The sequence below is a fragment of the Mycobacterium sp. NGS54 genome (genome assembly GCF_059812465.1).
The window spans coordinates 558,367-614,967 of the sequence record NZ_JCALCS010000004.1 but is presented as its reverse complement, the minus strand read 5'-3'; the positions used below and the strand labels follow the sequence as shown (position 1 = coordinate 614,967).

General features: G+C 68.4%; 51 protein-coding genes and 2 pseudogenes (2 of these 53 cut by a window edge). 21 read left to right on the top strand and 32 right to left on the bottom strand.

What is annotated here, in order from left to right; genetic code table 11:
* Both AC5Y5E_RS15495 and AC5Y5E_RS15490 read right to left on the bottom strand, forming a co-directional pair.
* Positions 1–3,092 carry the 5' portion of an ATP-binding protein gene (locus AC5Y5E_RS15495; RefSeq protein ID WP_499903837.1) on the bottom strand. It extends 79 nt beyond the left edge of the window, so 3,092 of the gene's 3,171 nt are visible here — the first part of the coding sequence; its start codon is at positions 3,090–3,092; its stop codon lies beyond the left edge, outside the window.
* 19 nt (positions 3,093–3,111) lie between these two features.
* The gene (locus AC5Y5E_RS15490; RefSeq protein WP_499903945.1) at positions 3,112–4,494 is read right to left on the bottom strand and encodes an FAD-dependent oxidoreductase; all 1,383 of its coding nucleotides are present in this window, start codon (positions 4,492–4,494) and stop codon (positions 3,112–3,114) included.
* Between the two features lie 225 nt (positions 4,495–4,719).
* Between AC5Y5E_RS15490 and AC5Y5E_RS15485 the strand changes: the two genes are divergently transcribed.
* Entirely contained in the window at positions 4,720–7,332 is a 2,613-nt protein-coding gene (locus AC5Y5E_RS15485; protein WP_499903836.1) for a LuxR C-terminal-related transcriptional regulator, read from the top strand.
* A 93-nt stretch (positions 7,333–7,425) separates the two neighbouring features.
* On the opposite strand, the gene AC5Y5E_RS15480 is transcribed toward AC5Y5E_RS15485, so the two are convergent.
* A complete protein-coding gene (locus tag AC5Y5E_RS15480) occupies positions 7,426–8,667 on the bottom strand; it encodes an SLC13 family permease (RefSeq protein ID WP_499903835.1) in 1,242 nt (413 codons plus the stop codon).
* A gap of 143 nt (positions 8,668–8,810) precedes the next feature.
* Here AC5Y5E_RS15480 and AC5Y5E_RS15475 point away from each other — a divergent pair, with 143 nt between their 5' ends.
* On the top strand, positions 8,811–10,046 hold the full coding sequence (locus tag AC5Y5E_RS15475; RefSeq protein WP_499903834.1) for an MFS transporter: 1,236 nt from the start codon (positions 8,811–8,813) through the stop codon (positions 10,044–10,046).
* Positions 10,047–10,051: 5 nt separating this feature from the next.
* Here the strand turns inward: AC5Y5E_RS15475 and AC5Y5E_RS15470 are convergent, their stop codons facing one another.
* From AC5Y5E_RS15470 to AC5Y5E_RS15450, 5 genes are read right to left on the bottom strand one after another with little or no spacing between them, the layout of a single operon-like run.
* Positions 10,052–10,972, bottom strand: coding sequence for an MBL fold metallo-hydrolase (locus AC5Y5E_RS15470; RefSeq protein WP_499903833.1), 921 nt, complete (start codon positions 10,970–10,972; stop codon positions 10,052–10,054).
* Complete coding sequence (locus AC5Y5E_RS15465; RefSeq protein WP_499903832.1) at positions 10,972–11,730, bottom strand: LamB/YcsF family protein; 759 nt, start codon at positions 11,728–11,730, stop codon at positions 10,972–10,974. Before AC5Y5E_RS15465 ends, AC5Y5E_RS15470 begins: the two co-directional genes overlap by 1 nt.
* A gap of 20 nt (positions 11,731–11,750) precedes the next feature.
* A complete protein-coding gene (locus AC5Y5E_RS15460) occupies positions 11,751–12,611 on the bottom strand; it encodes a metal ABC transporter permease (protein ID WP_499903831.1) in 861 nt (286 codons plus the stop codon).
* Entirely contained in the window at positions 12,608–13,432 is an 825-nt protein-coding gene (locus tag AC5Y5E_RS15455) for a metal ABC transporter ATP-binding protein (protein WP_499903830.1), read from the bottom strand. Before AC5Y5E_RS15455 ends, AC5Y5E_RS15460 begins: the two co-directional genes overlap by 4 nt.
* An 8-nt stretch (positions 13,433–13,440) precedes the next feature.
* Complete coding sequence (locus AC5Y5E_RS15450) at positions 13,441–14,370, bottom strand: metal ABC transporter solute-binding protein, Zn/Mn family (protein WP_499903829.1); 930 nt, start codon at positions 14,368–14,370, stop codon at positions 13,441–13,443.
* An 86-nt stretch (positions 14,371–14,456) separates the two neighbouring features.
* On the opposite strand from AC5Y5E_RS15450, the gene AC5Y5E_RS15445 reads away from it, so the two are divergent.
* Positions 14,457–15,539 (top strand): Rv3575c family transcriptional regulator, encoded by a 1,083-nt coding sequence (locus AC5Y5E_RS15445; RefSeq protein ID WP_499903828.1) that lies wholly within the window; start codon positions 14,457–14,459, stop codon positions 15,537–15,539.
* Here the strand turns inward: AC5Y5E_RS15445 and kstR are convergent.
* Entirely contained in the window at positions 15,536–16,135 is a 600-nt protein-coding gene (kstR, locus tag AC5Y5E_RS15440) for a cholesterol catabolism transcriptional regulator KstR (RefSeq protein ID WP_499881787.1), read from the bottom strand. The two genes, AC5Y5E_RS15445 and kstR, sit on opposite strands and share 4 nt — an antisense overlap.
* 280 nt (positions 16,136–16,415) lie before the next feature.
* Here kstR and AC5Y5E_RS15435 point away from each other — a divergent pair, with 280 nt between their 5' ends.
* The 4 genes from AC5Y5E_RS15435 to AC5Y5E_RS15420 all read left to right on the top strand — a co-directional run bounded on the left by AC5Y5E_RS15435 (position 16,416) and on the right by AC5Y5E_RS15420 (position 20,739).
* Positions 16,416–18,539: an acyl-CoA dehydrogenase family protein gene (locus AC5Y5E_RS15435; protein ID WP_499903827.1), complete on the top strand. Its 2,124-nt coding sequence runs from the start codon at positions 16,416–16,418 to the stop codon at positions 18,537–18,539.
* A 204-nt stretch (positions 18,540–18,743) separates the two neighbouring features.
* Positions 18,744–19,142, top strand: coding sequence for a hypothetical protein (locus AC5Y5E_RS15430; protein ID WP_499903826.1), 399 nt, complete (start codon positions 18,744–18,746; stop codon positions 19,140–19,142).
* A 33-nt stretch (positions 19,143–19,175) separates the two neighbouring features.
* Complete coding sequence (locus AC5Y5E_RS15425) at positions 19,176–19,628, top strand: lipoprotein LpqH (RefSeq protein ID WP_499903825.1); 453 nt, start codon at positions 19,176–19,178, stop codon at positions 19,626–19,628.
* 37 nt (positions 19,629–19,665) lie between these two features.
* The gene (locus AC5Y5E_RS15420) at positions 19,666–20,739 is read left to right on the top strand and encodes an MAP_0585 family protein (protein ID WP_499903824.1); all 1,074 of its coding nucleotides are present in this window, start codon (positions 19,666–19,668) and stop codon (positions 20,737–20,739) included.
* Here AC5Y5E_RS15420 and AC5Y5E_RS15415 read toward each other — a convergent pair.
* Positions 20,736–21,269, bottom strand: coding sequence for a hypothetical protein (locus tag AC5Y5E_RS15415; protein WP_499903823.1), 534 nt, complete (start codon positions 21,267–21,269; stop codon positions 20,736–20,738). The genes AC5Y5E_RS15420 and AC5Y5E_RS15415 overlap by 4 nt on opposite strands.
* Before the next feature lie 28 nt (positions 21,270–21,297).
* Complete coding sequence (locus AC5Y5E_RS15410; protein ID WP_499903822.1) at positions 21,298–22,380, bottom strand: 2Fe-2S iron-sulfur cluster-binding protein; 1,083 nt, start codon at positions 22,378–22,380, stop codon at positions 21,298–21,300.
* 147 nt (positions 22,381–22,527) lie between these two features.
* On the opposite strand from AC5Y5E_RS15410, the gene hsaA reads away from it, so the two are divergent.
* Genes hsaA through AC5Y5E_RS15385 form a run of 5 tightly spaced genes read left to right on the top strand, consistent with a single transcriptional unit; the run spans position 22,528 to position 26,958 of the window.
* A complete protein-coding gene (hsaA, locus tag AC5Y5E_RS15405) occupies positions 22,528–23,712 on the top strand; it encodes a 3-hydroxy-9,10-secoandrosta-1,3,5(10)-triene-9,17-dione monooxygenase oxygenase subunit (protein ID WP_499903821.1) in 1,185 nt (394 codons plus the stop codon).
* Positions 23,712–24,590: a 4,5:9,10-diseco-3-hydroxy-5,9,17-trioxoandrosta-1(10),2-diene-4-oate hydrolase gene (hsaD, locus tag AC5Y5E_RS15400; protein ID WP_499903820.1), complete on the top strand. Its 879-nt coding sequence runs from the start codon at positions 23,712–23,714 to the stop codon at positions 24,588–24,590. Before hsaA ends, hsaD begins: the two co-directional genes overlap by 1 nt.
* Positions 24,587–25,489: an iron-dependent extradiol dioxygenase HsaC gene (gene hsaC / locus AC5Y5E_RS15395; protein ID WP_499903819.1), complete on the top strand. Its 903-nt coding sequence runs from the start codon at positions 24,587–24,589 to the stop codon at positions 25,487–25,489. The genes hsaD and hsaC overlap by 4 nt, the downstream gene beginning before the upstream one ends.
* 12 nt (positions 25,490–25,501) lie before the next feature.
* Complete coding sequence (gene hsaB / locus AC5Y5E_RS15390; RefSeq protein ID WP_067153275.1) at positions 25,502–26,065, top strand: 3-hydroxy-9,10-secoandrosta-1,3,5(10)-triene-9,17-dione monooxygenase reductase subunit; 564 nt, start codon at positions 25,502–25,504, stop codon at positions 26,063–26,065.
* Between the two features lie 50 nt (positions 26,066–26,115).
* The gene (locus AC5Y5E_RS15385; protein WP_499903818.1) at positions 26,116–26,958 is read left to right on the top strand and encodes a CHAD domain-containing protein; all 843 of its coding nucleotides are present in this window, start codon (positions 26,116–26,118) and stop codon (positions 26,956–26,958) included.
* A gap of 61 nt (positions 26,959–27,019) precedes the next feature.
* Here the strand turns inward: AC5Y5E_RS15385 and AC5Y5E_RS15380 are convergent, their stop codons facing one another.
* Both AC5Y5E_RS15380 and AC5Y5E_RS15375 read right to left on the bottom strand, forming a co-directional pair.
* On the bottom strand, positions 27,020–27,421 hold the full coding sequence (locus tag AC5Y5E_RS15380; protein ID WP_499903817.1) for a hypothetical protein: 402 nt from the start codon (positions 27,419–27,421) through the stop codon (positions 27,020–27,022).
* 127 nt (positions 27,422–27,548) lie between these two features.
* Complete coding sequence (locus AC5Y5E_RS15375; protein ID WP_499903816.1) at positions 27,549–30,677, bottom strand: Kelch repeat-containing protein; 3,129 nt, start codon at positions 30,675–30,677, stop codon at positions 27,549–27,551.
* Positions 30,678–30,833: 156 nt separating this feature from the next.
* On the opposite strand from AC5Y5E_RS15375, the gene AC5Y5E_RS15370 reads away from it, so the two are divergent.
* Positions 30,834–31,664 (top strand): arylamine N-acetyltransferase family protein, encoded by an 831-nt coding sequence (locus tag AC5Y5E_RS15370; RefSeq protein WP_499903815.1) that lies wholly within the window; start codon positions 30,834–30,836, stop codon positions 31,662–31,664.
* A 105-nt stretch (positions 31,665–31,769) separates the two neighbouring features.
* The gene (locus AC5Y5E_RS15365; RefSeq protein WP_499903814.1) at positions 31,770–33,629 is read left to right on the top strand and encodes a fatty acyl-AMP ligase; all 1,860 of its coding nucleotides are present in this window, start codon (positions 31,770–31,772) and stop codon (positions 33,627–33,629) included.
* On the opposite strand, the gene AC5Y5E_RS15360 is transcribed toward AC5Y5E_RS15365, so the two are convergent.
* The 5 genes and pseudogenes from AC5Y5E_RS15360 to fadD3 form a co-directional block, all read right to left on the bottom strand.
* Positions 33,619–34,788 (bottom strand): pyridoxal phosphate-dependent aminotransferase, encoded by a 1,170-nt coding sequence (locus AC5Y5E_RS15360; protein WP_499903813.1) that lies wholly within the window; start codon positions 34,786–34,788, stop codon positions 33,619–33,621. The two genes, AC5Y5E_RS15365 and AC5Y5E_RS15360, sit on opposite strands and share 11 nt — an antisense overlap.
* A complete protein-coding gene (gene ipdE2, locus AC5Y5E_RS15355; RefSeq protein ID WP_499903812.1) occupies positions 34,785–35,732 on the bottom strand; it encodes an acyl-CoA dehydrogenase IpdE2 in 948 nt (315 codons plus the stop codon). Before ipdE2 ends, AC5Y5E_RS15360 begins: the two co-directional genes overlap by 4 nt.
* Before the next feature lie 49 nt (positions 35,733–35,781).
* Positions 35,782–36,729 (bottom strand): acyl-CoA dehydrogenase family protein, encoded by a 948-nt coding sequence (locus AC5Y5E_RS15350; protein WP_499903811.1) that lies wholly within the window; start codon positions 36,727–36,729, stop codon positions 35,782–35,784.
* Positions 36,729–37,862, bottom strand: coding sequence for an acyl-CoA dehydrogenase family protein (locus AC5Y5E_RS15345; RefSeq protein WP_499903810.1), 1,134 nt, complete (start codon positions 37,860–37,862; stop codon positions 36,729–36,731). The genes AC5Y5E_RS15350 and AC5Y5E_RS15345 overlap by 1 nt, the downstream gene beginning before the upstream one ends.
* Before the next feature lies 1 nt (position 37,863).
* Positions 37,864–38,304 (bottom strand): annotated as a pseudogene (fadD3, locus tag AC5Y5E_RS15340) (3-((3aS,4S,7aS)-7a-methyl-1,5-dioxo-octahydro-1H-inden-4-yl)propanoate--CoA ligase FadD3); the annotation flags it as partial.
* A gap of 221 nt (positions 38,305–38,525) precedes the next feature.
* On the opposite strand from fadD3, the gene ipdE1 reads away from it, so the two are divergent.
* Both ipdE1 and ipdF read left to right on the top strand, forming a co-directional pair.
* The gene (ipdE1, locus tag AC5Y5E_RS15335) at positions 38,526–39,674 is read left to right on the top strand and encodes an acyl-CoA dehydrogenase IpdE1 (protein ID WP_499903809.1); all 1,149 of its coding nucleotides are present in this window, start codon (positions 38,526–38,528) and stop codon (positions 39,672–39,674) included.
* A gap of 28 nt (positions 39,675–39,702) precedes the next feature.
* Positions 39,703–40,491, top strand: coding sequence for a (5R,7aS)-5-hydroxy-7a-methyl-1-oxo-2,3,5,6,7,7a-hexahydro-1H-indene-carboxyl-CoA reductase (gene ipdF / locus AC5Y5E_RS15330; RefSeq protein ID WP_499903808.1), 789 nt, complete (start codon positions 39,703–39,705; stop codon positions 40,489–40,491).
* 10 nt (positions 40,492–40,501) lie between these two features.
* Here ipdF and AC5Y5E_RS15325 read toward each other — a convergent pair.
* From AC5Y5E_RS15325 to AC5Y5E_RS15310, 4 genes and pseudogenes are all read right to left on the bottom strand, one after another.
* A pseudogene (locus tag AC5Y5E_RS15325) lies at positions 40,502–40,708 on the bottom strand (hypothetical protein); the annotation flags it as partial.
* Positions 40,632–40,808, bottom strand: coding sequence for a hypothetical protein (locus AC5Y5E_RS15320; RefSeq protein WP_499903944.1), 177 nt, complete (start codon positions 40,806–40,808; stop codon positions 40,632–40,634). The pseudogene AC5Y5E_RS15325 and the gene AC5Y5E_RS15320, both read right to left, overlap by 77 nt.
* Before the next feature lie 63 nt (positions 40,809–40,871).
* Positions 40,872–42,515: a PPE family protein gene (locus AC5Y5E_RS15315; RefSeq protein ID WP_499903807.1), complete on the bottom strand. Its 1,644-nt coding sequence runs from the start codon at positions 42,513–42,515 to the stop codon at positions 40,872–40,874.
* 290 nt (positions 42,516–42,805) lie between these two features.
* On the bottom strand, positions 42,806–44,428 hold the full coding sequence (locus AC5Y5E_RS15310; RefSeq protein ID WP_499903806.1) for a PPE family protein: 1,623 nt from the start codon (positions 44,426–44,428) through the stop codon (positions 42,806–42,808).
* 236 nt (positions 44,429–44,664) lie between these two features.
* Between AC5Y5E_RS15310 and kstR2 the strand changes: the two genes are divergently transcribed.
* Together kstR2 and fadA6 are read left to right on the top strand one after the other, a co-directional pair.
* Positions 44,665–45,267: a TetR family transcriptional regulator KstR2 gene (kstR2, locus tag AC5Y5E_RS15305; RefSeq protein WP_499903805.1), complete on the top strand. Its 603-nt coding sequence runs from the start codon at positions 44,665–44,667 to the stop codon at positions 45,265–45,267.
* Positions 45,268–45,271: 4 nt separating this feature from the next.
* On the top strand, positions 45,272–46,432 hold the full coding sequence (gene fadA6, locus AC5Y5E_RS15300) for a steroid 3-ketoacyl-CoA thiolase FadA6 (RefSeq protein WP_499903804.1): 1,161 nt from the start codon (positions 45,272–45,274) through the stop codon (positions 46,430–46,432).
* Between the two features lie 73 nt (positions 46,433–46,505).
* On the opposite strand, the gene AC5Y5E_RS15295 is transcribed toward fadA6, so the two are convergent.
* The 7 genes from AC5Y5E_RS15295 to echA20 form a co-directional block, all read right to left on the bottom strand.
* Complete coding sequence (locus tag AC5Y5E_RS15295) at positions 46,506–47,246, bottom strand: hypothetical protein (protein ID WP_499903803.1); 741 nt, start codon at positions 47,244–47,246, stop codon at positions 46,506–46,508.
* On the bottom strand, positions 47,243–47,890 hold the full coding sequence (locus tag AC5Y5E_RS15290; protein WP_499903802.1) for a SatD family protein: 648 nt from the start codon (positions 47,888–47,890) through the stop codon (positions 47,243–47,245). The genes AC5Y5E_RS15295 and AC5Y5E_RS15290 overlap by 4 nt, the downstream gene beginning before the upstream one ends.
* Before the next feature lie 69 nt (positions 47,891–47,959).
* Positions 47,960–48,382: a nitroreductase family deazaflavin-dependent oxidoreductase gene (locus tag AC5Y5E_RS15285; RefSeq protein WP_499903801.1), complete on the bottom strand. Its 423-nt coding sequence runs from the start codon at positions 48,380–48,382 to the stop codon at positions 47,960–47,962.
* Positions 48,383–48,424: 42 nt separating this feature from the next.
* Positions 48,425–49,510, bottom strand: a complete 1,086-nt coding sequence (gene ipdC / locus AC5Y5E_RS15280) for a (3aS,4S,5R,7aS)-5-hydroxy-7a-methyl-1-oxo-octahydro-1H-indene-4-carboxyl-CoA dehydrogenase (protein WP_499903800.1) — start codon at positions 49,508–49,510, stop codon at positions 48,425–48,427.
* Entirely contained in the window at positions 49,510–50,250 is a 741-nt protein-coding gene (ipdB, locus tag AC5Y5E_RS15275; RefSeq protein WP_499903799.1) for a cholesterol ring-cleaving hydrolase subunit IpdB, read from the bottom strand. The genes ipdC and ipdB overlap by 1 nt, the downstream gene beginning before the upstream one ends.
* Positions 50,247–51,131, bottom strand: a complete 885-nt coding sequence (ipdA, locus tag AC5Y5E_RS15270; RefSeq protein WP_499903798.1) for a cholesterol ring-cleaving hydrolase subunit IpdA — start codon at positions 51,129–51,131, stop codon at positions 50,247–50,249. The genes ipdB and ipdA overlap by 4 nt, the downstream gene beginning before the upstream one ends.
* The gene (gene echA20, locus AC5Y5E_RS15265; protein WP_499903797.1) at positions 51,128–51,886 is read right to left on the bottom strand and encodes a (7aS)-7a-methyl-1,5-dioxo-2,3,5,6,7,7a-hexahydro-1H-indene-carboxyl-CoA hydrolase; all 759 of its coding nucleotides are present in this window, start codon (positions 51,884–51,886) and stop codon (positions 51,128–51,130) included. Before echA20 ends, ipdA begins: the two co-directional genes overlap by 4 nt.
* Positions 51,887–51,982: 96 nt before the next feature.
* On the opposite strand from echA20, the gene AC5Y5E_RS15260 reads away from it, so the two are divergent.
* From AC5Y5E_RS15260 to AC5Y5E_RS15250, 3 genes are all read left to right on the top strand, one after another.
* Positions 51,983–52,741, top strand: a complete 759-nt coding sequence (locus AC5Y5E_RS15260) for an SDR family oxidoreductase (RefSeq protein ID WP_499903943.1) — start codon at positions 51,983–51,985, stop codon at positions 52,739–52,741.
* 15 nt (positions 52,742–52,756) lie between these two features.
* On the top strand, positions 52,757–53,662 hold the full coding sequence (locus AC5Y5E_RS15255) for an SDR family oxidoreductase (protein WP_499903796.1): 906 nt from the start codon (positions 52,757–52,759) through the stop codon (positions 53,660–53,662).
* Between the two features lie 157 nt (positions 53,663–53,819).
* A complete protein-coding gene (locus AC5Y5E_RS15250; RefSeq protein ID WP_499903795.1) occupies positions 53,820–55,520 on the top strand; it encodes a PE family protein in 1,701 nt (566 codons plus the stop codon).
* 75 nt (positions 55,521–55,595) lie between these two features.
* Here AC5Y5E_RS15250 and AC5Y5E_RS15245 read toward each other — a convergent pair whose 3' ends face one another.
* The 3 genes in view from AC5Y5E_RS15245 to AC5Y5E_RS15235 are tightly spaced (at most 21 nt apart) and all read right to left on the bottom strand, a layout consistent with a single transcriptional unit that may run on beyond the window.
* The gene (locus tag AC5Y5E_RS15245) at positions 55,596–56,051 is read right to left on the bottom strand and encodes a nitroreductase family deazaflavin-dependent oxidoreductase (RefSeq protein ID WP_499903794.1); all 456 of its coding nucleotides are present in this window, start codon (positions 56,049–56,051) and stop codon (positions 55,596–55,598) included.
* A gap of 21 nt (positions 56,052–56,072) precedes the next feature.
* On the bottom strand, positions 56,073–56,447 hold the full coding sequence (locus tag AC5Y5E_RS15240; RefSeq protein WP_499903793.1) for a DUF8021 domain-containing protein: 375 nt from the start codon (positions 56,445–56,447) through the stop codon (positions 56,073–56,075).
* A protein-coding gene (locus AC5Y5E_RS15235; RefSeq protein ID WP_499903792.1) for a steroid 3-ketoacyl-CoA thiolase crosses the window boundary here: on the bottom strand, positions 56,447–56,601 show its 3' portion. 1,009 nt of this gene lie beyond the right edge of the window; only the last 155 of its 1,164 coding nucleotides appear in the window; its start codon lies beyond the right edge, outside the window; its stop codon occupies positions 56,447–56,449. Before AC5Y5E_RS15235 ends, AC5Y5E_RS15240 begins: the two co-directional genes overlap by 1 nt.

Here is a 56,601-nt window from a genome sequence, read left to right as displayed (position 1 = left end):
AGATCGGCATGAGCGTCCCATTCACCTCGGCTACGGGTCAGTAGAGCGCGGAGTCGCAACAGAAAAACCTCGCGCAACAAATGGTGGAAGGCGCACGGTGCAGCCGCTAACTGTTCGATTGCGGCCTCGGCCTCGGCCACGTCGCCTTGGGCCCTACGTTCGAGCAGAGCCTCGACCAAGACACCCGTCGTCATGATGCCCCACCCCAGCAGTTGTCCGTTGCACCTCACTTTTTCGGTCGCGTCCCGCACAAGGCCTATTGCGCTATCGTGCTCGCCACGCCGAGCCATTTCACGTGCCAAATATGCCTCGACGATAGCCACATCGCCCAGATGGTGTTGATCACGCAAGAATACGTGTTGCACCTCCGCCAAGAGCCGCTCGCCGCGGTCACGCTCGGCAACCGTTGGGCGGTGCACAAGTGCAATGGCCAGCGTCACCTGCGCGTGGGCCAACGCGAAATCGTCACCGGATCTTTCTGCGAGGTCAAAGGCTTCCTCGATCTCTTGCATCACAACATCGTTGGGTCTCAGCACCCCCGTCGGAATCGTCGTGCCATAGGCGTAGGTGACGGATGCGGCGTAGGTCAAAGGGTCAGCGTCGCGAGCCATGGCGATACCGTGCCGAAGGTCGTCACGCCATCCAGGAATGCCGAGGCAATACCGGCCAAGGGCACGGCTTGTCAGGGCAAGCGCTAGCGGAGACCCGTGAATGAATTGCCCCTTGGATGGGTCACCCTCGGCCAGGTCCACCACCCGTTGCGACCAGAGCAGCACCTCGTCATATGCGGCGGCCTCCATCTTCGCGTAGATCGGCACGGAGGAGAGCCCCACTGTGAGTGTCGGATCGTCGATCGACTCAATGAGGGTCCAGGCTTCGGCTGCCAGCTGCGACGCCTCGCGCGCGCGGCCCCGGTAGGCATGCTCGGCCAAACGCCCCACCATCGCGACGGCCAGTGACGCCTTGTCGCCGGCGGCGGTGCAGAGCTGGCGCAATTCCTCGAATCGCGCGTCGCCAACATTCGCATGGACACGAAAGGCCGTCCCGCACAACAAAGTACGGGGAGCGATTCGCATGCTTATTTGATCCGGGGAATCGTCGGCTAGGGCGTCGGCGATATTCATGGCGCGTTCCCAGCTGAGCCGCGCTGCGTTGATGTCGCGGTTGGTAGCCCAGCTCGCCGCGCGCATGTGCCAGCCGTAGGCGGCGGGCAGATCCCCGGCCGCCTCTAGGTGTTCGGCGATCAGTGCGGCGTTCTGCTGAGTCGACTCCGGATAGTCGGCTTCGATCGCCGCGGCCAGCCGGCGGTGCATCAGTGCCCGGTCGGACTTGAGTTGTGATTCGTAGGCGACGGTGCGGATCAGCGGATGCCGGAACGCGTATTCGGCCTGCGGGGTGAACCGCACCTGGTCGACGAGCTCAGCGGCGATCAGCTCGTCGATAGCCGGTTCGACGTCCAGGCTGGCCAGCAGGTCACGGTTGAAGCGAGCGCCCACGACCGATGCGGCGGCAAGCGTCTGTTTGGCGGGGGCGCCGAGCCGGTCGATACGTGCGGCGACCGTTGCCTGAAGCGTCGCGGGCACGCTGACCTCGGCTACGTCGACATCACACTTATAGCGGCCGCTTTCGCCGACGAGCACACCGCGTTCCGCAAGATCGCGGGTGATCTCTTCGGCGAAGAACGGGTTGCCGCCTGCTCGTTGGGCGATCATCTCACCGACCTGCCAAACGGTCTGATCACCACCCAACAGCTCGCTGACTAGCGTCGCAGTTTCGGTATCGCTCAGTGGAGCCAGGGCGATGGTTTGCGCCCCGCCGACTTGCGCCAGGGCTCCGTGATATTCGGGGCGATAGGTGATTAGCACCAGCGAAGGGGTCTGAGGGATCACCGCTAGAAAGTCGGCGATCATGGATTCGCTGACCTCGTCGATCCAGTGCGCGTCCTCCACGACGAAGACCGCGGGTTCGGCGCGGGCGAGCTGCGCTGAGTTGAGCAGTGTCGTCAACCGCCGCCGGCGCGCATCCGGGTCAATCTTGGGCAGCTCCATTTCGGGATTGGCGATGCCCACCAAGTCATCGAGCAGCAGCAGGTCCTGCGGATCGGCGTCCGGAAACTGCTCCCGCACCCGGGCCCGCGCGCTCTGGTCGTCCAGACCACTCAACCGGCCGGTTACGCGCAGCAGACGCGCCACGGCGTGGAACGGGACATCAGCGGCGTGAGCTTCAGAGAAGGTGGAGAAGACTTCGACCCCAAAGCTTTTCGCAATCTTGGTGGCTTCGGCGGTGAGCCGTGTCTTGCCGATCCCGGGCGGGCCGACCACCGCGACCACCGAACCACGCCCCGTGCGCGCGCGGTCGAGCATTGCAGTCAGCGTGGTCACTTCCCACTCGCGGCCGACCAACGCCGTATACGAAGAAGCACCCCGCCCCTCGGCCACGCCGAGCAGCCGCCGCGCGGGCATTGCGTCCTCGGCGCCCTTGATGCGCACCAGTTGTGGTGCATCCAGGACGGCGGAGCCGTCGACGAGCCGGGCCGTCGACTCGCTGAGCATCACACCGCCGGGTGGCGCGACCGATTCCATCCGCTGCGCCATCCCCACCTGTTCGCCGATGGCCGTGTAACCCATTGCGGCAGGGCCGATCTCACCGGCAATAACCTGGCCGGAATTCAGCCCGACGCGTAGCCTCAGGTCGATATTGTCGCGGCGCCCAACCTCTGTGGCCAGGCGGGTGACCTCTTCCTGAATGCCCAGCGCCGCCAAACAGGCGCGCAGCGCATGGTCCTCCAATGCTGCGGGTGCGCCGAACACGGCCATGATGCCGTCTCCAGTGAATTTGTCCACAGTGCCGCCGTACCGCTGCACCACGGCCGCAGCCCGCGTCACGAGCTCCGTCATGATCTCGCGCAACCGCTCCGCGCCCACCGCGGTGGCGATGTCCATCGAGTGCACGACATCGGCGAACAGAACAGTTACCTGTTTGTACTCCGCCGGCGTGCTCGCCACCGCAGTTGGCGTGCCGCATTCGTCGCAGAACTTCGCGCTCGGCCGCAGTTCGGCGGCGCACCTCGCGCATGCCAAATGGGCCGTCATGCGCCTTACGATAGGGCGCTCACCAGGAGATGATGCTGTAATCGGCCGCATCCGTCGGGCGCCCTTCGGCCCGAACGCTGACGGCGCCTCCCTGCTTTCCGATGCCGTCCGGGCGTTGGCGGCGCGCGCGGACCGCGCGCCAGATCATCCCGGGGCGCAGCAGCCGCGTCGCGGGGTCCACCAGCGAGGTCACCCTGACGAACTGGTCCACGACGGCGAGGTCGGATTCCGCCGCGGTGAGAACGCGATCCAGGTATCCGTTCAGCAGTCGCGCGGACAGCGGCGGGGTGCCCTCGATCTCGGGCAACGCAAGGTCCGGGTTGGTCGACAGTTGCCAGGCCTGGCGGATCGGCACCGCCGCCGCGCGGAAGAAACGCCACGCCAAGTCCGCTGTGCCGCTCGACAAGCAGTCGCGCAGCGCCAGCGCCTCGAGTGCGGCCACCGTCATGCCCTGGCCGTAGACCGGATTGAAGCTGCAGATCGCGTCGCCGGTGACCAGCAGGCCCTCGGGGAAGCGGCGCAATTTGTCGTAACGACGCCACTGACTGCACGGCATCTTGTGCCGCACCGGCTCGCCGATCGGTTCGGCGCGTCTCACCGCGTCGAGCAGGTGGGCGGGTGCGCAGTCGTCCACGAAGTCGCACATGGCGTCCAGGTCGCCGCCGGGCTCCTGACCGGCGATGCCGATCACGGTGAACATCCACGTGTCGTTCTCACAGTGGAGCAGCCCGACCCCTCTTGGCGTGCCCGGCACGATGCCGACGAGGAAGCCCAGCTCGCGCGGCGCGTCCGCCGCCATGCGCAGCAGCTGGCTCGCGTAGGTCAAATGCACCACCACCCGATCCTCGGGCGGGCGGTCGTATCCCAGGCCCTCCAGCCACCCCGGGGTGTGGGCGGCGCGCCCGGTGGCGTCGACCACCAAATCGGCCATCAGCACGGCGCATTCGCCGGTTCGGCGGCTGACAACCCGTGCGCCCGTGACGCGCCGGTGATCGGGTGTCGCGGTCAGCCCGACGATGTTGTGTTCGTCGCGCAGGGTCACGTTCGGGATGTCGCGGACCCGCCGGCGGACGTGACCCTCCACGAAGGGCCGCGTCGCGCAGTAGGCCGTGAACGAGGGGGCGGTGCCGTTCTGCGCCAACAGGTGCCCGCCCACGCTGTAGTGAAGCCGCGACAGGTCGTGCCCGTCGAAGTACTGCGCGCCGTCGAGCACCAACTCGTCGAGCACGCCGGGGAAGAATTCCTCGATCACCTGGGCGCCGCGGGGCAGCAGGGCGTGCAGGTGCCGGCCCTGCGGGACGCCCCGGCGGACATCGTCGGTGTCGGGCAGCGGGTCGCGTTCCACGACCGTCACCGTGTCGAAGAAACCGGCGAGCGAGCGTGCCGTCAACAGACCGGCCATGCTCGCTCCCAGCACCACCGCGTGCTCTCCGATTTTGGTCTTGAGGTTCGCCACAATCCACCGCCTTCGCCGAGCCGCCAACTGACGAAAGTGATGTTCACAGCAAACTTTGGGCGCCGATAGCGTAGTCGGCTACCCGACTTCGGTGCCGGCCTTGCGCGGCCGGCACCGAAACGCGGGTGAAATGGCCTGTTAGACGCGGATACAACCGGTTATAGTCGCCGAGTGATCAGCGCTAAACCGCTGACCGGGCGGGACGGCGAACTTGCTGTCGTCCGTCGCGCCCTGGGCGGCGCTGGCAACCACTCCGGCGTGGTGATCGCCGGAGCGGCCGGTGTGGGCAAAACCTGGCTGGCCCGCGAAGCGCTGCGGCGCGCCGAGGCGGCGGGTGAGCGCACGCAATGGATCGTCGGCACCGAATCCGCGCGTGCGCTGCCGCTGGGAGCGTTCATCGGCTTGCTGGGCGAGGCGATGTCGGATCCGCTGGCCAACGTGCGGCGCGTGATCAATTCCTTTGTCGCACAACAGCGGCGCGGCCGCGTGGTGGTCGGGGTTGACGACGCGCACCTGCTGGACGGCCTGTCCGCGCTCGTCGTACACGAGCTGGCCCGGTCGGGCGGGGTGCGGCTGGTGATGACCATCCGCACCGGCAGTGAGGAACCCGACGCGGTGACGGCCTTGTGGAAGGAGGGGTTGCTGGCTCGCCTTGATCTCGAACCGCTTTCGGCCGCGGCCACGCGCGAGGCGATCGAGAGCACGCTGGGCGGTCCCATCGACGCGCGTTGCGCGGCCCGGTTCCGAAAGCTGACCGGCGGAAACACGCTGTTCCTGCGCCAGTTGCTTGCCGATCAGGTGGCGGCGGGGCAGATGCGGGAAGTCGCGGGGGTGTGGATGTGGGACGGCGACGTCGCGGTGTCGCCGAGCCTGTCCGACACGGTGGGCCGCCAGCTGGGCAGGCTCAGCCCGAAGCTGGCGCTGGTGATCGACATGCTGTCGCAGTGCGAGCCACTCGCCGTCGACGTGCTGTGTGACTTGGTGCCCCGCCGCGACCTGGCGGTCGCCGAAAGCATGGGCCTGGTAAGCGTCGAGCGCACCGCCGGCGGGTTGATGGCCCGGCTGGCGCACCCGCTGTTCGGTGAGCTTCGCCGCGCGAGCGCCGGTGAGATGTATTTGTCGTCGATCCGGGGCAAGCTGGCCAGCCGGTTGGCTAAAAGTGTCGACACCGACATGCAGGCCACCGTTCGCCGGGCACTGTTGCGGCTTGAATCGGACCTCGACCCCGAACCCGAGCTCTATCTGGAATCGGCGCGCCACGCCATGACGCTGCTCGATCTGGACCTGGCCGACCGGTTCGCGACCGCCGCCGCGCGGGTGGGGGCACCGGGGGCGGCCGGGGTTCGGGCGATGAACCTGGTGCTGCTCGGACGCGGCGATCAGGCGGAGGTCGCGCTGCGTGAAATGGTCGACGGGCCCGATGGTCATCACTGGGCGACGATACGGGCGATCAACCTGATGTGGATCCTCGGCGAGCCCGCCGCCGCGTCGGCGATTCTCGATGACCTCGCCGGCCGCCCGGAGACCGAGGCGCAGGTGGCCGAGCGCGTGGCGGCGCAGGCCTGCCTGGACGCGATATCGGCGCGCTGCGAGTCGGCGGCCGAAGGGGCACGGGTTGCCCTGGCTTTCGGCGCCCTGCCGGATCTGCACGCCCTGCTGGCCTCGCTCGCGTTGATCATGGCGATGGGGGCGCGGGGTGAGGTCGACGATCTCGCCGCCGTCGCCGAGCAGGCGCTGCGGCGCGCGACCACGTCGTTTCAGGCGTCGCCGCTGCGGTTCTGGTTCGGCGCCGTGTACGGACGGGCCTGCCGGCTGACCGGACGCATCGACGAATTCGTCGGCACGGCCCGGCAATTGGCCGACTCGGCCCGCGACGTTCCCGGCCTGGCCTACGCGAACCTAGCCCTCCTGATCGGCAACGCCGACCTGGCCCGCGGCGCCGTCACCGACGCGGTCCGGCTGTTACACGAAGCGGTTGCGGGAGTCCAAATACATGCCGTCACAACGGGTTTGCGCGCGGCGAGCTACTTCGCGCTGGCCGAGGCGCACGCCAAGCTCGGCCAGGCCGGTGAAGCGAACGACGCGGCGGCCGGGGCGCGCTCGGCGGTGCCGGCCGACTACCTGTTCATGCACACCGGCCTGTCGCTGGCCGGCGGGTGGGCGTTGGCGGCAAGCGGCCGCCTGAGTGAGGCCGTCGCCGGCGCACAGGAAGCGGCACAACTCGCCCGCCAGCGCGGCCAGCCCACGCACGAGTTGGCGTGCATACAGGCCGCGGCGCAGTGGGGCGACGCGTCCGGGGCGGCCCGCGCCCGGGAGTTGGCCGAGGCGCTGTCGCTGCCGCTGGCCGACGCGGTTGAGTTGCACGCCAAGGCCCTGCTCGGCGGGGACGGCGAAGGTCTGCTGGCGGCCTCGGCGGCCTACCGCGGCATCGGTGACAAGGCCGCGGCCGCCGACGCGGCGGCGCAGGCGTCCGTCGCGTTCGCCGCAGGCCAGCAGCACAAGCGCGCGCTCTATGCCGCGGCGGTGGCGAGGGAACTGGCCGACGAATGCGGCGGTCTTTGCACACCGGCCCTGCGCACCCCGGAGGGGCTCAAGTTGTCGGGGCGCCAGCGCGATGTCGTCGAACTCGTCGTCGCCGGTCTGTCCAACCGCCAGATCGCCGAGAAGCTGGTCATGTCGGTGCGCACCGTGGAGGGCCACATCTACCGGGCCTGCCAGCGGGTGGGGGCGCAATCCCGCGAGGAGCTCGCCTCGATCGTGCGATCGGGACCGGCCGGCGGTTAGAACCGCGAGCTGGGGGCACCTCCCGCTTGCGGGGGAACACAAAATCGCATGAATTAGTCCCACTTTGTGCGATTCTGCGTCTGCTCGCGCCAACTATGCGCCCACCAGCCGCACCGAGGCCCACAGCGCGACTACCGCGACCACTAGGGCCGCCGGAACCGTGCACAGCCCGAGGAGGGTGTACTCGCCGACGCCGGCGTCGACGTCGTGCCGGCGAAGCACGCGGCGCCACAACAGGTTTGACAGCGACCCCACGTACGTCAGGTTGGGGCCGACGTTCACCCCGATCAGCACCGCCAGAATCGCCACCGGACCGCCGTTCGCCACGAGCGGCAGCAGCACCAGCGTCGCGGGCAGGTTGTTGACGACGTTGGCCAGCACGGCGGCTATCGCGGCGATCGCGAGCAGAGCGAGCAGTCCCGAACCGGACGGCAGTACGGCGGTCATGGCCCTGTCCATGCCGTTGAGCATGACCGCCCGCACCACGACGCCCAGCGCCAGCACGAACACCAGGAACGAGACGTGCGCCGAGCGCGCGATCTCGGCCACGGAGGTGTGCCGACGGCTCAGGCTGCGCACGGCCAGCACCGCGGCGCCGGCGAGCGCCACCCACGCCGGGGCGACCCCGACGGACTGGCCGACCGCGAAACCGGCCAGGGTCAGCCCCACGACCACCAGCACGAACACCGGTGGCCGCGGCGCCGGGCCGACTTCCTCGGCGGCGGGCTGGACGCGCAGGTCGCCGGCGAAAAACCAGCGAAACACCGCGTAGATCACCGCCACCGCGCCCAGCCACGGGAGCGCCATCAGCGCGGTGAACCTGGTGAACGACACGTTGGCGGTGTGAAACGCCAGCAGGTTGGTCAGGTTCGACACCGGCAGCAGCAGCGAGGCGCCGTTGGCGAGGTGGGCGGTGGCGTAGGCGTAGGGCCGCGGCGGGGTGCGCAGCCGGCGGACAGCGGCCAGGACCACCGGTGTCAGCAGCACCACCGCGGCGTCCAGGCTCAGCACGGCGGTGATCAGCGAGGCGACGACGAACACCCGCCGCAGCAGGCCGCCCGACGAGACGCGCCCCCGCGAAATCGCGGCCCCCGCCGCCTCGAACAGCCCCTCGTCGTCGCACAGCTTGGCCAGCACCAGGACCGCGCCCAGGAAGGCGACCACTCCCGACAGCCCGGCCACCTCCTGGGCCGCCTGACGCACCGAGATCGCGCCGACCGCGATCACGATGAGCGCCGCCGGAACCGCCGCCACCGCCTCCGGCAAACCCCTCGGGCGGGCAACCGCGAACACCAGCACGACAGCGAGCAGCAGGAGGCCGAAGGCCAGGGCCATGGCTCAGGCCGCTCCTAACGTTGAATGTGGTGACAACAAAACACGATCACGGATCAAGCGACGGATATTACCTGCTGTAGCGGATTGCGGTGCGGCAGCATCGACTTCGCCTGGCGGCAACGTTTCGATTAGCCTTCGGATCGATGACGGAGCCAATTGCCGCGGAGGCGCTTCCGCGACGAACGGCGCACGCGCTCGACCTGATGGCCTTCTCGTTGGCCGATGTCCGCGACGGACTGGGTCCGTATCTATCGGTATACCTGCTGCTGACGCATCACTGGGATCAGGCGTCGATCGGGTTCGTCATGGCCGTCGGCGGTATCGCCGGGGTGGTGGCGCAGACACCCGTCGGGGCACTGGTCGACAAGACGACCGCGAAGCGAGCGCTGGTGATCGCCGGCGCGGTCGGGGTCGCCGCCGCCGCGCTGGCGATGCCGCTGCTGCCCGGCTTCTACACGATCTCGTTCCTGCAAGCCGTCACCGGGATCGCGGGCTCGATCTTCAATCCCGCCTTGGCCGCGATCACGCTGGGGATCGTCGGGCCGCGGCTGTTCTCCCGGCGGATCGGACGCAACGAATCGTTCCGGCATGCCGGCACGGCGTCGGCCGCCGGCGTCGCCGGCGGGCTCGCCTACTTTTTCGGCCCGGTGGTGGTCTTCTGGCTGCTGGCGGTCATGGCCGCGATCAGCGTCGTCGCAACGCTGCGCGTCCCGCGCGACGCCATCGACGACGACATGGCCCGTGGCATGGACAAGGCGGTGGGTGAACGGCACGGGCAACCGTCCGGATTCGCGGTGCTGCTGCACAATCGACCACTGCTGATCTTCGCGGTCGTGGTCTTCGCCTTCCACTTTGCGAACGCCGCGATGCTGCCGCTTGTCGGTCAGGAGTTGGCCCTGCACAACAAAGCGGTCGGGACGGCGCTGATGTCGGCATGCATAGTCGCGGCGCAGGTCGTCATGGTGCCCGTGGCATACGTCGTCGGCGCCAAGGCGGACAGCTGGGGCCGAAAGCCGATCTTCCTCGTCGGCTTCGCCGTATTGACCGTCCGCGCGTTTCTCTACCCGCTGTGGGACAACTCGTACTGGCTCGTCGGTGTTCAGCTGTTAGACGGCGTCGGGGCCGGAATCTTCGGGGCGTTGTTCCCACTCGTGGTGCAGGATCTCACGCACGGAACGGGTCGCTTCAACGTCAGCCTGGGCGCGATCACCACCGCGTGGGGCGTGGGCGCGTCGTTGTCCAACTTCGCCGCCGGCGGGATCGTCGTCGCGGCGGGTTACGGGGTCGCGTTCATGTCGCTCGGCGCCATCGCCGCGATCGGCTTTGCGCTCTACCTGACGGCGATGCCGGAAACGGCTCCGACCGCCCGAGCGGGGTAACTTCTTTATCCCCAGGGGTTTTCGCGCCGCCACACCGTCGGCATGTGCAAGGCGACGCCGTCGTGCGCGGCGAGCTCGTCCAGCACACGGATCGACACGTCCAGGTCGTCGCCCGCATACGGCAAGGCGCGCAAGGGCTTTGACAGCGGGCTGAAGAAGTCGTCCCAATGGATCAAGACCACCCGGCGTGCCCCCACGGCGCGCACGGTCTCGGCCCAGTATTCGAGGATGTAGGACCGCGGCCGCAGGCCGAGCTGTCCGACGGACAGGTACACCGCGTCCGCACGCCGCCCGTCGAGCGCGCCCTTGACGAAACCCGCGCTGCCCTGGATCAGCAGCCGGCGGTCTGACGGCCGATGGTGCACCAGCGCCGACCACGCCTCACCGCAGCGGTAGGCCGACGCCCGCACCGGCGGGGTCAGCGGCGCGTCGATCGTCCCGGGGAACCGGTCCGGCGGGCAGTGGTGCGATTCCACCAGCGTTACGTCGAAGGCGCCCAGATGAATTGGCTCACCCGACGTCGCGACGACGATGCGGTCGTCGGGCAGCCCGTATCCGCGCCCGACGTTGGCGGCCGACTGGCCGCCGATCAGCCGCGCGCCGGTGCGGTCGGCGACCAGCGCGGAGTCCAGCGCGTGGTCGATGTGGGTGTGCACCGGGATCACGGCCTCCAGCCGGGACACCTTGGCGCGGGCCAGGCAGCCGTCCACGCGGGCCGGTGACGGCGACACCTTGCCGGCGGCCACCCGCGCCAGGCTTGGGCGCGAGAAGTAGCCGTCGGTCATCAGCGCGGACGACCCGTCGTCGAGCAGCAACGTCGCCACCCCCATCCAGGTCGCCGACAGCGGCGCGTCGGGTGCCGCGGTGGGCACGTCGAAGCGGTCCGCGTAGTGCGCCAGATCGGGGCGGCCGAGTTTGGCGCGCATCAGCAGAACGCCCGCAGCTCGATACCGGCGGCCGTCAGCCGATCGCGCACCGCAGTCGCGATACTTACCGCATCCGGCGAATCGCCGTGCACGCAAACCGATTCCACGCCGACGGCGATTTGCGTGCCGTCGGTCGTGGTGACCCGCCCCGAGGTCACCATGGTCAGCACGCGCTCGGCGATCGCCGCCGGGTCGTGCAGCACCGCGCCGGGTTCGCGTCGTGAGACCAGCTGGCCGTCGGGCCGGTAGGCGCGGTCGGCGAATGCCTCTGCCACCGCACGCAGGCCGATCCGGTCGGCCTCCTCGAAAAACGCCGAACCCGCCATCCCCAGCACCGGCAGCGCCGGGTCCACCAGGCTCACCGCCGCCACGACCGCGGCCGCGTGTTCCCGGTGGGTCACGATCGTGTTGTACAGCGCCCCATGGGGTTTGACATAGGACACCGCAGAGCCGGACGCCCGCGTGATCGCCTGCAACGCGCCGATCTGATACACCACGTCGGCGACCAGGTCCTCGGGCGCGACGTCGATGAAACGCCTGCCGAACCCGGCCAGGTCGCGGTAGCTCACCTGGGCGCCGATGCGCACGCCGCGCTCGGCGGCCGACCGGCAGACCCGCAGCAGGCCGGCGGGGTCGCCCGCGTGGAATCCGCACGCCACGTTGGCGCTGCTGACGATCCCGAGCATGGCGTCGTCGTCGCCCAGGCGCCAGACGCCAAAGCCCTCGCCCAGGTCGGCGTTGAGGTCGATATCGGCCATCCGCCCAGCTTATTCCGACGCTAGGCGGCGACCTCGCGACGTCGCCCGAGGAACCAACAAACCAGGTAAATGACAAAGGAAATCGTCGCGACGAACACCGACACCGGAACACCGGGTGCCAGCGACAGCACGATGCCCCCCACCGCGGCGACTTCGGCGAAGGCCACCGAGGCAACGATCGCCGCCGCGGGCGACGAGATCACCCGGGCCGCCGCGGCCGCCGGCGTGATCAGCAACGACATCACCAGCAGCGCCCCGACGATCTGCACGGCCTGGGCGGCCACCACGCCCACCAGTGCGGCGAACACGATGCCCAGCACGCGGACCGGGACACCGCGCGCGGCCGCGACCTCGGGGTCGACGGTGGCGAACAACAGCGGGCGATAACACGTGACCAGGACGGCGATCACCAGCAGGCAAACCAGCGCCAACATCGTCAGGCCGGTATAGCCGACACCGACGATCTGACCCGTCAGCAGCGCGAACGCGGTCCCCGTCCGTCCCGGGTAGAGGTGAATGAACAGCACCGCCAACCCCATCCCGAAAGCCAGGACTACGCCGATCACCGTGTCGCGCTCCCGGGCCCGTTGGCCGAGGACGCCGAAGAGCGCCGCCGCCAGGGCGCTGCCGATCAACGCCCCCGCGCCCACCTCGAACCCCACCAACAACGCGAAAGCCGCTCCCGTCAAAGATAATTCGCTGGACCCGTGCACGGCGAACGACATCTGGCGCATCACGATGAACGGCCCGATCAGGCCGGCCACCAGCCCCAGCAGCGCGCCCGCCGCCAGCGCCTGCTGGACGAAGTCGTGGCGGAGCAGGTCGGCGGTGAGGTCAAAGGAGAACAGGTGGTGCAGCATGTCGGCGAGCCGGCGGTTCATCCAACGCACCCGTCATCCGGCTCGCCGACGACCACGTAGCCGTCGCGCACCTTCACCACCTGTATGTCGGCGCGGTACAGCGCCGAGAGCGTCTGGCTGGACATCACCTGCTCGACGGTCCCGACCTCGAAGCGGCCGTCGACGAGATAGAGCACCCGGTCCACGTACGGCAGGATCGTGTTGATCTCGTGGGTGACGACGATGACGGTGGTTCCGGCGTCGCGGCGCCGCCGGTCGATCAGCGCCGACACCAGCTTGGCGTTCGCCGGGTCCAGGGTCAGCAGCGGCTCGTCGCACAACAACAGCATCGGGTCACTGACCAGCGACTGGGCAATGCGCACCCGCTGCAACTCGCCGCCCGACATGACGCCGACCCGAACGTCGGCCAGGTGTTCGGCGTTGACCTGGCGCAGCGCCTCGGACACGGCGGCGCGGAGGCGGGCCCGTCCGGATGATCGCAGCGGCGCGGCGCCCCAGCGTCGTCCGTCGATGCCCAGCCGAACAAGGTCGCGGCCGCGCAGCATCACCTCGCGGTCGATCGGGCGGTGTTGCGGGACGTAGCCGATGCTGCCGCTGCCGGAGGTGATCGGCCGGCCGTCGACCAACGCGACGCCACCGCTCAGGGGCAGCTGCCCGAGCAGGACCTTGAGCAACGACGTCTTGCCGCTGCCGTTCGGGCCCAGCACGGCGATGAACTCGCCGGGCCGCACCGACAGGTCGAGGTGGTCCCACAGGACGCGGTCGCCGAACGCCAGCCGCGCGCCGGAAAGCGAGACGCTGTGGGCATGGCCGTCGACGGCGCGGACCGCTTCGACTGTCACGGCCGCGCCTATCGGCTCGACCGCAGCGCGGTCAGCAGCTGGTTGACGGTGTTGCGCTGCCAGGTGAGGTAGTCGATGCCGTCGGGCAGCGTCTCGCGCACCTCGGTGACCGGCACCCCCGCGCGCCGGGCGGCATCCTCCAGGCCGCTCACCGCGGAGCTGGACGTCTGCGGGTTGATCAGCAGCGCGGAGACCTGCCGGCGCTTGATCATGTCGAGCACCTTCGCCATGTCGGCCGGCGACGGATCGGTCTCGTTCTCGCTGGCGGCGGCGAACGTGGCCGGGGCGCGATTCACCAGGCCCGACGCGGCCAGCAGGTAGTCCACGTCGGGCTCGGTCGCGATGACTCCGGCGTCGGGATACGCGCCGGCGATGGCGTGCTCGGAGACCTCGATCGCGTCGGCGGCGCGGCCGAACGCGGCGGCGTTGGCCCGATAGTCGGCGGCGTTGGCCGGGTCGATGACCGCCATCCGGTCGGCGATCGAGGAGGCCACCGACTTGGCGACGCCCAGGTCGTAAAAGACGTGCTCGTTCGGCGGCTCCCCGCTGCCGGCCGGGACGAACGAATAGGCGTCGACCGACTTGATGCGCGGATGCCCGGTGAGGACCTGGTCCACCCAGGGGTCGTAGCCGCCGCCGTTGTAGACGACCAGGGCGGCGTCGGTGATCGCGGCGGCGTCCGACGGGCTGGCCGCATACGAGTGCGGGTCGGTATCGGAGCCGGTCAGGATGGACTTGACGGCGACGTGGCGGCCAGTGACGGCGCTGGCCACGCTGCCCCACACGTCGGTGGACGCGACCACGGTTGCCGCCTGCGGGCGCGCCGGACCGGCGCAGCCGGTGAGCGCGATCAAGCCGGCCACGGCAATCAGGGCGGCCGAACGCCGACGCGCCATACTGCCTGCCATTTCGTCCTCTTCCGCCCGCGCCCGACCCATAATACTAATGAAAATCGTTTCCATTAGAAAGTGGCGCGGCGGCTCCTCGGGCGCCCCACCGGCGACCCGCTGTAGCGTCACCGAACGTGAGGAGTCCCGCACCGCGCCGGCGTGCGACTCTGGCGTCGTTGGCGGACGAACTGAAGGTTTCGCGCACCACGATCTCGAATGCCTTCAACCGGCCGGATCAGCTTTCCGCCGACCTACGCGAACGGGTGCTCGCGACGGCGAAGCGGCTGGGGTATGCGGGACCCGACCCGGTGGCGCGATCACTGCGGACCCGCAAGGCCGGCGCGGTGGGTTTGGTGATGGCCGAACCGCTGACTTATTTCTTTTCCGACGCGGCGGCGCGGGATTTCGTTGCCGGGGTGGCGCAGTCGTGCGAGGAGCTCGGGCAGGGGTTGCTGCTGGTCGCCGTCGGCGCGAGCCGCAGCCTCGAGGACGGAACGGCCGCGGTGCTCGGTGCCGGGGTCGACGGCTTCGTGGTGTATTCGGCCTGCAACGACGACCCCTACCTGGAGGTGGTGCTGCAACGGCGCCTGCCCGTCGTGGTGGTCGACCAGCCCAAGGGCCTGGCGGGAGTGTCCCGGGTAGGCATCGACGACCGGGCGGCGATGCGCGAGCTTGCCGACTACGTGCTCGGGCTCGGGCACCGTGAGATCGGTTTGCTCACCATGCGGCTGGGCCGGGACCGACGGCAGGGCCTGGTGGACGCCGACCGGTTGCGGTCGCCGGCGTTCGACGTGCAACGCGAACGCATCGTCGGCGTGTGGGAGGCGATGACGGCCGCCGGCGTCGACCCAGATTCGCTGATCGTCGTGGAAAGCTACGAGCACCTACCCGAATCGGGCGGCGCCGCCGCCAGGGCCGCGCTGGAAGCCAATCCGCGGATCACCGCGCTGATGTGCACCGCGGACATCCTGGCCCTGTCGGCAATGGATTACCTTCGCGCGCATGGCATTTACGTGCCGGGTCAGATGACCGTCACCGGGTTCGACGGCGTGCCCGACGCGATCGGCCGCGGATTGACCACGGTGGCGCAGCCCAGCCTGCAGAAGGGCCATCGGGCGGGCGAACTGCTGCTGAGGCCGCCCCGGACGGGCCTGCCCGTCGTCGAACTGCTGGACACCGAGCTGATCCGGGGCCGCACCGCCGGGCCGCCGGCTTAGCCGGGCTGGTGTTCGCCGAGCAATAACCGCACGGCCAGGTCGAGCCGTTTGCTGACGTCGGTTGCCGAGGCGCGGCGGGTGAGCCAGGCGAGCAGGTTCGATAGCCACACGTCCGAGATCACCCGGGCGATGTGGTACTGGTCCTCGGTCGGTTCGCCGTCGCTCATCGCGCGCGCGAACATGCTGTCGATGAGCTTCTCGACCTGGTCGACCTCGCTGGCCGCCGAGGCGTCGGCGAAGACGTAGGCGCGCGTCATGGCCTCGGTGAGCAGCGGGTTGCGTTGCATCGCGCGGTTGAGCTTGCCGACCATGAAGTTCAGCCGCTGAAACGGGGTGCCGCCGGCGACCGCGGAGCGGTCGGTTTTTGCGTCGATCCGGCCGAACTCCCGACCCAGTGCCGACACCAGCAAATGCACCTTCGACGGGAAATACCGGTACAGCGTTCCGACGGCCACGTCGGCCCGGTCGGCCACGGCGCGCATCTGGACCGCCTCGTAGCCGCCCTTGGACGCGATGGCCATGGTGGCGTCCAGGATGCGCTTGCGGCGTTCGCGCTGCGCCTCCGACCCGAGCTCGGACTCCGCCAGGACCGCCACGTTCATGACCTCGCGCGGCTGCGAGTCAGGAACGTCGGCCGAGTCTGGGTTCGCTGACGACATTTGAGGGCGCGCTCCTTATTCGGGTGGCTCGTCCGCAAACGATACGCATGCTGGGCGTAAATTTCCCACCTCCCCGCAGCAAGGACAACCACGTGTACTGCTGTAATGGCGTTCGACTTGACGCTCGATCGCTGGCACTATTAGAACACGTTCTAGTGGGCTTTCAAGTAGACAGAGTGGCCCTTCATCCCGAACCAAGCGCGCGGAGGACCAAAGGGTGGTAGCGACCGTCACCGACGAACAGTTCGCCGCACGTGCGCTGGTGCGCGACTGGGCGCGCAATTCGACGTCGGGACCGGGCGGCACGGCGGCGATCCGCGACGTCGAACAGGGCAACCCCGACGCGTGGCGGCCGGTCTTCGCCGGCCTGGCCGACCTGGGGCTGTTCGGGGTCGCGATTCCGGAGGAGCGCGGCGGCGCAGGCGGCAGCATCGAGGACCTGTGCGCGATGGTCGAGGAAGCGGCCAAGGCGCTGGTCGCCGGGCCGGTCGCGACCACGGCCCTGGCCACCCTGGTCGTCGAGGACCAAGAAGTGCTGGACGCGCTGGCCGCGGGCGAACGCTTCGCCGCGGTCGCGCTGCACGGTGACGTGCGGTTCGACGGCGCGACGTCGCGGGCCTCGGGCATCCTGCCGTGGGCGCTGGGCGCCGCGGAAGGCGCCGTCATCGTCCTGCCCGCCGACGGGACGTGGCTGCTCGTCGACACCGGCGGCGAGGGCGTACAGCTCGAACCGCTGCCGGCCACCGACTTCTCCGTCCCGCTGGCCCGGGTGGTGCTGACGTCGGCGCCGGCCACGGTCATCGCGGAGGCGGGTCGGCGGGTCGAGGAACTGGCCGCGACCGTTCTGGCCGCCGAGGCCGCCGGGGTCACCCGATGGTCGCTGGACACCGCGGTCGCCTACGCCAAGGTGCGCGAGCAGTTCGGCAAGCCGATCGGCAGCTTCCAGGCCGTCAAGCACCTCTGCGCCGAGATGCTGTGCCGCGCCGAGCAGGCCGAGGTCGCGGCCGCCGACGCGGCCCGGGCCGCGGCGGAGTCCGATGCGGACCAGTTCTCGATCGCGGCGGCGCTGGCCGCGAGCACGTGCATCGCCGCCGCGAAGGCCAACGTCAAGGACTGCATCCAGGTGCTCGGCGGCATCGGCTGCACCTGGGAGCACGACGCACACCTGTATCTGCGCCGTGCGCACGCCATCGGGCGGTTCCTCGGCGCGGCCGAGCGCTGGCTGCGGCGCATCACCGAGCTGACCCAGGACGGCGTGCGGCGCCGGCTGGGTATCGACCTCAGCGACGTCGAGGACCAGCGGGCCGAGATCGCCGCCGCCGTCGCCGAGGTCGCCGCGCTACCGGAAGAACAGCGCCAGGTCGCTTTGGCTGAGGCCGGACTGCAGGCGCCGCACTGGCCGCCGCCCTACGGGCGCGGCGCCTCACCGGCCGAGCAGCTTTTGATCGACCAGGAGATGGCGGCGGCCGGGGTGGTGCGCCCCGACCTGGTGATCGGCTGGTGGGCGGCGCCGACCATCCTCGAGCACGGCACGCCCGAACAGATCGCACAGTTCGTGCCGGCCACGCTGCGCGGCGAATTCCTTTGGTGCCAACTATTTTCCGAGCCGGGGGCCGGCTCGGACCTGGCGTCGCTGCGCACCAAAGCGGTGCGGGGCGAGGGCGGCTGGCTGCTCACCGGGCAGAAGGTGTGGACGTCCGCCGCGCACAAGGCGCGGTGGGGTGTGTGCCTGGCGCGCACCGATCCCGACGCCCCGAAACACAAGGGCATCACCTACTTCCTGGTGGACATGAAATCGCCCGGCATCGAGATTCGGCCGCTGCGCGAGATCACCGGCAACGCGTTGTTCAACGAGGTCTTCCTGGACAGCGTGTTCGTGCCCGACGAGATGGTCGTCGGCACGGTCAACGACGGCTGGCGGCTGGCCCGCACCACGCTGGCCAACGAGCGGATCGCGATGGCCTCCGGGACTGCGCTGGGCAACCCGATGGAAGAGCTGCTCGAGGCGCTGGCGGAGCTGGACCTCGACGTTTCCCAGCAGGACCGGCTGGGCCGGTTGATCGTCACCGCCCAAACGGGCGCGCTGCTGGACCAGCGCATCGCCCAGCTCGCGGTGGGCGGCCAGGACCCCGGCGCGCAGTCCAGCGTGCGCAAGCTCATCGGCGTCCGCTACCGGCAGGCGTTGGCCGAATACGCGATGGACGTCGCCGAGGGCGGCGGCCTCATCCGCAACCAAGCGGTCTTCGACTTCCTCAACACCCGCTGCCTCACCATCGCCGGCGGCACCGAGCAGATCCTGCTCACCGTCGCCGCGGAGCGGCTGCTCGGCCTGCCCCGCTAGTCCTCCGCGGCGGACACCCGGCCGGCCGCCGGTGCCCATCACGTCGCCGTGAGTCGGCTGGGTCCATCGCCGAAAAGTGTAGGGAAATCCCTAATTGAGACGCGGCCGCGCGGGGCTTTAGCTATAGCCACCGCGCGCGTGCCGGTCGCCCGACCAACGCCCGAGGGCTGCGTGCCGCGGCGGGTGCGTGTCGAAAGGAACGCCATGCCAACGAATTTCGCTACCCGGCGGCCAATCGCCGTCGCCGGTCTGCTTGCGGCCGTCACCCTAGCCGCGAGTGCTGTGTCGCCGCCGATGCTGCCGGCGGCCAAGGCCAACCCGGCGCAGCACACCGTCGTGTACCGGATCCTGGGCGGCGGTGACGTGTACTCCGTCATCCCCGACCCCGGAACCCCGGTGTATCCGGCGAGCACGACGACCTGGGTGTCGATTCCCTGGTCGCAGACCGTGCAAGTCACCGGAAACCCGTACCTGGCGTTGAACTACACCGACAAGAACGGCGGCCCGCACGATTGCGCGATTCAAGTCGACGGCCAGCCCGTCGCGCTGACCGAGCACAAGCCCGGCAGGTGCGCGTACCAGATCCCCGGCCCAACGCAGTAGGGCACCGCGATGACAACACGGAGGAGAGCAGCGGTGAAGCGTGGGATCGTCGCCGGCGCGGCCGGCGTGGCCGTCGTGATCGCGGGCTGCGCCGGCTGTTCCGGCAACAAAAACACGCCGGCGTCGAACTCGCCCGCGGGACCGCAGGTCATCGTCGACGGCAAGAGCCAGAACGTCAGCGGACCGGTCACCTGCACCCCGGCCGGCAAGAACATCAACATCGGCATCGGTGACCCGGCCAACGGTGTCGGCGCGGTGATCAGCAACGACAACCCGCCGATCGTTCACGCGGTCGGACTGGGCAGCGTCGACGGCGTCACGCTCGGCTACGCCGACGCCGCAAAAGGCCAGGGCGGCAACGCCGGAGCCGCGGTCAGCGGCAAGTCCTACCAGATCAAGGGCACCGCGACCGGAGCCGATGCCAGCAATCCGCAGCAACCCAAGCCGGTAAGCAAGCCATTCGAGTTGGACGTGACCTGCCCATAGACGTCGTTCGGGCCGAAGCCCGAGAGGGGACCCACTAATGTCCATCAAACGCCTTGCCGCTGCGGCGGCGGTTGCCGCGGGCCTGGGCATGTCGGCGACGGCGGTCAACGCCGGGCTCGCCGGCTCCGCTCCGCTGGACCCGCCTTCGTGCCCCAACTGGCAGAAAGGCTGCTCCGGCACTCCCAATCCCGGGTACGGCGGCACCGGGACGGTGCCTGCGCCGGGATCCAATGTTCCGAAGCCCAGCGCCCCGCCGGCGACGACCTCGGCGCCCTGGAGTTCGACGCCGCCGAGCACGTCGAAGCAGATAACGACGACGCCGCCCACGACGAGCCCGTCGAAGCAGATAACGACGACGCCGCCGACCACCTCGTGGACGTCGACGACGCCGACAAGCTCGCCGTGGAGCGCTCCGGGGCCGACGTCCTCGTCGCCGTTCCCCGTCGAGTGCCCCGCCTGGGACAAGACCTGCACCCCGGCCCCTGCCCCGAACCCCGGTTACGGGGGCAACGGCTCGCCGGGGCCGACCCCCGGGGCGCCGTGGAGCGGCTCACCGCAGCAGCAGCCGTGCCCCAACTGGGAGAAGGGCTGCTCGACAAGTCCCAACCCCGGCCCCGGTTACGGGGGCGCCGGCTCGACGCCGCCGTCACCCTCGCAGTGGAACGGCGGGGCACAGCCGACCACCACCCGCCCGGTCCTCAACGCGCCCAACTATCAGCCCCCGCATGAGCCGTACTATCCGCCGCGCGGTCCCGTCCTGCGCGGCACCGTCCAAATCGGCGGCCCCGTCGACGTGCCGTACGGCTTCTGGGTTCCGGGTCAGGGAGCGCCGCCGCCGCCGGTTCAGCGCGGCTACGGCTGGAGCGACGGCCCGGCGCCCGGCGCCCCTCCGCCGAATTGGGAGGGCCCGCCGCCTTCCGGTGGCTGGAACGGCCCGCCGCCTGCCGGTGGATGGAACCGTCCCTGGAGTGGGCCGCCGGTTGACGCGTCCTACGGGCAGGACTATTTCGCGCCGTTCACCTACAACACCTACACCGTGCTTCCGATCTTCAACTGGCAGTACGGGGGTTGGGGCTACTGGTTCGAAGGTGTGTGGATCCCGCTGTACTAGGAGAACGTCGTCTGCGCGCAGGTGCTGGGCGAGGTGATGTTGACCCCGCCGTAGACCACCTGGATGTGGGTGCACAGGATGACGCTGATGTCGGTCTTCGACTGACCGGTCTGCCAGTCGGCCGAGTCGATGCGGCCGGTCGTCTGGTACTTGTCGGGCGGTCCGTCACCGAAGTAGACGGTGGTGATCTCGTCGGACCCCATCGCCTTGTGGACCCGTTCGAACTGGCCGTTGGCGTGCGTGTCCAGGTACGCCAACCGGTTCGGCGACCGAACCTCGGTGGTCTGGCGCGCCCAGAGACCGGGCGGGAACCCGGTCACGCCGTCCGGCGTGCGCGTATCGGCCCCGACGATGAAATCGCAGTGGCCGTCGGCCTTGAAGCAGTTGAGGAAGGCGTGCGTCTCCAGCTGGTTGGGCCCGTCGAGCGGGAACAGGGTGGTGGCCTCGTTGCTCGCGGCCGAAGCCACGGGACCCGGCAGGAACGCCAGCACGGCTCCGGCGACCGCAAATCCCGGTAACAGCCGGTTCATCGGAGACCCCTTCCGGTTCGCTACGCGCCTACTCGTCGTAGGTGACTTCTACCGAATCAGATTCGGGGCGAGATTGACAGGCCAAAATCAGGCCGTCGTCGAGGTCCTGCTGTTCGAGGACGTCGTTGACCTCCATGTTGACGTTGCCGCTGCGCAGGGTGCAGGCGCATGCGCCGCAGTGCCCTTCGCGGCAGGAGAAGGGGGCGTCGAGACCCTTGGCGAGGAGGACGTCGAGCAGCTTGGCGTGGCGCGGCCAGGACACCGTGTGCGTCTCGCCGTCCAGCTCCACCACCGCGGTGGCGGGCGGAAGGTCTCCCTCGGCGGTGTCGGAGATCTTGACCGCCGCGAACGGGTCGGACTCCAGCGACTTGAACACCTCGATATGCACCTGCGCCGCAGGCACTTTCAGCCCCTCCAGAGCGGTGCGGGCCGCGTCCATGAAAGGGCCTGGCCCGCAAATGAATACGGGTCGGTCGGTGTATGGGGCGGCCAGCTTCGCGAGCGAGGCCGCGCCGGGCAGCCCCTGCAGCGACTCCAGCCAGTGCAGCACCGTGAGCCGGTCGGGGTACTTGGCCGACAGCTCGCGCAGCGCCTCGGCGAAGATCACTGAGCGGTCGTCGCGGTTGGCGTAGAGCAGCGTCACCTGGCCGGCGCCCTCGGCGAGGGCGGACTTGCAGATCGACATGATCGGGGTGATTCCGCTGCCGGCGGCCATCAGCAGGAAGTCGTCGTCGAGGGTCTTCGGCACGAAGTTGCCCGACGGGGCCAGCACGTGGATGCGCATGCCTGCCTGCGCATGCTCGCACAGCCAGTTGGACGCGTACCCGTCCGCGGTGCGCTTGACCGTGACCGTGAGCGCCTCATCCGTGAACGGCGAGCTGCACAGCGAGTAGCAGCGAGCCACCGACCCGGTGCGGTCGCTGGGCACGCGCAGCGTCAGGAACTGGCCCGGCGCGTACCGCAGCCGCTCCGCCGGGATGCCCGGATCACCGGGCGCGTCCGGCACAGCGAACACCAGGGACCGCGCCTCGTCGGTCTCGGCGATCACCTCGGCGATCTGCAGTTCCAGGACGTGGTCACCCAGCGGCTCGTCGGGAATCGCTTCCGTCAAGACCCGTCCCTTCCTTTCGACACAACTAGAACATGTTACAGAAAACCCGATATATACCGCTACCAGCCGCAGGAATACCCTGCTCGACACAAATCGGAACGTGTTCTAGTCTTCTGGGTAAGTCCGAACTCCCGGGAGGCAACGTAAGTGACGTCCATTCAACAGCGTGACGCGCAGTCGGTGTTAACCGCCATCGATGATCTGCTTCCGAAGATCCGGGAGCGCGCTCAGGCGACGGAGGACCTGCGCCGGCTGCCCGACGAGACGGTCCAGGAGCTCGAGGACATCGGTTTCTTCACCCTGTTGCAGCCGCAGCAGTGGGGTGGGCTGCAGTGCGACCCGACGGTCTTCTATGAGGCCGTCCGCCGGCTGGCGAGCGCGTGCGGGTCGACCGGCTGGGTGAGCTCGATCATCGGCGTGCACAACTGGCACCTGGCGCTGTTCGACCAGCAGGCCCAGGAGGAGGTCTGGGGCGACGACACCAAGACGCGGATCTCGTCGTCGTACGCCCCGATGGGCGCCGGAGTGGTCACCGACGGCGGCTACCTGGTGAACGGCTCGTGGAACTGGTCGTCGGGCTGCGACCACGCCACGTGGACGTTCGTCGGCGGCCCGGTGATCAAGGACGGCCGTCCGGTGGACTTCGGCAGCTTCCTCATCCCGCGCAGCGAGTACCGCATCGACGACGTGTGGCACGTCGTCGGCCTGAAGGGCACCGGCAGCAACACGCTGGTGGTCAAGGACGTCTTCGTGCCCCGACACCGGTTCCTGTCCTACAAGGCGATGAACGACGGCACCGCCGGCGGATACCAGACGAACACCGCCCCGGTCTACAAGATGCCCTGGGGCACAATGCATCCCACCACCATCTCGGCGCCGATCGTCGGCATGGCCTACGGCGCGTACGACGCGCACGTCGAGCACCAGGGCAAGCGGGTGCGGGCGGCGTTCGCCGGCGAGAAGGCCAAGGACGATCCGTTCGCCAAGGTCCGCATCGCCGAGGCGGCCAGCGACATCGACGCGGCGTGGCGCCAGCTGTCCGGCAACGTTGCCGACGAGTACGCGCTGCTGGCCGCGGGCAAGGAGATCCCGTTCGAGCTGCGGGCCCGCGCGCGCCGCGACCAGGTGCGCGCCACCGGGCGCTCGATCGCCGCGATCGACCGGCTGTTCGAGGCGTCCGGCGCCACCGCATTGGGCATTGACCAGCCGGTGCAACGGTTTTGGCGCGACGCGCATGCCGGTCGGGTGCACGCCGCCAACGACCCAGAGCGCGCCTACGTGATCTTCGGGAACAATGAGTTCGGGCTGCCGCCCGGCGACACGATGGTCTGATGACCGCAACGACGGGGGAGTTGACGTTCGAGTCCACGTCGCGCTTCGCCGACGTGGACGTGGACGGGCCGCTGAAGCTGCACTACCACGAGGCCGGCGTCGGCAACGACCAGACGGTGGTGCTGCTGCACGGCGGCGGGCCGGGCGCGTCGAGTTGGACGAACTTCTCGCGCAACATCGCGGTGCTGGCCGAGCGGTTCCACGTGCTGGCGGTCGATCAGCCCGGGTACGGGCACTCCGACAAACGCGCCGAGCACGGCCAGTTCAACCGCTACGCCGCCCGGGCGCTCAAGGGGCTCTTCGACCAGCTGGAGCTGGGACGCGTTCCGCTGGTGGGCAATTCGCTGGGTGGCGGCACCGCGGTGCGGTTCGCCCTCGACTACCCCGACCGGGCCGGGCGCCTGGTGTTGATGGGCCCCGGCGGGCTGAGCGTGAACCTGTTCGCGCCGGACCCCACCGAGGGCGTCAAGCGGCTGGGCAAGTTCTCCGTCGAACCCACGCGGGAGAACCTCGAGGCCTTCCTGCGGGTGATGGTCTACGACCAGAAACTGATCACCCCGGAGCTGATCGATCAGCGCTTCGCGCTTGCCAGCACGCCGGAGTCGTTGACCGCGACGCGCGCGATGGGAATGTCGTTCGCCGGGGCCGACTTTGAGCTCGGCATGATGTGGCGCGAGGTGTACCAGCTGCGCCAGCCGGTGCTGCTGATCTGGGGACGTGAGGACCGGGTCAACCCGCTGGACGGTGCGCTGGTGGCGCTGAAGACGATTCCGCGTGCGCAGCTGCACGTTTTCGGGCAGTGTGGGCACTGGGCGCAGGTGGAGAAGTTCGACGAGTTCAACAAGCTGACCATTGATTTCCTCGGAGGCGCGCGATGAGTATCCGGTCGCTGGGCTATCTGCGTATCGAGGCCACCGACATGGCGGCCTGGCGCGAATACGGCCTGAAGGTGCTCGGCATGGTCGAGGGCAAGGGCAGTACCGAGGGCGCGCTGTACCTGCGCATGGACGACTTCCCGGCCCGGCTGGTCATCGTGCCCGGTGAGCACGACCGGCTGAGCGAGGCCGGCTGGGAATGCGCCGACGCCGAAGGGCTGCAAGAGATCCGGAACCGGCTCGACGTGGAGGGCACCCCGTACAAGGAGGCCACCGCGGCCGAACTGGCGGATCGTCGGGTGGACGAGATGATCCGGTTCTCCGACCCGTCGGGCAACTGCCTCGAGGTGTTCCACGGTGCCGCCCTGGAACACCGCCGCGTCGTCAGCCCGTACGGGCACAAGTTCGTCACGGCCGAGCAGGGTCTGGGGCACGTGGTTTTGACCACCCGCGACGACGACGAGACCCTGCACTTCTACCGCGATGTGCTGGGTTTCAAGCTGCGCGACTCCATGCGCCTGCCGCCGCAGGTGGTGGGCCGGCCCGCCGACGGGGCGCCGGTCTGGCTGCGGTTCTTGGGCTGCAACCCGCGTCACCACAGCCTCGCCTTCATGCCCGGGCAGACGCCCAGCGGCATCGTGCACCTGATGGTCGAGGTCGAAAACGCCGACGACGTGGGCCTGTGCCTGGACCGGGCGCTGCGCCGCAAGGTGCCGATGTCGGCCACGCTGGGCCGCCACGTCAACGACCTGATGTTGTCGTTCTACATGAAGACGCCCGGCGGGTTCGACGTCGAATTCGGTTGCGAGGGACGGCAAGTCGCCGATGAGGACTGGATCGCCCGGGAAAGCACCGCGGTGAGCCTGTGGGGTCACGATTTCACGGTTGGCTTCCGAGCCTAGCCCGAGGCAACCATGTCGGCACAGATCGATCCGCGGGCCTTCCGGCAGGTGCTGGGTCAGTTCTGCACCGGGATCACCATCATCACCACCGTGCACGACGACGTGCCGATCGGGTTCGCCTGCCAATCTTTCGCGGCGCTCTCGCTGGACCCGCCGCTGGTGCTGTTCTGCCCGACCAAGGTGTCGCGGTCGTGGAAGGCCATCGAGGCCAGCGGGCGGTTCTGCGTCAACGTGCTGACCGAAAAGCAAAAGGACGTGTCGGCCCGGTTCGGCTCGAAGGAGCCCGACAAGTTCGCCGGAATCGACTGGCATCCTTCGGAATTGGGTTCACCGATCATCGACCGGTCCCTGGCCTACATCGATTGCACGGTGGCGTCGGTGCACGACGGCGGGGACCACTTCGTGGTTTTCGGTGCGGTGCAATCGCTATCGGAGGCCCCCAAGATCAAGCCGCGGCCGCTGCTTTTCTATCGCGGTGACTACACCGGCATCGAACCGGACAAGACGACGCCCGCCCAGTGGCGCGACGACCTGGAAGCGTTCCTCACCACGACTACCCAGGACACCTGGCTCTAGCGCGTCGCGCCGATGTTTGGCGGCCGGGGGCCGCCGGGAATGCGTGCGGTATGCGCTCATCAGCCAGGCGAGCGCTGACCGACTACCTCAGCGCTCAAATCGACGAAATAGAAACCGGCGACGCGGAACTGCGCCATGGCGGGGGTGAAGACCCCGTGCACGACACCCGAGTGGCGATCCGGCGGCTGCGGAGCACCCTGCGTGTATTCGCCAAACTGCTGGACGGGCCGAAGGTCGGCAATGCCGACGGCGAACTGAAGTGGTTCGCCGCACTGCTCGGCGACGTCCGCGATTGCGAGGTCCAAGATCGCCGCTTCACCGAGGCGCTGGACGGCATGCCCGACGAACTGATTTTGGGCCCCGTCCGGTCGCGGATCCGTAACGACCTGCGGGCGGTCGAGCTTCCCGCCCGCACCCGGCTTGGCGAGGCCATGGACTCCGACCGCTACCGGGCGCTGCTGGCCGTCTTGCGCGGTTGGCGCGCCGAACCGCCCGTCGCGCAACGGATTGCGGCCAAGGCGGTGCGCAAGCGGTCCCGGCGCGCGGAGCGCAAGGCGGATCGGCGGCTGGCCGCCGCGCTCGAAGCCGGCCCTCAATCCGGTCAAGACGCCACGCTGCATCGGGCCCGCAAGGCCGCCAAGCGCGCCCGCTACGCCGCCGAACTGCGCGGGCCCCTGGACAAGCGCGGCAAGCGGACCGTCAAGCATTACAAGCGGATTCAAAGCCTGCTTGGTGACCACCAAGACACCGTCGTCGCCACGGGGACGCTTCGGCAGATGGCGTTGGCCGCCGGAACGACGCCGGGGGAGAACGGCTTCAGCTACGGCATGCTGTACGCGCGCGAGCAGCAGCTCGCCCGCCGATGCCGCGAAGACGCGTTGCAGCTCGTGTAGCCGGCGCGCCCCGGTGGCCCGCTGAGGGGGCGGGCCACCGGGGTCTGGCCGGCCGGCCCGGTTAGTCCGATGCGTGGTGGTGGTGAACCGGCTCGACGGATTCCTGATGGCCGTCGGCGGGCGCCTCAGGCGATTCGTCGTTGGCCGTCGGGTCGAGCTTGTCAGCACGCTTCAACTGGCCGTCGAGGTGCTCGCGCGATGTCGCGGCTTCGCTCTGATGGGCGGCCGCGTGTTCTTGCAGCCGGGCGGCTTCGGCGGCCTTGACTTCGGCCTCGGCCTGAGCCGCACGCGCCTTGGCGGCCGTCTCCTCGGCAAGCGCTTCTCGCCGTTCGACCCGGGTCGTCGCGACCTTGGCCTGTTCGCGAATCTCCTCGGCCTGCCGCCGGCGGCGCCGACGCGTCGCCGCGTTGGCCGCCACGATCACCGCAGCGATCACGAGGACCGCCACCACCGCGGCGATCACAATCCAGGTAGTCGTACTCATGGGGGCTCCGTCGGTTCGTGTGGGTATTGCAGCTGCCCGTTCGTACCGGTTCCCCATATTTGACAGGAATAAAACAAGCGCGCGTTTCCCCAGGCAGGGGCCGCGACTACTTGAAGTCGAGCGCCTCGACCGTCGCGATCGGGCCTTCGTGGGTCGGCCGATTCGCGCCGCCGATGCAGTAGACGGTGTTGCCGACCGTCGCCACCACCTCGGCGTGACGCGGCGTCGGCATCTGGGCCAACGTGCTCCATTTGCCGTCGGCGATCTCGTACATCTCGACCACGTTCAGCACCATCGTGGGCTCTTCGCCGCCGACCGCCACGATCCTGCCGTCGATGTACGTGGCGCCATAGCTTCCGCGCGGGGTCGGCATGCCCACCAGCCGGGTCCACGACCCCGATGCCGGGTCGAAGCGTTCCAGCGCCGCGGAGTTCTTGTCCGAGGAAAGGAACCTGCCGCCGATCGCATACACGTAGGTGCCGTCGGACACGGCGGCCAGGTGTTCGCGGGCGGTGGGCATGTCGGCGGCGTCGGTCCACGAACTTCCGTCGAACACCTCGGTCTGCGGAACGAGTTGCTTGGCGTTCTGGCCACCAACGACGACGAGTTTGTCGCCGGCCACCGCGGCCGCCGGCGCCGCCCGGGCGTGCGTGAGGCTGGGCAGGTCCACCCAGTTGCCGCCGCGCAGCGCGAAGACCCGGTTGGACCCGTCCGCGATGTTGTCGCTGGCGCCCCCGAGCACGACGACCTCGCCGCGGTAGGTCGCCGCGGTCGCGTGGTGCAGCGGGATGGGCAACGGGGGTCCGGTCTCCCAGGCGCCGGTGCGCGGGTCGTAGCTCTCGACCGTCGTGAGAGCCATGCCGTCCCGCAGGCCGCCCATGATCCAGATCTTGTCGTTCAGCACGGTCCAGGCCATCATCAGCCGCGGCGTCGGCGCGTCGGGCAGGGAACGCCATTGCGACGCGGGCTGGATCTGGCGGGCCGGCAGCTTCAGTGCTTCGGCCTCCGAAATCACCTGGCCGTCCCCGGCGGCCGTCGACCCGCCGATCGCGTATACCGACTTCTCCACCGCGGCGACGGCCATGCCGTGCCGCGCCATCGCCATGTCCGGCAGGCCGTCCCAGTGCCGCGTCATGAGGTCGAACACCGAGACGCTCTTCAGCACCTGTCCCCCGGACACGCCCCCGACGGCGACCAGCCGCCCGTCGGCGATGGCCACGCCGAGGTCGCTGCGTGACTGCGGAAGCGCGGGCATCGTCGTCCAGGTTTTCGCGGCCGGGTCATACGCCTCGACCATCGTCAGGTCCGAGTCGCCGGTGGTTCCCCCCACCGCGTACACGAGCTTTCCGTCCGACGCCGCGGCCAGCATCTGGCGCGGGGTGGGGATGGGCGCGCCCAGGCTCCAGGCGGTGCCGTCGAAGACCTCGGTGGTGTTCAGCAAGGCGCCGCCGGCGTCGACTCCGCCGGTGACGACGAGGCGGTCTCCCACCACCGCCGCTGCCGCCGCCGCCCTGGGCGCCAACAGGTGCGGCAGCTCCACCCACCGGCTGTTGACCACCCGCCAAACCTGGTCGCTGGCAACCTTTTTGCCGTTGACGGTCTTCCAGCCGCCGAGCACCACCGGGTTTCCCATCCACGTCACGGCCATCGCGTGTTGCAACGCCACCGGCAGATCGTCGCCGCCCTTCCATTCGTCGATGGCGGGGTCGTAGCCCTCGTGCTTGGTGGTCGCCGCGCCGTCGCTTCGGATGCCGCCGAAGACCCAGATGGTGCCGTCGGCCTGGGTGGTCGCGACCGCATCGCGCGCGACGCGGGCGTTGGTGATCGGCTTCCACGCGACCGGCACCTGGGCCGGCGGGCCCGCGGCCGTCTTGCGAGTGCCGTTGTCGGGCCGCAGCCACAGGAACACGGCGCCCACCACCAACAGCACGACCACGACGGCGACCAGGGCGACGCGACTGCGCCTCTTGCCCGGCTGCGCGAACCACTCCTGGATGCGCAGCGCTAGGGGTTTGCGCCAAGGGGGAGGAGTCTGTTCGGGAGCGCTCGGCGGGCCCGGCGGGCCGCCGGCCGGGGTCTGTGGCTGCGTTTCCGCGCCGTGCCCGCTGCGCAGCACGCTGGCCGCCTGCGAAAACTCATCCTGAGCGGAGGGTCCCGACGGCGGCGAGGGCGTGGCCTGCACCGCGTCGTGGGCGACCGGCGCACCGATCGCCGAGGTCGGGCCTTCGTGAGCTGTCATGCCCGCGGTGGGCGGGATGCTCGCGGTAAGGGATCCCGGCGGTCGCGTTTCCCCGCCGTTCGTGGAGGGCGCGGCGTCCGTGGTCGCCCGACCGACGCCGCCGATCGCCATCGCGTCGGGTTTGAGGCCGTTGAGGCGCTGCGCGGCCTGCAACTCGCGGCCGAATTCCTCGGCCGAGGCGGGCCGGTCGGCCGGATCGAGCGACATCGCCCGCTCGATCGCCGAGCACACCGCGTCCGGTATTCCGTCGGGGCGCATGTCGGGCACACCGGTCGTGCTGATCCGCAGGTACTGCGCGATCAGGTCCTCGCCCTTTCTGCGTTCGTGCGGGGCGTTGCCGGCGATCAGCGCGAAAATGGTCGCGCCGAGCGAGTACATGTCGGCGGCGACCGTCGCCGGGTTGCCGGTCATCACCTCTGGCGCGGTGTAGTCGATGGTGCCGGAGAAGAACCCGGTCGCGGTCTCGTAGCCGCCTTCGATGTGGGCGATGCCGAAGTCGCTCAGTTGCGGTTCGCCGTAGTCGTTGATCAGTATGTTCGCCGGCTTGATATCGCGGTGCAGCGTTCCACCCCGGTGCGCGGTTTCCAGTGCGCCGCAAAGCTTTACACCGATCCCCAGGGCTTCGGGCCAGGGCACCGGCCCCGCACGGCGCAGCCGCACCGCCAGGGAATCCGCGGCGTGGTAGGGCATCACGATGTAGGGCCGGTTGCTGGTGGTCACCCCGACCCGCAGGATGTTGACGATGTTCGGGTGCCCGGACAGCCCGCCCATCGCGTAGCCCTCGCGCAGGAAGCGTTCCCGGCTCTCCTCGTCCATGTGCGACGGCAACAGCTTGACCGCGACGTTTCGGCCCAGCGCCGTCTCGTAGCACCGATAAATCACCCCGGCCCCGCCGCGGGCCACCTGATGCGCATCCTCGAATCCGGCGGCCGCCAGCTCCGCGGCGATCCCGCCGGATACCGACGCCACGCCGTCGGACCTGGGTTCTTCGGCCATTCCTGGGCGCTTAACCTCCCGTACATACGGCTCAGAGAGCTCAAGAGTATCTCCCGTTACCACGCGGGAGTATCTTTCGGCGACCATCGTCATCAAGCAAAGATGCAACGGGTTTGGCGCGAGCCAGCGGCGCGCACCTCGGGTCAGAATGGCGATATGACCTTGGATCTGAACGGGTATCTCGAACGCATCGACTTTCGCGGTGTCGCCGAGCCGACGCTCGACGCGCTGCAGGCTCTGGTGAGCAGCCACACGCGCGCGATCCCCTTCGAGAACCTCGACCCGCTGACGGGAACGCCCGTCGATGACCTCGGCCCAGATGCCCTGACCGACAAGCTGGTTCACCGGCGCCGGGGCGGCTACTGCTACGAGCAGAACGGGCTACTGGGTTATGTGCTGTCGGAACTGGGTTTTCGGGTCCGGCGATTGGCGGGCCGGGTGATCTGGATGCTTCCGCCCGACGCGCCGTTCCCCGCGCAGACGCACACCGTTCTGGCGGTGACTTTCCCCGGCTCCCAGGGGTCTTACCTCGTCGACGTCGGCTTCGGCGGGCAGACACCGACCTCTCCGATCCGGATCGAGATCGGCAGCGTGCAACAGACCACCCTCGAGCCGTACCGGCTCGAGGACCGCCGCGACGGGCTGGTGCTGGCGGCCCAGATCCGCGGCGAGTGGACGCCGCTCTACGAGTTCACGACGAGGACCGCACCGGCGATCGACCTGAAGGTCGGCAGCTGGTTCGTCTCGACCCACCCGTCGTCGCACTTCGTCACCGGCCTGATGACCGCGCGCGTCACCGACGACGCGCGGTTGAACCTGGCCGGGCGCTACCTGACCGTCCACGGCGCCGACGGCAGCGAGAAAATCCGGCTGGACGACGCGGCCGCCGTCGTCGACACCCTCATCGAACGGTTCGCCATCAACGTCGCCGATCTAGGCGACCGCGGTGCGCTCGAGGCCCGCCTCGACAAGGTTCTCGGTGCGTAAGACCAGTTCCGATGTGATCGGCCGCGGGCCGATGCCGAATAGTGATCACCGCGATAGCCTGTCAAATTCGCCGAATATTAAGAGCGTCTATTAACCTGTCCCACCGTGGGTCGGGATCACGGGTCAGGCAATGCTGTCGGGGCCGCCTCGGGCAGTGTAGACGCCAGCGCTGCCCCCGGTGGCGGGATCGTGGTGCCCGAGGGCGTCACGTTGACGTCGAATTTCGACCAAAACCGGGCCCTGTTGGGCGACAGTCCCGCGTACCGCTTCATCGACTATTCGCAGGACCAGGACGGGCGGATCCACGAGCTCAGCTGGAACGAGCTGTGGTCGCGCGTATGCGCCATCGGGGCCCGGCTGCAGCAGGTCACCAAGCCCGGTGACCGGGTGGCGATCCTGGCGCCCCAGGGCCTCGACTACGTGGCGGGTTTCTTCGGCGCCATCCATGCGGGCAATGTCGCGATCCCGCTCTTCGCGCCGACGTTGGCGGGGCACGGCGAGCGGCTGGCGGCGGTGCTGGCCGACGGCCGGCCCGCGGCGATCTTGACCACGACCTCGGCGGCCGAGTCGGTGCGGACGTTCATCCGCACGTTGCCGCCGCAGGAGCGGCCGCGGATGATCGCGGTAGACGCCGTACCCGCGACGCTCGGCGCGACCTTCATCGACCCCGTCCGGGACACCGACGACCTCGCCTATCTGCAGTACACGTCGGGCTCGACCCGCACGCCGGCCGGGGTCGAGATCACCCATCGCGCCGTCTATACCAACGCGATGCAGATGATCATCCACGGCGGGCTCAACACCGACGTCCAATGCGTGAGCTGGCTGCCGCTGTATCACGACATGGGGCTGATGATGATCGTGTTCACGGCCTACTTCGGCGCGCACGTCGCGCTGATGGATCCGATGGCGTTCCTGCGCCGACCCTACCGATGGATCAAGCAACTGGGCATCGCGGCAACCCGGGGACGCACGATGGCGGCCGCGCCGAACTTCGCGTTCGAGCTGACGGCCCAGCGCGGGTTGCCGCCCAAGGGGGAGGATCTCGACCTCAGCAACGTGGTGTGCCTGCTCAACGGGTCGGAGCCGGTGAGCATGGCGGCCATCGAGCAGTTCACCAAGGCGTTCGCTCCGTATGGTCTGCCGGCGTCGGTGGTCAAGCCGTCCTACGGGATGGCGGAAGCGACGCTGTCGGTCGCCAGCATCGCCTCGGACGCCGCGGCGAGCGCGATTTTCCTCGACCGCGAGCAGCTCGGCGCCGGCCGCGCGGTGGTCGTCGACCCGACGGCGCCCGGTGCGCTCTCGCTTGTCTCGTGCGGCCAGCCGATCCTCGGGCAGTGGGCCGTGATCGCCGACCCGGACGGCGCGGAGGTGCCCGACGGCACCGTGGGGGAAATCTGGTTGCACGGCAACAACATCGGCCGCGGGTACTTCGGCCGCGAGGACGAGACGCGCCGGGTGTTCGGCAACAAGCTGCAGTCCCGTCTCGAGGTCGGTAGCCACGCCGAGGGCGCCCCGGACAACGGGTCCTGGCTGGCCACCGGCGATCTCGGCGTCTACGTCGACGGCGAGCTGTACCTGACGGGCCGGATCAAGGACCTCATCATCATCGATGGCCGCAACCACTACCCGCACGACATCGAAACGACGGTGAGCGAGGCCTCGCCGGCCATCCGCACCGGCTATGTCGCCGCGTTTTCCGTTCCCGCCGAGGCGGTTTCATCCCTTACCGGCAGCGGCGGCTCCGGCGAACAGGTGGTCGTCGTCGCCGAGCGCGCCGCCGGGGCGGGCCGCGACCTGGGGCCGATCGCCGACACCGTGCGCGCCGCGATCTCGCGGCATCACCAGATCCGCGTCGCCGACGTGCGGCTCGTCGCCGCCGGCGCCATCCCCCGCACAACGAGCGGCAAACTCGCCCGCAACGCGTGCCGCGCCGAGTACCTCGAAGGGCGTTTCAACCGCTGACCGGTAGCCAGGGCCCGATCCGTCGCAGGGCCTCCTCGATGTCGCCGGTGGGTCCCGCAAACGAGAGCCGGACGAACGAGTGGCCCCGCGCGGTGTCGAAGTCGATGCCCGGCGCGATGGCAACGCCGGTGTCGGCCAACAGCTTTGAGCAGAACCCGAGCGAGTCGTCGGTGAAGTCCGAGACGTCGGCGTACACGTAGAACGCGCCGTCGGTGGGTGCCAGCCGGTCGACGCCGATCGCCCGCAGCCCGTCGAGCAGCAGCTTGCGGTTGACGCTGTAGTGCGCCAAGTTGCCGTCGGCTTCGGCGGTGGCCTCCGCGGTGAACGCCGCCACCGCGGCACGCTGTGACAGCACCGGCGGGCAGATGGTGAAGTTGCCGGTCAGGCAGTCCACCGCCCGACGCAGCTCGCCCGGCACCAGCAGCCACCCGAGCCGCCACCCGGTCATCGCGTAGTACTTCGAAAAGCTGTTGACCACCACCGCGTCTCGCGAGGTCTGCCAGGCGCAGCTGGTGTGTGGCGCGCCGTCGTAGACCAGGCCGTGGTAGACCTCGTCGCTGATCAGCCGCACTCCGGAGTTCGCGCACCACGACGCGATGGCGGCGAGCTCGGCCGGCGGGATGACCGTCCCGGTGGGATTGGCGGGGCTGGCGACGATCACGCCCTGGATAGGTGGGTCCAGTTCGGCGAGCATCTGCGCGGTGGGCTGGAAGCGGGTCTCCGGCCCGCACGCGATGTCCACTACCTCACAACCCAACGCCGACAAGATATTTCGGTAGCATGGGTAGCCCGGGCTCGCCAGCGCAACCCGGTCGCCGACGTCAAAGCAGGCCAGGAATGCGAGCAGGAATCCGCCCGAGGAACCGGTGGTGACGACGACCGCGTCGGCCTGGACGTCGATGCCGTGTTTGCGTTGGTAATCCGCCGCGATCGCGGCCCGCAGCTCCGGGATGCCCAGCGCGACGGTGTAACCCAGCTGGTTCGCGTTCAGCGCGGCGACCGCGGCCGCGCGCACCGGTTCGGGCGCGCCGACGCTGGGCTGGCCCGCCGACAGATTGACCAGGTCGCCGTGGCTGCGCTGGCGCTCCGCGGCGGCCAGCCAGACATCCATCACGTAGAACGGAGGGATGCCGGCGCGTAGCGCGACGTGCTCGGTCACGTCGGCAATACTTCAGATTCCAGTTGGCGCAGCAGCTCTCGCGGCGGGTCGAGCAGGTGCTCGCTGCCGTGGGCGCGCTTGAAATACAAGTGCATGTCGTGTTCCCAGGTGATCGCGATGCCGCCGTGCAGTTGGATCCCTTCGGCTGCAACAGCTTTCAGGGCTTCGGTGGCGGCGAGGCGCGCCGTGGCCGCGTTGGTGGGGGTGGGGTCGTCGCACGCGTCGGACACCACGGCCTTGGCCGCGGCGACGGTGACGTAGAGGTCAGCCATCCGGTGCTTGAGCGCCTGGAAGCTGCCGATCGGCCGCCCGAATTGCACCCGGCTCTTGGTGTATTCGACGGTCAGCTCCAGGCAGCGCTCGGCGGCGCCGATCTGCTCGGCCGCCAGCAGGATGGCCGCGGTGTGCGCGAGGCCCGGGTCCGCTCCGATGGGTTCGGTCTCTTCGGGGCGTAGGCGGGCCAGCCGGCGGGTGGGGTCCATGGTCGCGACTGGCTGCGCGCTGAAGCGTGTCCACCTGCTCAGCTGGCCGTCGGTAACCGCGACAACGACGTCGGCGATATCGCCGTTGACCACGTAGTCGGCATCGAGCACCAGAGCGCCGATCGATCCGCCCTCGGCGAGCTCGGCGAGCGTCTCGGCGTCCGGCTCGGGCGCCGCCAGCAGCGCCAACTCCGCGAGCGTGGTGCCCAGCAGCGGGGAGGGCACCAGGGCCCGGCCCAGCTCCTGCAGAACGGCTGCGGCATCGGCCAATTCGCCGCCTGCGCCGCCCAGCTCGTCGGGGATCACCAGCGCGGCGGCGCCGACCTGCTCGCACAGCAGGCGCCACAGTGCTTCGTCGCAGCCGCGGTCGGCTTCTATCGCCGCCCGCACCGCCGCCGGCTCCGCGTGCTTGGCCACCAGGGCGGCGACGGTCTCCCGCAGCAGCTGCCGTTCTTCAGTCATGCGCGCCGCTCCTCAGCATCGCTCCGTTCTGCATCGTCGCCGGCGCGAGTCATAGCGCCTCCAGGACTCGGCGGCGATGCGCCTCGGGCGTACCCCAGGCCGAGCGTAGTGCCTGCACCCGCAGCAGCCACAGCGACAGGTCGTGTTCCTGGGTGAAGCCGATCGCGCCGTGCGTTTGCAGCGACGCGCGCGCCGCGAGCAGGGCCGCCTCGGATGCCGCCGCCTTCGCCGCGCTCACGTCGCGCGGCTCCAGCGACAGCGCCGCGCCGTACACGAGGGGGCGGGCCAGCTCGATCGCGATGTGCACATCGGCCAGCTTGTGCTTGATCGCCTGATAGGACCCGATCACCCGGCCGAACTGACTCCGTTGCTTGGCGTAGTCGACCGCGCCGCTCAGCAGGGCCTCGGCGGCGCCGACCAGCTGCGCCGCGGTGGCGAGCGCCCCGAACTCGTAGGCGCGCATGACGTCCGCTTGCCAGGGCTCACCGGTCGCGGTGACCTCGTAGAGGCGGCGGCTGGGGTCGACGGACTCGTAGGGGGCCGCCGGCCCCCCAACTAGCGCAGCTTCGGTGACACCAGCGTCGGTGGCCAGCAGCAGCAGCCCGGCCGTGTCGGCGTCGACGGCGCGCGGGGTGTCCGGCGGCATTGCGACGCTGGCGATGAGCTCGCCGGCGGCCAGGCCCGCGCAACGCTCGTCGTCCGCCAGCAAAACCGGTGCCACGGCAATGGATTCGGCCACCGGGCCCGGGACGCACCAGCGCCCGAGGCGTTCGATGGCGACCACCAGATCGACGGGATGGGCCTCGATGCCGTCGAATTTCTCAGGAACGGCCAGCGCCGTGACGCCGAGGTTGGCCAGCTGCTCCCACACCTTGCGGCCGGGCGCGGTGTCGCCGGCCGACCATGCGCGGATCGCGCCCGGCAGGTCCGCGGCGCCCAGCGCCGCGTCGATGCTGGCGGCGAAGTCGCGTTGTTGTTCGTCTAGTGCGAAGTCCACTATCGCTTCTCCCGGGGCAGGCCCAACAACCGTTCGGAGATGATGTTGCGCTGAATCTCGTTGGTGCCGGCGTAGATCGGTCCGCCCAGCGCGAACAGCAGCCCCTCGGTCCACGAACCGGCGAGCTCGCCGTCGGCGCCCAGCATGTCGAGCGCGGTCTGGTGTATCGCCACATCGAGGTCCGACCAGAACACCTTGGTCACCGACGACTCGGCGCCGAGTTCACCGCCGGCGGCCAGCCTGGTCACCGTGCCGAAGGTCTGCAGGCGGTAGGCCTGCGCGTTGATCCACGCGTCGGCGACCCGGTCGGCGAATCCCGCCGGGCTGCTGCGGTCCTTCCACAGCCGCACCAATCGCTCGGCCGCCGCCAGGAAGCGGGCCGGGCTGCGCAGCGACATGCCGCGCTCGTTGCTCGACGTGCTCATGGCCGCTCGCCAGCCGTCGTTCGGGGTGCCGATCACGTCCTGGTCGGGAACGAAGACGTCGTCCAGGAAGATCTCCCCGAAGCCGGTGTCGCCGCCGAGCTGGACGATCGGCCGGACGGTGACGCCCTGGGCCTTCAGGTCGAACATGAGGTAGGTGAGGCCGTTGTGCCGCTCGGCCGCGGGGTCGGAGCGGAAAAGGCCGAATCCCATCTCCGCGAACGGCGCCCGTGAGCTCCAGATCTTCTGGCCGTTGAGCAGCCAGCCGCCGTCGGTCTTGGTGGCGGTGGACCGCAGCGACGCCAGGTCACTGCCGGACTCGGGCTCCGACCAGGCCTGCGCCCAGATCTGTTCGCCGCTGGCCATTTTCGGCAGGATCCGGTCGAGCTGCTCGTCGGTGCCGTGTGCGAACAGCGTCGGGGCCAGCATCGAGGTGCCGTTGGCGCTGGCCCGCCCCGGCGCCCCGGCACGAAAGTACTCCTCCTCGAACACCACCCAATGCAGCAGCGGCGCGTCGCGGCCGCCGTACTTCTCCGGCCAGGTGATCACCGACAGGCCGGCGTCGAACAACACCCGGTCCCAATGCCGGTGTTGTGCGAAGCCTTCCGCGTTGTCGTAGGACTTCGTCGGGATCGAATCGGCGTTGGCCGCCAGGAAGTCCCGGACTTCGGCTTGGAAGACAAGCGTCTCGTCGTCTAGTTGCAGATCCAATTCAGGCCAACTCTCGCAGTTGTGGTTTGACCACCTTGCCGCCGGCGTTGCGCGGCAATTCGTCGACGAACCGCACCGACCGCGGCGCCTTGAAGTTCGCCAAATGCTCACGGGTGTAAGCGATCACCGATTGCTCGTCCAGGTCGGAACCGGGCCGGGGCACCACGAACGCGCGCCCCACCTCGCCCAGTCGCTCGTCGGGTACCCCGATCACCCCGGCGTCGGCCACCCCGTCCGTCCGGGCCAGGACCTGCTCGACCTCGGCGGGGTAGACGTTGAACCCGCCGCAGATGTACATGTCCTTGAGCCGGTCGGTGATGCGCAGGTTGCCGGCCTCGTCGATGGCGCCGATGTCTCCGGTGTGTGGCCAACCGTCGGCGTCGATGGCGGCGGCCGTCGCGGCCGGGTCGTCGAGGTAGCCCAGCATCACGTTCGGACCGGCGGAGGTGAAGGTTCGCTCGTCTGTGATCAGCGCGTCGTGGTCGGGCAGCTGGTGCGCCAAACGATCCAGCGCCGCGGGCACGGTGCGGGGATCGTTCGTCATCGGGTGCTCCTCTAGGACCGCTCGGGGCCTGATCGCCCGGTTCCTCCACACGCCGCTGCGCGGCGCGCATCGTCGCCCGGGCCACCAAAGCAAGTGCTTGGTAGGTTAGCCTACAGGGCATGCAGGACGTCGAGGAGTTCCGGGCCGAGGTCCGGCAGTGGCTCGCCGACAATCTGGTCGGCGAATTCGCGACCCTCAAGGGCCTCGGCGGCCCCGGGCGCGAGCACGAGGCGTTCGAGGAACGCCGGGCGTGGAACCAGCACCTCGCCAAGGCCGGACTGACCTGCCTGGGCTGGCCGGTCGAGCACGGCGGCCGAGGGTTGTCGACCGCGCACCGGGTGGCGTTCTACGAGGAGTATGCGAAGGCGGACGCGCCGGACAAGGTCAACCACTTCGGTGAGGAGCTGCTCGGTCCGACGCTGATCGCATTCGGGACGCCCGAGCAACAGCAGCGCTTCCTGCCGCGCATCCTCGACGTCACCGAGCTCTGGTGCCAGGGCTACTCCGAACCCGGCGCCGGCAGCGACCTGGCCAACGTCTCGACGACCGCCGAACTCGACGGCGACGAATGGGTGATCAACGGTCAGAAGGTGTGGACTTCGCTGGCGCACTGGGCGCAGTGGTGCTTCGTGGTCGCCCGCACCGAGAAGGGGTCCAAGCGGCACGCCGGGCTGTCGTATCTGTTGGTGCCGCTGGAGCAGCCCGGGGTGGAAGTGCGCCCAATCATCCAGCTGACGGGCGACTCGGAATTCAACGAGGTGTTCTTCGACGACGCCCGCACCGACGCGTCGTTGGTGGTCGGCGAGCCCGGCGACGGCTGGCGGGTCGCGATGGGCACCCTGACCTTCGAGCGCGGCGTCTCGACGCTTGGGCAGCAAATCCGCTACGCCCGTGAGCTTTCCAACCTGGCCGAGCTCGCGCAGCGCAACGGCGCCGCCGATGACCCGTTCATTCGCGAGCGGCTGACGCGGGCGTGGACCGGGCTGCGGGCCATGCGTTCGTACGCGCTCGCCACCATGGATGTCGAGCAACCCGGCCAGGACAACGTGTCGAAGTTGTTGTGGGCCAACTGGCATCGCGCCCTGGGCGAGCTGGCGATGGACGTGGTCGGCAGGGCCGGGATGGCGCTGCCCGACGGCGAATTCGACGAGTGGCAGCGGTTGTTTTTGTTCACCCGCGCGGACACCATCTACGGCGGGTCCAACGAGATCCAGCGCAACATCATCGCCGAGCGGGTGCTCGGCCTACCGCGAGAAGTCAAGGGATGAGCGCTTGCGCGAAGATGCAGGAGGAAGCATGAGTCTGTCCGAAACTCCGAAAGAAGTTGCCGGGCACGGCCTTCTGGACGGCAAGGTCGTCGTCGTGACCGCCGCGGCCGGAACCGGGATCGGTTCGGCCACCGCCCGGCGAGCCCTGGCGGAGGGTGCCGACGTGGTGGTTTCCGATCACCACGAGCGGCGGCTGGGGGAGACCGCCGACGAACTCGCGTCGCTCGGCCTTGGCCGCGTCGAGAAGGTGGTGTGCGATGTGACGTCCACCGCCCAGGTCGACGCCCTGATCGACTCCACCACCGCGCGCATGGGTCGCCTCGACGTGTTGGTGAACAACGCCGGGCTGGGCGGGCAGACCCCGGTGGTCGACTTGACCGATGACGAGTGGGATCGCGTGCTGGACGTCACGCTTACGTCGGTGTTCCGCGCCACCCGCGCGGCGCTGCGGTATTTCCGCGACGCGTCGCACGGCGGGGTGATCGTCAACAACGCCAGCGTGCTGGGGTGGCGCGCGCAGCACTCGCAGTCGCACTACGCCGCGGCGAAGGCGGGGGTGATGGCGCTAACCCGTTGCAGCGCAATCGAAGCCGTGGAGTACGGCGTCCGGATCAACGCCGTCTCGCCTAGCATCGCGCGGCACAAGTTTCTGGACAAGACGACGTCGGCCGATTTGCTGGACCGGCTGTCCGCCGGCGAGGCGTTCGGCCGCGCCGCCGAGCCTTGGGAAATCGCGTCCACGATCGCATTTTTGGCCAGCGACTACTCCAGTTACCTGACTGGAGAGGTGATTTCGGTCTCCAGCCAGCATCCGTAAGCAGATCGGCTCACTGGCGGGCGAGGTTGAACAGGCCCGCGATTCCGGTGCCGATGTTGAGCAGGCCCGAGTTGAAGCCACTGGCGACACCGCTCGGCGAGGCCTCCAGAGGGCCCGTGACGCCGATGTTGAAGCCCGAGTCACCGCTGCCCGTGTTCCCGAAGCCCGAGTTGGCGAGGCCGGTGTCGGTGCTGGACCCGATAGCCGTGTTCACGTCCGAAGTTGTTGTTGCCGGTGGTGCCCATGCCGACCCACGCCGCCGCCGCACCCAGCATCGGTGCCGGCCCGGCGCCCCCGAACATCAGAAGCGAGTTGATTTCCGGCAGGACGATGATCGCTGGTGTTGGTCAGCGAAGTGATCGACAGGGGTGCGGAAACTCCTAACCCGCGAACACTCGAGCGAGGCTGAAGAGACCACCAAAATCGGTGCCTGTGTCGAAGAATCCCGATAGCGAGCCACGGAAGGCGGGGTTGAATGTCGGCACCCCGGTATTGCCGATGCCCGACATCGCGCCCCCGCCGTTGACGGTGTTGGAGAATCCCGAGGCAAATCCGCTGGTGGCCGTGTTATTGAAGCCCGAGACGTTTGTACCGGTGTTGTTGAAGCCGGAGTGGCTGGCGCCGGTGTCGGTGGTGAAACCGAAGCCGGTGTTGACCAGGCCCGAATTCCACGCGCCCGTATTGACGTTGCCCGAATTACCCCAGCCCGTGTTGACGTTGCCCGAGTTCCAGAAGCCGGTGTCGAAGGCGCCGCCGTTCCCGAAGCCGGTGTCCAGCCCGCCCGAGTTCCCGAAGCCGGTGTTGACGTTGCTCGAGTTCCCGAAGCCGAAATTCCAGTCGCCCGCGTTCCCGAAGCCGATGTTGCCGGCGCCCGAGTTCGCGAAACCAAAGCTGTTGAGGTGACCGGGCAAATGGGTGTTGCTGCCCGTCGAGAACAGGCCGATGTTGCCGTTACCCGAGTTGAAGAAGCCGATGTTGCCGGTACCCGAGTTGCCGAAGCCGATGTTGCCGGTGCCCGAGTTCAGCCCGCCGAAACTGAACTGGTTTGTTGCGGTGTTGAAAAAGGTGTTGCCGATCCCGATTTCGTTGTCACCGGTGAGCCCGAAGCCGACGTTGTTGTTGCCGGTGTTTCCGCCGCCGATGTTGTTGTTGCCGGTGTTTCCGCCGCCGATGTTGAAGTTGCCGGTGTTTCCGCCGCCCCGGTTCCCGTCCCCGGCGTTGCCGAGGCCCCAATTGTTGCTGCCGGCGTTGCCGACGCCAACGTTGTGGCCGGCGTCGGTGAACGAGCTGGGGTTAGTGCCGTTGCCGAAACCGATGTTTCCGTTGCCCTGGTTCCCACTGCCGATGTTTCCACTGGCCGTTACACCGGCAAAGCCGTTGCCGCCGCCGATGTTGTTGTTACCGGTGTTTCCGCTGCCGAGGTTGGCAATGCCGGTGTTGCCGTTGCCCACGTTGGCGTTTCCCTTGTTGCCGGTGCCGAGGTTGGGCAGCGTGGCAAGGATGTCCTGCAGCGTCTGCGCGGGCACCAACCGCGCTGCCGCCGCCGATACCCCGCCGTGATAGCCGACCATCGCCGCCACGTCCTGGGCCCACATTGCCTCGTACTCGCCCTCGAGCTGGGCGATGGCGGGCGCGCTGAGGCCGAACCAGTTCGACATCACCAGCTGCACAAAGGAATTGCGGTTGAGCTCGACCATGAGCGGCTGCACCGTCGCAGTCCGGGCCGCCTCGAAGGCGCTGACCACGGCGCGGGCCTGCCCGGCCGCACCGGAAGCCTGTGCCGCCGCGGCGCTCAACCATCCGCTATAGGGCGCGGCCGCGGCCGCCATCGCCTGGGATGCCGGGCCCTGCCAGGCCTGGCCGGCGAGGCCGGAAGTCACCGACCCAAACGAGGCCGCCGCCGCACCCAACTCGGAAGCTAACCCGTCCCAGGCCGCCGCCGCCTCCAGCATGGGTGCCGAACCGGCGCCACTGAACATCAGCAGGGAATTGATCTCCGGCGGCAACACGGCAAAATTCGCCATTCTGGCCTCCTACCCGTTTTCCGCCGGACATCGAGGTGACCGGTGGTCGATTCGGAATCGAGTAATCCTGCACAAATGCTACGACCGCCGCCGCGTTGACACCGGGCTTTCGCGTGCCCGTTACGTCCCTGCCGATCCAGCACCCGCGAGGAGCTAGGCAACAGCGCATTGAGGCTGAAAATGCCCGATAACAGGCTGCCGATGTTGAGCAAGCCTGAGCCATCGCCGGCCGTTTCCCGATACGACGACTCGGCCGAGCTGCTCGACCGCGGCGGCAATGAGCTGATCGGCTACAGGCGGGCGAGGTTAAACAGACCCGCGATACCGGTGCCGATGTTGCCCAACCCGGAGAGATCGCCGCTGAAGGGGCCGCTTCCGGCGCCGATAATGGGACCCTTGACGCCGGTGTTGAAGAAGCCCGAGACATCGCTGTTGCTAACCGAACCGCCGGTGACTTTGTTGAAGAGGCCCGAGACGTCTCCGTTGAAGGCGCTGCCGCCGCTGGCCGAGTTGAAGAAGCCCGACACAAACTGGCCCGTGTTCCCAAAGCCCGATTCACCCTTACCGGTGTTGTTGAATCCCGAGTTCACCAGGCCGCTGTCGGTAGTGAACCCGGCGCCCGTGTTCACGTTGCCGGAATTCAAGAAACCCGTGTTTGTACTGCCCGAATTCCCAAAGCCCGTATTGACGTCGCCCGCATTCCAGAAGCCAGTGTTTGCGTCGCCCGAATTTCCGAAGCCTGTGGCGGTGTTGCCCGAATTCCCGAAGCCGCTGTCGAACTGGCCCGCGTTCCCGAAGCCCGTGCCGAGAGTATTCGAGTTGCCGAACCCGAAGTTCAAGACGCCGGAGTTTCCGATGCCAATGTTGTTGATGCTGCCCACAACTCCAGCCCCACCCGGCACAAGGGTATTGACACCCGAGTTGAAGATGCCGATGTTGCCGCTGCCCGAGTTGAAAAAGCCGATGTTGTTCGTGCCGGAGTTCCCGAAGCCGATGTTGCCGGTGCCCGAGTTCAGCCCGGCGAAAGCGAATTGACCGGTCGCCGGGTTGTAATAAGCATTCCCGATACCGATCAGATTGTTACCCGTAAGGCCGAAGCCGGCGTTGCCGTTGCCGGTGTTCCCGCCGCCGATGTTCGCGCTGCCGAGGTTGCCCAAGCCGAAGTTGCCGTTGCCCTGGTTACCGATGCCGACGTTATAACCGCCCGGATTTCCGGTCATCATGCTGGCCTCGCCGAAATTCCCAAGGCCGATGTTGGCGTTGCCGACGTTTCCGCCGCCCAGGTTGGAATTGCCGGTGTTTCCGCTGCCGAGGTTGCCGCTGCCTTTGTTGCCGCTGCCCAGGTTGAAGTTGCCGAGGTTGCCGATGCCCAGGTTGGGCAGCGTGGCGAGGATGTCCTGCAACGTCTGCGCGGGCACCAATTGTGCGGCCGCCGCCGACACCCCACCGTGATAGCCCACCATCGCCGACACATCCTGGGCCCACATCGTCTCGTAGGCGCCCTCAAGTTCGGCGATCGCCGGTGCGTTGAGCCCAAACCAGTTCGACATCACCGCCTGTACAAAGGAATTCCGGTTGGCCGCCACCGCCAGCGGATGGATCGTTGCCGCCTGCGCCGCCTCGAACGCACTGGCCACCGCCTGCGCCTGTCCGGCTGCGCCCGCGGCCTGGGCGGAGGCCGAGCTGAGCCAACTCGCATATGGGCCCGCGGCAGCCGTCATTGCCTGCGATGCCGGCCCCTGCCATGCCTGACCCGCCAGCCCCGAGATCACCGACGAAAACGATTCCGCCGCCGTCCCCAGCTCATCGGCCAGACCGTTCCATGCCGCCGCGGCCTCGAGCATCGGCGCAGATCCGGCGCCGCAAAATATCCGTAAAGAATTGATTTCCGGGGGTAACACCAAGAAGCTCATGACCGTTGACCTCCACGCTTCCACCCATTTATCGGCATCGGGGCCGGCCCCGACGTCGGGAGATTACGACGCTGCCGGGGAGTTTCTCCCGGTTTTGCTGAAATTCCTCTCAGTTCGAAACCCGCGAATCCTCCGTTACCGTGGCGCGGAACGTGAGCTACCGAGGCCGCGTCGGTAATTGGGGCCCACCCGCGCCCTAGCTGGCCGAGCAAGCGCTTGGTTGATACCCTGATCCGGTGGACCGAGTGACCGGTCAGGCTAACAGCCGGCGAGACGAGTTGCTTGCGCTCGCCGCGACCATGTTCGCCGAGCGCGGCTTGCGCGCCACCACCGTGCGCGACATCGCCGATGGCGCGGGCATCCTGTCCGGCAGCCTGTACCACCACTTCTCCTCCAAAGAGGAGATGGTCGACGAACTCCTCCGCGATTTTCTGGATTGGCTGTTCGCCCGCTACCGGGAAATCATCGATAGCGAGCCCAACCCGCTGGAGCGGCTCAAGGGGCTGTTCATGGCGTCGTTCGAGGCGATCGAGGATCGCCATGCGCAGGTCGTCATCTACCAAGACGAGGCCAAACGCCTCCTGTCGCAGGCCAGGTTCTCCTACATCGAGGACATGAACCGCCAACAACGCAAGATGTGGGTCGAGGTGCTCAATCAGGGCATCGACGAGGGCTGCTTCCGGCCCGACCTCGATGTCGACCTCGTCTACCGTTTCATCCGTGACACCACCTGGGTGTCGGTGCGCTGGTATCAACCCGGCGGACCGCTCACCGCGCAACAGGTGGGTCAGCAATATCTCGCCATCGTCCTTGGCGGCATAACCAAAGAAGGAGTCTGACACAATGGCTGAGGCGTACGTCATCGACGCAGTGCGCACCGCGGTCGGCAAGCGGAACGGTGCACTGGCCGGGGTGCATCCCGTCGACCTGGGAGCCTTGGGGTGGCGCGGACTGCTCGACCGCGTCGACGTTGATCCCGCCGCCGTTGAAGACGTGATCGCCGGCTGCGTCGACGCCATCGGCGGGCAGGCGGGCAACATCGCCCGGCTCTCCTGGCTCGCCGCGGGCTATCCCGAAGAGGTGCCGGGTGTCACCGTGGACCGGCAGTGCGGTTCCAGCCAGCAGGCGATTTCCTTTGGTGCGCAAGCGATCATGTCGGGAACGGCGGACCTCATCGTGGCCGGCGGCATGCAGAACATGAGCCAGATCCCGATCTCGTCGGCGATGACCGTCGGTGAGCAGTTCGGGTTCACCTCGCCCACAAGCGAATCCAAGCAGTGGCTGCACCGCTACGGTGACCAAGAGATCTCGCAGTTCCGCGGCTCGGAGATGATCGCCGAGAAGTGGAACCTGTCGCGCGAGGAGATGGAACGGTTCGCGCTGACCAGCCACGAGCGCGCGTTCGCGGCGATCCGCGGCGGGCACTTCGAGAACGAGATCATCACCGTCGAAACCGAATCCGGCCCGTTCCGGGTCGACGAGGGTCCCCGCGAGTCGTCGTTGGAGAAGATGGCCGGCCTGAAGACGCTCGTCGAGGGCGGCCGGCTGACGGCGGCGATGGCCAGCCAGATCTCCGACGGTGCCAGCGCGGTGTTGCTGGCCTCCGAGCGGGCCGTCAAGGACCACGGATTGACACCCCGGGCCCGCATCCACCACATCAGCGCCCGCGCCGCCGACCCGGTGTTCATGCTGACCGGGCCGATCCCGGCCACCCGCTACGCGCTGGAAAGGACCGGGCTCTCAATCGAAGACATCGATACCGTCGAGATCAACGAGGCGTTCGCGCCGGTGGTTCTCGCGTGGCTCAAGGAGATCAAGGCCGACCCCGAGAAGGTCAACCCCAACGGCGGCGCGATCGCCCTCGGTCACCCGCTCGGCGCCACCGGGGCCAAGCTGTTCACCACCATGCTCAACGAGCTCGAGCGCATCGGCGGCCGCTATGGTCTGCAGACGATGTGCGAGGGTGGCGGCACGGCCAACGTCACGATCATCGAACGGCTCTAGCCACTGCGCCGAGCGTGCATTCTGCGACGCTTCACCGGCGTGTCGCGTCGTGAATGGCACGCTCGGCGTTGGGTTACCGGGCGCCCAGCACCAGCGCGATTCCGCCCAGGGCCAGCAGCCAGCTCGTGAAGCTGCCCACCAAAAAGTATTCGGTCACCTCGTCGATGCCGACATCACCATTGCGGTTCTTTTGGGCGCTCAGCTCAGGGAAGCGGATGATGCCCTTGGCCGCGACGACAGCGCTCGCCGCGGCCACCTGCCCACCGACGCCGAGGCTCAGGATCAACAGGCGCTCCATCGGGCCCAGCAGCCGGCCGCCCTTGAGCCGGTCCGACGGCTGCGGCTCACCGGCCGGACGCACCGCACCCACCGAGCCAAGCACCAGGCGCACCAACTGATTTCCGGAGGCGAACTGCACCAGCACCACGGCGACGATCATCAGCAGGCGGGTGGGCGTCACGTGGCTCAGCGGCAGCTGCACCCAGCTCGACCACCGCGCGATCAGGCCGTTCACCGCAGAGGACCATCCGGACAACCCGATCAGCAATACCAGCGTGGCGGCGAACACGGCCAACGGCGCCGCTTGTCGCTTGCCGCTGCGCTCGGCGCGCAGGCAGAGCCACTCCCAAGCGACGGCCGCGGCGGCCGCCAGCACGAGCAGCGGGATATCGCCGCGATGCCACAGCGCACCCAGCGCGGCGCAGCCCGCCACCACGATCGGCGCGACCATCGGGGGGAGCCAGGCCGCGCGGACCGCTCGTCGGCACAGGTCGGCAATCCCGACAGCGATCAGCAGGACCGCGACCGCACTCATGGCAAGCTCCGAAGATATTGGGAGGCACGGACAATCAGGTCCAGACCGTCACGAGCCGCCCGCTGGGACACCGCGGAAGGGCTGATGCCCTCGGCCGCGGCGAGCTCCTTCTTGGTCCGGCCCGTCATCAAGCCCCTCACAATCCGTAACGATCTTTCATCGAGCGATCCAAGCAGATGGTCCCGACAAATCAGCGCCGCGTTGACGGCCGCGACGTCGGCGCGCGTGCCCTCGTCCGCCCGGAAGGTGGTGCGCACCAGCGTGAACCCGGGCTGCCGCTGGGCCTCCGCCGTCTGCTGGATGGCGGCCCGCGCGGTCCACCAGCCCGGCCCATCCTGGATCCCGGCGTCGGCGTCGAGGATGGCGACCGTCCCCCAGCCGATGCCGAACCGGACGTCGGTCTCGGGGGCAAGCAGCAGGCGCACCGTCAACGCGGCGTCGATGGCGGCACCGAGGCTGGGGTAGCTGCCCTGAAACTCATCGCCGACGGTGAAGGCGGGTGGGTCGAGGGCACCGTCGGCGACCTGCCGCAGAGCGGTGGCGACGCGCCGATGCAGCGCCGGCCGGTCGCGGGCGCGCCTAGACCCGACGACGTCGCCGATCAGTGTCGCGCGCAGTGAAGGCGCCGACTTCACCAGAGTCATATGAAGACTATAGCTTCATTCCCGGTATATTTAGGAATTAACTTCATCGAGTGGTGGCGATAACGCCGCTCAGCTCGTCGATTGGTCCTTGAGTCTGAGGTACCCGTCGATGCCGACTCGCTCGAACGTGCGTCGGCGTTGGGCCGACAGCATGGGCAGCGCCGTCGCCGCATCGATGATCTCGGGCTGTGCCACCTCGTAGTCTTCGCCCCGCGACGAGATGGTCGCCCGCCCCGCCGCGCGGATGTTCTGCAACCAATCCACGTCGGTGCCGTAGGGCAGCGGTATCACGAAGCCGTCGGCGATGCGCTCGGCTACCACCGGCGTGGTGTACTGCTTGCCGGAGCGCCGCCCGGTGTGCTTGATCGCGGCTGCGTACCAGTGCTTGTGGCCGGCCAGCTGCACCATCAGCGGATTGAGCAGGTATTTGTTCGAAGTACGAACGGCGTTCAAGAGCGGAGTGGGCCAGGATCCCGGTGCCAGCGTCATCATCCATCCAGGATGACGCCCCGTCCCGCTCGGCGGCCAGGGTCCTTAGTCCACGGCTGACGGTTCTTCGACCAGCGCCGTCGCGGCCTTCAAGTGGGCGATCGCGTCGCGCACGATCGAATCGATCAGCTCGGCGCAGGACGGCAAGTCGTCCAGGATGCCGGCCACCTGGCCGGACGCCAGCACGCCGGCCTCGGTGTTGCCCTCGACCAGCCCGGCCTTGAGCAGCATCGGGGTGTTCGCCGCCATCACGACCTGCGACCAGGTCAGCTCCTTGCCGTGGCGCATCGCGAGGCCGTCGCGGATCATCGAGGCCCAGGTCATCTGCGACATGTTCTTGAACTTCGCGGCGTTACGCACCGCTGCCGTCAAACCCCTTACCGGCGAGCCGCTTTCCAGCTTCTCGACCAGCCCGGTCCGCAGCACCCGATGCGGCATGCCGTCGACTCGCGTGGTGACGACCGTGCCGTCCAGCGCCGCCTCGAGGTAGCGCCGTTTGACCGCCTCGGGCACGGTGGAATCCGAGGTGAGCAGGAACCTGGTGCCCATCGCCACGCCGGCGGCGCCGTAGGACAACGCCGCCGCGAGCCCGCGCCCGTCGAAGAATCCGCCCGCCGCGATCACCGGGATGCCGGTGCCCTGCACGGCGTCCAGCACGGACGGCAGCAACAGCGTGGTCGCGACGGGCCCGGTGTGCCCGCCGCCCTCGCCGCCCTGCACGATCATCGCGTCGGCGCCCCAGCCCGCGACCTTGCGCGCGTGTTTGGCCGCGCCGATCGACGGGATGACCACCGCCCCAGCGTCTTTGAGCCGGGCGATCAGCTCCTGCTTGGGCGCCAACGCGAAGGACGCCACCTTGACGCCCTCGCGGATCATCAGCTCGACGCGGTCGCCGGCGTCGGCCGCGTCGGCGCGGATGTTAACGCCGAACGGTTTGTCGGTCGCGGCCTTGACCTTGCCGATGGCGGTCGCCAACTCGTCGAGGGTCATGGTCGCCGAAGCCAGGATGCCCAGTCCGCCCGCGTTGGCCGTGGCGGAAACCAGCCGGGCGCCGGCCACCCAGCCCATCCCGGTTTGCACCACCGGGTGCTCGACGCCGACCAGCTCGGTCAGCGGGGTGCGCAGCCTCATCACCGTATCTCTTTGTCGCGCAGTGCCTTAGGATCGATGACCTCGCGGATCAACCGCAGCTCGTCGTCGGTCGGTAGCCGGGACTCTTTCGCCTCGTCGAGGCCGTCGACATCGAACGTCGTGTTTTCCCGGACGTCGTCGGGCGTTACACCAGGATGCAGGGACACCGCCCGCATGGTGTGGCCCGGCCCGTTGAAGTCGAACACCCCGAGGTTGGACACCACCCGATACGGGTTGGCGAACCGGAAAGCCGGGTTGTCGGCGTCGATCTTGTCCCAGCCGATGCCGCAGACCACGTCGACCGCCTCGCAGAACACCCGCTTCGAGTGATTGCCGACCCAGTAGCTGGTCGCGTGGTTGATGGCGTTGCCGGGCGCGCCCCGCAGGCCGAACATCTGCCGGGTCGGGTGCTGCAGCGGTCCGAAGGCCGAGATGTTCTGATTGCCAAAGCGATCCACCTGATTGGCGCCCATCACCACGTGCCGGCGGCCCCAGGCCAGCGTCTCGAACACCCGGCCGAACGGCATCCAGCCCTCGACGGCGCCCATCTTGCCCAGCGCCGGGGTGTCGGCCAGCAGTTGTGCCTCGCCGTCGGTCAGCAGGATGTCCGGGGAGAACGTGAGCCGGGCCAGGCGCGCGCCGACCGAAGCCATGTTCGTCATCGGGCTGATCATGATTTCGCCCGCGTCCCTGAACAACTCGGCGCAGGCGACCGCGCAAACCTCCGCTCGGCTGCTCATTTCGCGGCCTCCTCTCCGAATGCGCGCGCGGCGGCCTGGTAGTCGTCCTCGCTGCCCGACAGATAGGTTTGTACGAACTTCTGCCAGCCCGCGTCGGTGGAGGCCGCCTCGGCATAGTGGCGTTGGAACTTCTCGTCGCGCCCGTAATCCGGCGCGGCGGTGGTGAAGTGGGCCCCGCCCGGCGCCTCGACGACCGCGTCGACCATCATGCGGTTCACCAGCAGCGCCTGTGGGGGGACGGCCTTGACCAGTTCGTCGGTCGACACGACGCGCTCTACCGACAGGTAGCGTCTTTCGGCCGCCATCAGGAAGAGGTCGTCGAAGTAGGGGTCGATGCCGCTGTAGGCCGCATTGCCTTGGCTGTCACCAAGATTCAGGTGTGCGAAGGCGGCGTCCAGGCGCAGCGCCGGCATCGCGAGCAACGTCTCGTGCCCGCCGCCGGGCGCCGGATAGGGGCTGGTCACCGTTTGCAGCTCGCCCTCCCAGAAGTCGGGAACCGAACTGCCCAGCCCCGCGCGGATCGGCAGGAACGGCAGGCGCTGAGCCGCCGCCTGCAACCCGCAGCGCAGCATGCCCTCGTCCATCTCGCGCGCTTCGATGGCGCCGCTGGTGCGGGCCTTGGCGAACCACGGGTCGTAGAACGGCGCGGAGTCCAGCGACACAAACCCGTAGTAGACGCGCTTGACCTTGCCTGCCGAGCACAAGAGGCCGAGGTCGGGTCCGCCGTAGGTGACCACGGTCAGGTCCGTGACGTCGGTCCGCAGCATCGCTCGCACGAAGGCCATCGGTTTGCGCCGCGAGCCCCAGCCGCCGATGCCGATCGTCATGCCGCTGCGCAGTTCGGAAACGGCCTCGTCCAGCGTTGTTCGTTTGTCGCTCACGCGTTCTTGCCCTTCTTCGTACCGGCAAACGCATCGCGGTGCTCGTCGGCCACCCCGGCGAGGTTGAGCTCGAACGTAAACCCTTGTTCCATGCGGTAACTCGAGTTGACCCGTTGCACGTCGATGAGGTTGAGCGCCTCCTTGGCCGCACGAATGACGCGCGTGTCCTTGGCGGCGATGTCGCGGGCGACCCGCAACGCGGCCTCGTCCAACTGATCCCGCGGCACCACCTCGTGCACCGAGCCGAAGTGATGCAACGTGGCGGCGTCGACGGTGGCGGCGGTGAAGAACAGTCGCCGCATCAGGTGCTGTGGCACCAGTCGCGACAGGTGCGTCGCCGCGCCGAGCGCGCCCCGTTCGACCTCCGGCAGCCCGAACGTGGCGTCGTCGGAGGCCACGATGACGTCGGAGTTGCCCACCAGGCCGATTCCGCCGCCGACGCAGAATCCGTTCACGGCCGCGATCACCGGCACGGCGCATTCGTAGACCGCGCGAAAGGCGGCGAAGCAGCCACGGTTGGCGTCGATCAGCGCGGTGAATCCCTCGGTGCGCTGCATCTCCTTGATGTCCACACCCGCGTTGAACCCACGGCCCTCGGCCCGCAGGATCACTGCGTGGGTATCGGAATTGGCGCCGGCGGCCGTGACCGCGTCGGCCAGTTCGAACCACCCGCGCGACGGGATGGCGTTGACGGGCGGGTAGTCGACGGTGACCGCGACGATGCCCGGTTCGATTTCTTTGGATGTGATCGTCATGGCACTTCCTGCTGGGGTCAGTTACCTAAGCAAGCACTTGCTTGGTACGCTAGCACAGTGACTTCCTCCGAAGCAGGCTCGCCCCTTTCGGAAGGCATCAAGCTGGGGCTGGCCGGGCGGGTGGTTCTGGTCACCGGCGGCGTGCGCGGCGTCGGCGCCGGCATCAGCTCGGTTTTCGCCAACCAGGGCGCGACTGTGATCACCTGCGCGCGCCGGCCCGTGGAGGGCCTGCCCTACGAGTTCCACTCGTGCGACGTGCGCGACGAGGAGGCCGTCCGGTCGCTGATCGACTCCATCGTTGACCAACACGGCAGGCTCGACGTCGTCGTCAACAACGCCGGTGGGTCGCCCTACGTGCTGACCGCGGAGTCCAGCGCGAAGTTCAACCGCAAGATCATCGAGCTCAATCTCATTGGTGCGCTGTTGGTTTCGCAGTACTCCAATGACAAGATGCAGGCCCAGCCGGGCGGCGGGTCCATCGTCAACATCTGCAGCCTGTCCGGCCGACGGCCGTCGCCCGGCACCGGCGCGTACGGCGCCGCCAAGGCCGGCCTGGAGAGCCTCACGCAGACGCTGGCGGTGGAATGGGGGCCCAAGGTGCGGGTGAACGCCTGCGTGGTCGGGATGGTCGAGACCGAGCAGGCCGACCTGTTCTACGGCGATGCCGAGTCCATCGCCGCCATTTCCAAGAACGTCCCGCTGGGCCGGCTGGCCAAGCCGGACGATGTCGGTTGGGCCGCAGCGTTTTTGGCCTCCGACGCGGCGTCCTACATCAGCGGCGCCTCGTTGGAGGTGCATGGCGGCGGCGAACCGCCGCATTATCTGGCCACTACCAACGCGAGCGCAGTCAAGTAGAGGAGACAAACGGATATGGGACTGGTTGACGGACGCGTCGTCATCGTCACCGGGGCGGGCGGCGGTATCGGCCGCGCGCATGCGCTCGCCTTCGCGGCCGAGGGTGCTCGCGTGGTGGTCAACGACATCGGGGTGGGCCTGGATGGATCGCCCGCGGGCGGCGGCAGCGCCGCGCAGGGCGTGGTCGACGAGATCATCGCGGCTGGCGGAGAAGCGGTCGCCGACGGGTCCAACATCGCCGACTGGAACCAGGCGGCGGGCCTGATCCAGAAAGCCGTCGAAACCTTCGGCGGTTTGGACGTTTTGGTGAACAACGCCGGCATCGTGCGCGACAGGATGATGGCCAACACCAGCGAGGAGGAGTTCGACGCCGTCATCGCCGTACACCTCAAGGGGCACTTCGCCACCATGCGGCACGCCGCGTCGTATTGGCGCGGGCTGTCAAAGGAGGGCAAGAGCGTCGACGCGCGGATCATCAACACCAGTTCCGGTGCGGGCCTGCAGGGCAGCGTCGGGCAGGGCAACTACAGCGCGGCCAAGGCGGGCATCGCGGCGATGACGCTCGTCGGCGCCGCCGAAATGGGGCGGTACGGCGTGACCGTCAACGCCATCGCCCCGTCGGCGCGCACCCGCATGACCGAGACCGTCTTCGCCGAGATGATGTCCACGCAGGACCAGGATTTCGACGCCATGGCGCCGGAGAACGTCTCCCCGCTGGTCGTCTGGCTGGGCAGCGCCGAATCCCGCGACGTCACCGGCAAGGTGTTCGAGGTCGAGGGCGGCAAGATCCGCGTCGCCGAGGGCTGGGCGCACGGCCCGCAGATCGACAAGGGCGCCCGATGGGATCCGGCCGAGCTGGGGCCCGTCGTCGCCGACCTACTCGCCAAGGCTCGTCCGCCGGTCCCGGTCTACGGGGCCTAGCGCCCACGGCGCGACGCTGAGCGCCGAATGCAGCTCTGCCGCAGAGTATCTCGCGAGCCCTAGCGCATTTCTTGATGAACGCGATACTCTGCCTTGCGGGCGGCGCGTCCGGGTATGACCGGATGCCGGCTGGCCGCGGAACCAATGGAGGTTTCAGATGTCCTATCTCGTCGCGATGCCGGAGAACCTGAATTCGGCGGCAACAGAGTTAGCCGGCATCGCCGAGACGCTCAACACCGCGAACGCGTCCGCGGCCGCTCGCACCACGGGGATCCTGGCCGCGGCCCGCGATGAGGTGTCCGCTGCCATCGCGGCGTTGTTTTCCGGCCACGCCCAGGCCTTTCAGGCGGTGAGCGCGCAGGCGGAGGCGTTTCACCAGGAGTTCGTTCGGGCACTGACGGCGGGTGCGGGGGCCTACGTGGGCGCGGAGGCGGTCGGCGCGTCGCGCTTGGGGCGGCTGCTTTCCGCGATCGGAGCGGGGACCGGAATCAATGGCCTGCTCGCCGGGCCTGGCGCCACCAGCGCCGCGAACGTGGCATTGATCATGGGCGGCAGCGGGGAGCCGATACCCACGCCGGACTTCATCACGCGAAATTTCAATCTTTACATCGCGCCGTTTTTCCAGAATTTCACGCCGCAAGCGCTCTTCACTCCCGAAGGGAATTACGGGCTCTACACCGGGGTCAAGAGTCTGACGCTGGACGTGTCGGAAGCTCAAGGCGTCCAGATTCTGGACAGCACGATTTTGCAGCAGGTCGCCGCGGGCAACACCCTCGTCGTCAAAGGCGAATCGCAGAGCTCGACGATCTCGTCCATGGTCATGCCGCTGCTCGCGTCCCAGGGCGTGCCGACGACGGCCGTATCCTTCGTGCTGACCGGCGACCCCAATGCTCCCAACGGCGGGCTCTTCGAACGGTTGAACGGTCTGAGCATCCCGGCCCTCGGGATCACCTTCAACGGCCCCACCCCGGACAACCTTTACCCGACGACCATTTGGACGCAGGAATACGACGGCTTCGCCGACGTCCCGCAGTACCCGATCAATTTGCTCTCAGATCTCAACTCGCTTGCGGGTATCTACTACGTGCATCCCACCTACACGGATCTGACGGCCACCCAGCTCGGAACCGCGATTCAACTGCCGACTCAGGGCCCGACCATGACGACCTACGAGATGATCCCCACCCAAAACCTGCCGCTGCTGGAACCACTGCGCTCCATCCCGGTCATAGGCAATCCATTGGCCGACCTGATCCAACCTGACATGAAGGTGCTGGTAAATCTCGGCTACGGCGACCCCAACTACGGCTGGTCACAGGGTCCGGCCAACGTGCCCACCGAGTTCGGCCTCTTCCCACCATTGAGTGACGTGGAAAAAGTGCCCGGCCTGCTCGCCTCGGGTACCCCGCAGGGCATCGCCGACTTCGTGCACGACATCTCCGCCGAATTGTCCTCAACCGGGTCGCTCACACCGTCGCCGGGTTCGCTGACCATGCCGTCTACGGGGCCATCGACCATCGCGTTGCCCAGCACGACCGACCTCGTCTCGGCGCTGTCACCCGTCAGCGTCGCCCACGGTGTCTACAACGCGGTGAACACGCTCTCGGGAGCAGCCTCGGATGCCTACTCGACCCTGCTTCCGACGGCCGATGTCGCCAATGCTCTCGTGACCAGTCTGCCCGCGTATGACCTGACCCTGTTCGCCGACGGGCTTCAATCGGGCAACCTCGTCGCCGCCATCGGCCAACCCATCGCGACTGACACCTACCTGATTCCGTTGGCCGGCGCCTTCGAAGCGTTCGCTGTCATAGGTCAGGCCGAAACCGTGATCGGCGACCTGTCAAACCTCATCCCGTAGGCCCGCCTGCGCCGAACGTGCACTGGCGGAGGTGTTTCGGCGATTTTCCGCCATCAGTACACGTTCGGCGAAACGCTACGGATCGCAGATGACGATCGGGATGGTCCGGTCGGTCCAGGACTGGTAGTCGTCGTAGGACGGGTACATGTCCACCAATTGCGGCCAGTAGTGGGCGCGCTCCTCATCGGTGGCGTCCCGCGCGGTCAGGTCGAGCACCTCTTTCTTGATTTGCACCTGCACCTTGGGATTGGCCTTGAGGTTGAGGTACCACATCGGGTTCTTCGCGGCACCACCCTTGGACGCCGCGACGATCACCCGGTCGCCGTCGCGCAGGAAGTACAGCGGGCTGATGCGGGGCTCGCCGGTCTTGCGGCCGGTGGTCGTCAGCAGGGCGACGGGAATGTTCTGGAACTTGCCGCCGAAGCCTTCGCCGCCGTTGCGGCGGTAGAAGAACGTGTTGAGGCGTGACATCCACTTGATGAAGAAGTCGGCGTAGGGCGTGTCGTGAAACCGTGGCGGTGATTTCGGCATACCAGTGATCCTAGAGCTGCTTCAGCGCTGAATGAACGGACGCAACCTGGCCCTGATGTGATGGATCAGCCCGTCCTGTTCCGGTATCACGAACGTCTCGTCGACCCGCGACCCGACCCGCCGCCCGGCCAACGAGACCTTGGTCAGCACGTCGTACACCGCGCGCACTTCGTCGCCGGACACGGTGTACTCCGGCGGGGTCGTCGCCGCGATGATGCGGTACTGCGGTCCGCGATTTAGGCTGCGCCGCAGGTGATTTCCGGAAAATCCCGATTTGAGGCCGACCTCGATGCGGGTGCAGCCGTCCGCGAACGGGACGGCACAGGCGTCGTGGGTGACCAGGGCGTCGATGTACGCCTGGGCCGCCGCGATGCGGTCGGCCTCGGATACACCCACTAGATGCGCTCGATGATGGTTCCGGTTGACAGCGCGCCGCCCGCGCACATGGTGATCAGCGCGGTCGTCTGGTCGGTGCGCTCGAGCTCGTGCAGCGCGGTGGTGATCAGCCGGCTGCCGGTGCTGCCCACCGGGTGGCCGAGCGCGATCGCCC

Coding starts and splice junctions, on each gene's coding strand:
- AC5Y5E_RS15490 (WP_499903945.1), bottom strand. CDS start 4,494: ATGGCCGGTCTGTTGACGGCACGCTCGCTCGCCGGTTTCTTCGACACG.
- AC5Y5E_RS15420 (WP_499903824.1), top strand. CDS start 19,666: ATGTCCATCAAACGCCTTGCCGCTGCGGCGGCGGTTGCCGCGGGCCTG.
- fadA6 (WP_499903804.1), top strand. CDS start 45,272: ATGGCTGAGGCGTACGTCATCGACGCAGTGCGCACCGCGGTCGGCAAG.
- AC5Y5E_RS15450 (WP_499903829.1), bottom strand. CDS start 14,370: ATGGGTCGGGCGCGGGCGGAAGAGGACGAAATGGCAGGCAGTATGGCG.
- AC5Y5E_RS15315 (WP_499903807.1), bottom strand. CDS start 42,515: ATGGCGAATTTTGCCGTGTTGCCGCCGGAGATCAATTCCCTGCTGATG.
- AC5Y5E_RS15385 (WP_499903818.1), top strand. CDS start 26,116: ATGCGCTCATCAGCCAGGCGAGCGCTGACCGACTACCTCAGCGCTCAA.
- AC5Y5E_RS15295 (WP_499903803.1), bottom strand. CDS start 47,246: ATGAGTGCGGTCGCGGTCCTGCTGATCGCTGTCGGGATTGCCGACCTG.
- AC5Y5E_RS15480 (WP_499903835.1), bottom strand. CDS start 8,667: ATGGCCCTGGCCTTCGGCCTCCTGCTGCTCGCTGTCGTGCTGGTGTTC.
- AC5Y5E_RS15370 (WP_499903815.1), top strand. CDS start 30,834: ATGACCTTGGATCTGAACGGGTATCTCGAACGCATCGACTTTCGCGGT.
- AC5Y5E_RS15430 (WP_499903826.1), top strand. CDS start 18,744: ATGCCAACGAATTTCGCTACCCGGCGGCCAATCGCCGTCGCCGGTCTG.
- ipdB (WP_499903799.1), bottom strand. CDS start 50,250: ATGAGCAGCCGAGCGGAGGTTTGCGCGGTCGCCTGCGCCGAGTTGTTC.
- ipdC (WP_499903800.1), bottom strand. CDS start 49,510: ATGAGGCTGCGCACCCCGCTGACCGAGCTGGTCGGCGTCGAGCACCCG.
- hsaB (WP_067153275.1), top strand. CDS start 25,502: ATGTCGGCACAGATCGATCCGCGGGCCTTCCGGCAGGTGCTGGGTCAG.
- echA20 (WP_499903797.1), bottom strand. CDS start 51,886: ATGACGATCACATCCAAAGAAATCGAACCGGGCATCGTCGCGGTCACC.
- AC5Y5E_RS15245 (WP_499903794.1), bottom strand. CDS start 56,051: ATGCCGAAATCACCGCCACGGTTTCACGACACGCCCTACGCCGACTTC.
- ipdF (WP_499903808.1), top strand. CDS start 39,703: ATGAGTCTGTCCGAAACTCCGAAAGAAGTTGCCGGGCACGGCCTTCTG.
- ipdE1 (WP_499903809.1), top strand. CDS start 38,526: ATGCAGGACGTCGAGGAGTTCCGGGCCGAGGTCCGGCAGTGGCTCGCC.
- AC5Y5E_RS15375 (WP_499903816.1), bottom strand. CDS start 30,677: ATGGCCGAAGAACCCAGGTCCGACGGCGTGGCGTCGGTATCCGGCGGG.
- AC5Y5E_RS15250 (WP_499903795.1), top strand. CDS start 53,820: ATGTCCTATCTCGTCGCGATGCCGGAGAACCTGAATTCGGCGGCAACA.
- ipdE2 (WP_499903812.1), bottom strand. CDS start 35,732: ATGACTGAAGAACGGCAGCTGCTGCGGGAGACCGTCGCCGCCCTGGTG.
- AC5Y5E_RS15290 (WP_499903802.1), bottom strand. CDS start 47,890: ATGACTCTGGTGAAGTCGGCGCCTTCACTGCGCGCGACACTGATCGGC.
- AC5Y5E_RS15475 (WP_499903834.1), top strand. CDS start 8,811: ATGACGGAGCCAATTGCCGCGGAGGCGCTTCCGCGACGAACGGCGCAC.
- AC5Y5E_RS15465 (WP_499903832.1), bottom strand. CDS start 11,730: ATGGCCGATATCGACCTCAACGCCGACCTGGGCGAGGGCTTTGGCGTC.
- AC5Y5E_RS15460 (WP_499903831.1), bottom strand. CDS start 12,611: ATGAACCGCCGGCTCGCCGACATGCTGCACCACCTGTTCTCCTTTGAC.
- AC5Y5E_RS15470 (WP_499903833.1), bottom strand. CDS start 10,972: ATGCGCGCCAAACTCGGCCGCCCCGATCTGGCGCACTACGCGGACCGC.
- hsaC (WP_499903819.1), top strand. CDS start 24,587: ATGAGTATCCGGTCGCTGGGCTATCTGCGTATCGAGGCCACCGACATG.
- AC5Y5E_RS15255 (WP_499903796.1), top strand. CDS start 52,757: ATGGGACTGGTTGACGGACGCGTCGTCATCGTCACCGGGGCGGGCGGC.
- AC5Y5E_RS15285 (WP_499903801.1), bottom strand. CDS start 48,382: ATGATGACGCTGGCACCGGGATCCTGGCCCACTCCGCTCTTGAACGCC.
- AC5Y5E_RS15310 (WP_499903806.1), bottom strand. CDS start 44,428: ATGAGCTTCTTGGTGTTACCCCCGGAAATCAATTCTTTACGGATATTT.
- AC5Y5E_RS15415 (WP_499903823.1), bottom strand. CDS start 21,269: ATGAACCGGCTGTTACCGGGATTTGCGGTCGCCGGAGCCGTGCTGGCG.
- hsaD (WP_499903820.1), top strand. CDS start 23,712: ATGACCGCAACGACGGGGGAGTTGACGTTCGAGTCCACGTCGCGCTTC.